The organism is Streptomyces aculeolatus (genome assembly GCF_020400605.1).
Classification (GTDB): Bacteria; Actinomycetota; Actinomycetes; order Streptomycetales; family Streptomycetaceae; genus Streptomyces; species Streptomyces aculeolatus.
In genome coordinates this window covers 1-56,673 of record NZ_JAINRD010000018.1, presented here as the reverse complement: position 1 = coordinate 56,673, position 56,673 = coordinate 1, and the positions used below count along the sequence as shown (strand labels likewise).

At 74.3% G+C, this 56,673-nt stretch carries 46 protein-coding genes and 1 pseudogene (1 of these 47 only partly in view); 16 read left to right on the top strand and 31 right to left on the bottom strand.

The window, feature by feature from the left end; all coding sequences use genetic code 11:
• On the bottom strand, positions 1 to 2,074 hold the 5' portion of the coding sequence (locus tag LG396_RS26165; protein ID WP_225796626.1) for an alpha-galactosidase. Its footprint begins 44 nt before the window's first position; 2,074 of the gene's 2,118 nt are visible here — the first part of the coding sequence; its start codon is at positions 2,072 to 2,074; the stop codon falls past the left edge of the window.
• A 115-nt stretch (positions 2,075 to 2,189) separates the two neighbouring features.
• On the opposite strand from LG396_RS26165, the gene LG396_RS26160 reads away from it, so the two are divergent.
• Complete coding sequence (locus LG396_RS26160; protein WP_225796625.1) at positions 2,190 to 2,981, top strand: tyrosine-protein phosphatase; 792 nt, start codon at positions 2,190 to 2,192, stop codon at positions 2,979 to 2,981.
• A 53-nt stretch (positions 2,982 to 3,034) separates the two neighbouring features.
• On the opposite strand, the gene LG396_RS26155 is transcribed toward LG396_RS26160, so the two are convergent.
• The 10 genes from LG396_RS26155 to LG396_RS26110 all read right to left on the bottom strand — a co-directional run bounded on the left by LG396_RS26155 (position 3,035) and on the right by LG396_RS26110 (position 15,715).
• A complete protein-coding gene (locus LG396_RS26155) occupies positions 3,035 to 4,414 on the bottom strand; it encodes an aspartate aminotransferase family protein (protein ID WP_100301790.1) in 1,380 nt (459 codons plus the stop codon).
• Positions 4,411 to 6,324, bottom strand: coding sequence for a 1-deoxy-D-xylulose-5-phosphate synthase (gene dxs / locus LG396_RS26150; RefSeq protein WP_037751117.1), 1,914 nt, complete (start codon positions 6,322 to 6,324; stop codon positions 4,411 to 4,413). Before dxs ends, LG396_RS26155 begins: the two co-directional genes overlap by 4 nt.
• Before the next feature lies 1 nt (position 6,325).
• Positions 6,326 to 7,378 (bottom strand): adenosyl-hopene transferase HpnH, encoded by a 1,053-nt coding sequence (gene hpnH, locus LG396_RS26145; protein ID WP_018838698.1) that lies wholly within the window; start codon positions 7,376 to 7,378, stop codon positions 6,326 to 6,328.
• A complete protein-coding gene (locus LG396_RS26140) occupies positions 7,378 to 8,043 on the bottom strand; it encodes a phosphorylase family protein (RefSeq protein WP_225796624.1) in 666 nt (221 codons plus the stop codon). The genes hpnH and LG396_RS26140 overlap by 1 nt, the downstream gene beginning before the upstream one ends.
• The gene (gene shc / locus LG396_RS26135; protein WP_225796623.1) at positions 8,043 to 10,076 is read right to left on the bottom strand and encodes a squalene--hopene cyclase; all 2,034 of its coding nucleotides are present in this window, start codon (positions 10,074 to 10,076) and stop codon (positions 8,043 to 8,045) included. Before shc ends, LG396_RS26140 begins: the two co-directional genes overlap by 1 nt.
• Positions 10,077 to 10,125: 49 nt before the next feature.
• Complete coding sequence (locus LG396_RS26130; RefSeq protein ID WP_037751121.1) at positions 10,126 to 11,220, bottom strand: polyprenyl synthetase family protein; 1,095 nt, start codon at positions 11,218 to 11,220, stop codon at positions 10,126 to 10,128.
• Between the two features lie 20 nt (positions 11,221 to 11,240).
• Positions 11,241 to 12,686 carry a hydroxysqualene dehydroxylase HpnE gene (hpnE, locus tag LG396_RS26125; RefSeq protein ID WP_225796622.1) on the bottom strand — a complete coding sequence of 482 codons (1,446 nt, stop codon included), beginning with the start codon at positions 12,684 to 12,686 and terminating at the stop codon, positions 11,241 to 11,243.
• A gap of 216 nt (positions 12,687 to 12,902) precedes the next feature.
• Positions 12,903 to 13,838: a presqualene diphosphate synthase HpnD gene (gene hpnD, locus LG396_RS26120; protein WP_018843790.1), complete on the bottom strand. Its 936-nt coding sequence runs from the start codon at positions 13,836 to 13,838 to the stop codon at positions 12,903 to 12,905.
• 7 nt (positions 13,839 to 13,845) lie between these two features.
• Positions 13,846 to 14,733 (bottom strand): squalene synthase HpnC, encoded by an 888-nt coding sequence (gene hpnC / locus LG396_RS26115; RefSeq protein WP_225796621.1) that lies wholly within the window; start codon positions 14,731 to 14,733, stop codon positions 13,846 to 13,848.
• A gap of 322 nt (positions 14,734 to 15,055) precedes the next feature.
• Positions 15,056 to 15,715: a TetR/AcrR family transcriptional regulator gene (locus LG396_RS26110; protein ID WP_018838705.1), complete on the bottom strand. Its 660-nt coding sequence runs from the start codon at positions 15,713 to 15,715 to the stop codon at positions 15,056 to 15,058.
• 84 nt (positions 15,716 to 15,799) lie between these two features.
• On the opposite strand from LG396_RS26110, the gene LG396_RS26105 reads away from it, so the two are divergent.
• The gene (locus LG396_RS26105; protein WP_225796620.1) at positions 15,800 to 18,013 is read left to right on the top strand and encodes an MMPL family transporter; all 2,214 of its coding nucleotides are present in this window, start codon (positions 15,800 to 15,802) and stop codon (positions 18,011 to 18,013) included.
• 67 nt (positions 18,014 to 18,080) lie between these two features.
• Here LG396_RS26105 and LG396_RS26100 read toward each other — a convergent pair whose 3' ends face one another.
• The 7 genes from LG396_RS26100 to LG396_RS26070 are packed head-to-tail and all read right to left on the bottom strand — an operon-like array spanning position 18,081 to position 25,124.
• The gene (locus tag LG396_RS26100; RefSeq protein ID WP_018838707.1) at positions 18,081 to 18,893 is read right to left on the bottom strand and encodes an ABC transporter ATP-binding protein; all 813 of its coding nucleotides are present in this window, start codon (positions 18,891 to 18,893) and stop codon (positions 18,081 to 18,083) included.
• Complete coding sequence (locus tag LG396_RS26095) at positions 18,880 to 19,788, bottom strand: ABC transporter permease (protein WP_018838708.1); 909 nt, start codon at positions 19,786 to 19,788, stop codon at positions 18,880 to 18,882. The genes LG396_RS26100 and LG396_RS26095 overlap by 14 nt, the downstream gene beginning before the upstream one ends.
• 58 nt (positions 19,789 to 19,846) lie before the next feature.
• Positions 19,847 to 20,770: a glycosyltransferase family 2 protein gene (locus LG396_RS26090; protein ID WP_037751133.1), complete on the bottom strand. Its 924-nt coding sequence runs from the start codon at positions 20,768 to 20,770 to the stop codon at positions 19,847 to 19,849.
• 5 nt (positions 20,771 to 20,775) lie between these two features.
• Complete coding sequence (locus tag LG396_RS26085; protein ID WP_051102912.1) at positions 20,776 to 21,555, bottom strand: CDP-alcohol phosphatidyltransferase family protein; 780 nt, start codon at positions 21,553 to 21,555, stop codon at positions 20,776 to 20,778.
• On the bottom strand, positions 21,533 to 22,597 hold the full coding sequence (locus LG396_RS26080) for an iron-containing alcohol dehydrogenase family protein (RefSeq protein WP_018838711.1): 1,065 nt from the start codon (positions 22,595 to 22,597) through the stop codon (positions 21,533 to 21,535). The genes LG396_RS26085 and LG396_RS26080 overlap by 23 nt, the downstream gene beginning before the upstream one ends.
• The gene (locus LG396_RS26075) at positions 22,585 to 23,322 is read right to left on the bottom strand and encodes a phosphocholine cytidylyltransferase family protein (RefSeq protein WP_018843793.1); all 738 of its coding nucleotides are present in this window, start codon (positions 23,320 to 23,322) and stop codon (positions 22,585 to 22,587) included. The genes LG396_RS26080 and LG396_RS26075 overlap by 13 nt, the downstream gene beginning before the upstream one ends.
• Positions 23,319 to 25,124, bottom strand: a complete 1,806-nt coding sequence (locus LG396_RS26070; RefSeq protein WP_225796719.1) for a DUF5941 domain-containing protein — start codon at positions 25,122 to 25,124, stop codon at positions 23,319 to 23,321. Before LG396_RS26070 ends, LG396_RS26075 begins: the two co-directional genes overlap by 4 nt.
• A 188-nt stretch (positions 25,125 to 25,312) precedes the next feature.
• On the opposite strand from LG396_RS26070, the gene galE reads away from it, so the two are divergent.
• The 3 genes from galE to idi all read left to right on the top strand — a co-directional run bounded on the left by galE (position 25,313) and on the right by idi (position 28,053).
• Entirely contained in the window at positions 25,313 to 26,299 is a 987-nt protein-coding gene (galE, locus tag LG396_RS26065; RefSeq protein WP_225796619.1) for a UDP-glucose 4-epimerase GalE, read from the top strand.
• A 158-nt stretch (positions 26,300 to 26,457) separates the two neighbouring features.
• Positions 26,458 to 27,387 (top strand): cation diffusion facilitator family transporter, encoded by a 930-nt coding sequence (locus tag LG396_RS26060; protein ID WP_037751137.1) that lies wholly within the window; start codon positions 26,458 to 26,460, stop codon positions 27,385 to 27,387.
• A 105-nt stretch (positions 27,388 to 27,492) separates the two neighbouring features.
• Positions 27,493 to 28,053, top strand: a complete 561-nt coding sequence (gene idi / locus LG396_RS26055; protein WP_225796618.1) for an isopentenyl-diphosphate Delta-isomerase — start codon at positions 27,493 to 27,495, stop codon at positions 28,051 to 28,053.
• Here the strand turns inward: idi and LG396_RS26050 are convergent.
• Entirely contained in the window at positions 27,986 to 28,516 is a 531-nt protein-coding gene (locus LG396_RS26050) for an ATP-binding protein (protein ID WP_018838717.1), read from the bottom strand. The two genes, idi and LG396_RS26050, sit on opposite strands and share 68 nt — an antisense overlap.
• Positions 28,517 to 28,923: 407 nt before the next feature.
• Here LG396_RS26050 and LG396_RS26045 point away from each other — a divergent pair, with 407 nt between their 5' ends.
• Positions 28,924 to 30,549, top strand: coding sequence for an ABC-F family ATP-binding cassette domain-containing protein (locus LG396_RS26045; protein WP_225796617.1), 1,626 nt, complete (start codon positions 28,924 to 28,926; stop codon positions 30,547 to 30,549).
• A 72-nt stretch (positions 30,550 to 30,621) separates the two neighbouring features.
• Entirely contained in the window at positions 30,622 to 31,422 is an 801-nt protein-coding gene (locus LG396_RS26040) for an enoyl-CoA hydratase/isomerase family protein (protein ID WP_018843794.1), read from the top strand.
• A gap of 27 nt (positions 31,423 to 31,449) precedes the next feature.
• Here the strand turns inward: LG396_RS26040 and LG396_RS26035 are convergent, their stop codons facing one another.
• Together LG396_RS26035 and LG396_RS26030 are read right to left on the bottom strand one after the other, a co-directional pair.
• On the bottom strand, positions 31,450 to 32,097 hold the full coding sequence (locus LG396_RS26035) for a DJ-1/PfpI family protein (RefSeq protein ID WP_225796616.1): 648 nt from the start codon (positions 32,095 to 32,097) through the stop codon (positions 31,450 to 31,452).
• 43 nt (positions 32,098 to 32,140) lie between these two features.
• Positions 32,141 to 33,091: a GlxA family transcriptional regulator gene (locus tag LG396_RS26030; protein ID WP_199850274.1), complete on the bottom strand. Its 951-nt coding sequence runs from the start codon at positions 33,089 to 33,091 to the stop codon at positions 32,141 to 32,143.
• 116 nt (positions 33,092 to 33,207) lie between these two features.
• On the opposite strand from LG396_RS26030, the gene LG396_RS26025 reads away from it, so the two are divergent.
• The 3 genes from LG396_RS26025 to LG396_RS26015 all read left to right on the top strand — a co-directional run bounded on the left by LG396_RS26025 (position 33,208) and on the right by LG396_RS26015 (position 36,954).
• A complete protein-coding gene (locus LG396_RS26025) occupies positions 33,208 to 34,071 on the top strand; it encodes an SCO6745 family protein (protein WP_225796615.1) in 864 nt (287 codons plus the stop codon).
• An 88-nt stretch (positions 34,072 to 34,159) separates the two neighbouring features.
• Positions 34,160 to 34,297 (top strand): LPFR motif small protein, encoded by a 138-nt coding sequence (locus tag LG396_RS26020; RefSeq protein WP_018838723.1) that lies wholly within the window; start codon positions 34,160 to 34,162, stop codon positions 34,295 to 34,297.
• A 143-nt stretch (positions 34,298 to 34,440) separates the two neighbouring features.
• Positions 34,441 to 36,954 carry a Tex family protein gene (locus LG396_RS26015; protein ID WP_225796614.1) on the top strand — a complete coding sequence of 838 codons (2,514 nt, stop codon included), beginning with the start codon at positions 34,441 to 34,443 and terminating at the stop codon, positions 36,952 to 36,954.
• 208 nt (positions 36,955 to 37,162) lie between these two features.
• Here the strand turns inward: LG396_RS26015 and LG396_RS26010 are convergent, their stop codons facing one another.
• A complete protein-coding gene (locus LG396_RS26010) occupies positions 37,163 to 37,864 on the bottom strand; it encodes a sulfite exporter TauE/SafE family protein (RefSeq protein ID WP_020610504.1) in 702 nt (233 codons plus the stop codon).
• A 17-nt stretch (positions 37,865 to 37,881) separates the two neighbouring features.
• Positions 37,882 to 38,436 carry a TrmH family RNA methyltransferase gene (locus LG396_RS26005; RefSeq protein WP_018838726.1) on the bottom strand — a complete coding sequence of 185 codons (555 nt, stop codon included), beginning with the start codon at positions 38,434 to 38,436 and terminating at the stop codon, positions 37,882 to 37,884.
• Positions 38,437 to 38,565: 129 nt separating this feature from the next.
• Between LG396_RS26005 and LG396_RS26000 the strand changes: the two genes are divergently transcribed.
• Entirely contained in the window at positions 38,566 to 39,528 is a 963-nt protein-coding gene (locus tag LG396_RS26000) for an FAD-dependent oxidoreductase (RefSeq protein WP_225796613.1), read from the top strand.
• A gap of 133 nt (positions 39,529 to 39,661) precedes the next feature.
• Here LG396_RS26000 and LG396_RS25995 read toward each other — a convergent pair whose 3' ends face one another.
• Entirely contained in the window at positions 39,662 to 40,990 is a 1,329-nt protein-coding gene (locus LG396_RS25995) for a M14 family metallopeptidase (protein ID WP_100301773.1), read from the bottom strand.
• A gap of 158 nt (positions 40,991 to 41,148) precedes the next feature.
• On the opposite strand from LG396_RS25995, the gene LG396_RS25990 reads away from it, so the two are divergent.
• Together LG396_RS25990 and LG396_RS25985 are read left to right on the top strand one after the other, a co-directional pair.
• Positions 41,149 to 41,940: a MerR family transcriptional regulator gene (locus LG396_RS25990; protein WP_225796612.1), complete on the top strand. Its 792-nt coding sequence runs from the start codon at positions 41,149 to 41,151 to the stop codon at positions 41,938 to 41,940.
• 160 nt (positions 41,941 to 42,100) lie between these two features.
• On the top strand, positions 42,101 to 43,138 hold the full coding sequence (locus LG396_RS25985; protein ID WP_225796611.1) for a peptidoglycan recognition protein family protein: 1,038 nt from the start codon (positions 42,101 to 42,103) through the stop codon (positions 43,136 to 43,138).
• Between the two features lie 65 nt (positions 43,139 to 43,203).
• On the opposite strand, the gene LG396_RS25980 is transcribed toward LG396_RS25985, so the two are convergent.
• Genes LG396_RS25980 through LG396_RS25965 form a run of 4 tightly spaced genes read right to left on the bottom strand, consistent with a single transcriptional unit; the run spans position 43,204 to position 48,973 of the window.
• Entirely contained in the window at positions 43,204 to 45,381 is a 2,178-nt protein-coding gene (locus LG396_RS25980; protein ID WP_018838731.1) for a 3-hydroxyacyl-CoA dehydrogenase NAD-binding domain-containing protein, read from the bottom strand.
• 40 nt (positions 45,382 to 45,421) lie between these two features.
• The gene (locus tag LG396_RS25975) at positions 45,422 to 46,657 is read right to left on the bottom strand and encodes an acetyl-CoA C-acetyltransferase (protein WP_027745139.1); all 1,236 of its coding nucleotides are present in this window, start codon (positions 46,655 to 46,657) and stop codon (positions 45,422 to 45,424) included.
• Between the two features lie 13 nt (positions 46,658 to 46,670).
• The gene (locus LG396_RS25970) at positions 46,671 to 47,813 is read right to left on the bottom strand and encodes an acyl-CoA dehydrogenase family protein (protein ID WP_018838733.1); all 1,143 of its coding nucleotides are present in this window, start codon (positions 47,811 to 47,813) and stop codon (positions 46,671 to 46,673) included.
• Positions 47,810 to 48,973 (bottom strand): CaiB/BaiF CoA transferase family protein, encoded by a 1,164-nt coding sequence (locus LG396_RS25965; protein WP_225796610.1) that lies wholly within the window; start codon positions 48,971 to 48,973, stop codon positions 47,810 to 47,812. Before LG396_RS25965 ends, LG396_RS25970 begins: the two co-directional genes overlap by 4 nt.
• 176 nt (positions 48,974 to 49,149) lie before the next feature.
• Here LG396_RS25965 and LG396_RS25960 point away from each other — a divergent pair, with 176 nt between their 5' ends.
• A complete protein-coding gene (locus LG396_RS25960) occupies positions 49,150 to 50,334 on the top strand; it encodes a saccharopine dehydrogenase family protein (protein WP_018838735.1) in 1,185 nt (394 codons plus the stop codon).
• Positions 50,335 to 50,341: 7 nt separating this feature from the next.
• On the opposite strand, the gene LG396_RS25955 is transcribed toward LG396_RS25960, so the two are convergent.
• The 3 genes from LG396_RS25955 to LG396_RS25945 all read right to left on the bottom strand — a co-directional run bounded on the left by LG396_RS25955 (position 50,342) and on the right by LG396_RS25945 (position 55,732).
• Positions 50,342 to 53,728, bottom strand: coding sequence for a hypothetical protein (locus LG396_RS25955; RefSeq protein ID WP_225796609.1), 3,387 nt, complete (start codon positions 53,726 to 53,728; stop codon positions 50,342 to 50,344).
• 67 nt (positions 53,729 to 53,795) lie between these two features.
• Complete coding sequence (locus tag LG396_RS25950; protein WP_225796608.1) at positions 53,796 to 54,443, bottom strand: DsbA family protein; 648 nt, start codon at positions 54,441 to 54,443, stop codon at positions 53,796 to 53,798.
• On the bottom strand, positions 54,443 to 55,732 hold the full coding sequence (locus LG396_RS25945) for a DUF5005 domain-containing protein (RefSeq protein ID WP_225796607.1): 1,290 nt from the start codon (positions 55,730 to 55,732) through the stop codon (positions 54,443 to 54,445). The genes LG396_RS25950 and LG396_RS25945 overlap by 1 nt, the downstream gene beginning before the upstream one ends.
• An 81-nt stretch (positions 55,733 to 55,813) precedes the next feature.
• Here LG396_RS25945 and LG396_RS25940 point away from each other — a divergent pair, with 81 nt between their 5' ends.
• Together LG396_RS25940 and LG396_RS25935 are read left to right on the top strand one after the other, a co-directional pair.
• Positions 55,814 to 56,296, top strand: a complete 483-nt coding sequence (locus LG396_RS25940) for a phosphatase domain-containing protein (RefSeq protein WP_443729183.1) — start codon at positions 55,814 to 55,816, stop codon at positions 56,294 to 56,296.
• 50 nt (positions 56,297 to 56,346) lie between these two features.
• Positions 56,347 to 56,619, top strand: a pseudogene (locus LG396_RS25935) (VOC family protein); the annotation flags it as partial.
• Positions 56,620 to 56,673 lie beyond the last annotated feature (54 nt).

The window sequence follows — 56,673 nt, the reverse complement described above, 5'->3', positions numbered from 1 at the left end:
GCAGCCCCGTGCGCAGCCCCCGGTGCGCGAGCACCGCTCCCCGCAGCACCTCGCCCGGCTCGCCGCCGGCCAGCACCTCGTACTCCGCGGCGGTGTCGAGCGCCGCGAGGCGCAGCGGCGGCAGCGACTCGTTGTAGCGCTGCGCCTGCAGCCAGGCGAGGACGACGACCTCGTCGGCCCGCTCGGGGTCGTCGCCGAGGACGTACTGCACCGCGGAGAGGCCCTCCTGCGGCTCCCGCAGCCGGTAGAGCCGGCCGAGCTGCACGGCGGGGCGGATCCGCTTGTACAGCTCCACCCAGCGCCCGGCCTCGGCCAGTTCCTCGCCGCTCCACCGCGCGAGGTCGCCGCCGACGCCGAGCACGCCGGCCATGGCGCTGACGAAGCGGTAGCGCAGGCTGCTGACGCGGTCCTGCATCTGTTCGTTGGGGCTGTCGGTGACCCAGGCGGCCGTGACCCGGGCGGGGTGGATCTGGCCGATGCCGTGCTGGATGGGCAGCCGGTCGAGCGGGTCGGTGTTGTCGGAGGTCCACACCTGGTCCGTGCGGGACAGGATGCCGAGGTCGATCCGGCCGCCGCCGCCCGAGCAGGACTCGAAGGCGACGTGCGGGTGCGCGGCGCGCAGCCGGTCCAGCAGGCCGTACAGCCCCTGCACGTGCGGGAGCGAGGGGTCGGTGTGCGCGCCCGGCTCGGTCAGGGAGCGGTTGAAGTCCCACTTGACGTAGTCGATGGGCGCGGAGCGCAGCAGCTCGTCGAGCTGCTCCCACAGGTACGTCCTGACCTCGGGCCGGCCGAGGTCCAGCACGAGCTGGTGGCGGAACTCCGTGCGCCGGCGGTCCGGCCGGTGGTGGACCCAGTCGGGGTGGGCGCGGTAGAGGTCGCTGTCGGGGTTGACCATCTCCGGCTCGACCCAGATGCCGAAGTGCATGCCGAGGCCGTGGACTTCGTCGGCGAGGGGCTTGAGCCCCTCGGGGAAGCGGTCGGGGTTGGGCGTCCAGTCGCCGAGCCCCGCCTTCGCGTGCGTACGGGCGCCGAACCAGCCGTCGTCGACGACGAAGAGCTCCACCCCCATGGAAGCGGCCCGCCGCGCCAGCTCGCGCTGGTGGTCGAGTTCGACGTCGAACTTGGTGGCCTCCCACGAGTTGTAGAGGACGGGCCGGGGGGTGTGCGCGTCCGGTACGACGTGCGCGAGCTGCCAGGCGTGCCAGGCGCGGGACGCGGCGCCGAAGCCGCCGCCGGTGTAGAGGCCGGCGAAGACGGGCGCCGTGTACGACTCGCCGGGCGCGAGCCGGACGAGCCCCGAGTCGTCGTGCCCGGCGCCGCCGACGGCCTGGACGACGCCGTCGTCCAACTGCTGTACGGCGATGCGCCAGGACCCGGACCAGGCCAGCGCGCAGCCGTAGACCTCGCCGTGCTCCTCGCCCGCGGTGCCGTCGTCGAGGGCGACCCAGGGCAGGTGGCGGTGCGAGGTGTGGCCGCGGCGGCTGCCGATGACGGTCTCGCCGGGCGTCAGCTCGGCGCGCGCGAGCAGGCTCTCGGCGGCCCAGCGGCCGTGCAGGTGGGAGAGGCGGCGGCGGTCGGCGCGCGGCAGGGTCCAGGCCGCGGAGTCGAGCCGCAGCAGGTCGAGCGCGGGGTCGCCGGGGCCGCCCTCGTGGACGGCGGTGGCCCAGCGCTCCAGCACGTCGGAGCCGGCGCGCATGCGGTAGTGCAGGGTGACGCCGAGGCGGTGGACGGGGTCGCGGAAGGTGAGCCGCAGCACCTCGTCGTCGGTCTCGGCGCCGCGGAACTCCCACTCGCTGCCGCGCCCGCCGCCGCCGTCCGCGGCCCGGACGGACAGCGCCGGCCGCACGAAGCGGGGGCCGCCCTCGACGGGGTACTCCTCGCGGCCGTCGAGGCGCGATTCGAAGGAGCGGAAGCGTTGCGGCGGTTCCGCGGCCAGCGCCTCGGCGTCGGCGAGCGCGAGCCGCGGACCCCAGTGGAGGTGCAGCAACTCGTCGTGCCGGGTCAGCCGCAGGGCGTAGCTGCTGTGCTCACCCGACAACAGCCAGATGCGACCGTTCCCACCGACCTCGACCATCTCATCTCCCATAACTCAACAGAGATACACAACATCGCAGCCGGGGGGATCCTTGTCCAGCGTGCGTTTGTCGTACTGTCGAAGGGCCGTGCCCTCCCGACGTTACGGAGCCTCGATGACGCAGACGACCGAGCCGGAGCTGACCGGTGTCCGCAACTTCCGCGACATCGGCGGGCTGCCCGCCGCCGGCGGCGGGCAGACGCGGTCCGGCCTGCTCTATCGCAGCGGCCACCTGGCCCACGCCACCGCCGAGGACGCCGCCTTCCTCGGCTCGCTCGGCCTGCACACGGTCTTCGACTTCCGCAACGCCGCCGACATCCGCCTCGACGGCCCCGACATCGACCTGCCGGGCGTACGGAACGTCAACGTGCCGCTCAACGACCCGGCCGAGGGCAAGGAGTTCTGGAAGCTGGTCCGCGACGGCGACATACCGACGCTCCGCTCGCTGCTCGGCGACGGCCAGGCGGCGGCCCGTATGGAGGACTCGTACCGGGACATGATCCTCAACCGCAACGCGGAGCACTCCCGGGTCCTGCACTCGCTGGCCGACGGCGGCACGCCCGCCCTGCTCCACTGCGCCGCCGGCAAGGACCGGGCCGGGCTGACGATCGCGCTCGCGCTGCTGGCCGTGGGCGTCGAGCGGGAGGCGATCGAGGCGGACTACCTGGAGTCCAACGCGCAGCACCGGCGCTACCGGGTCCAGCGCGGCGAGGGGGCGCAGGGCGGTACGTCGCCGGAGGTGATGGAGCTGCTCAGCCCGCTGTTCGACGCGCGGGCGAGCTACCTCGGCGCGGCCTTCGCCACGATCGCCGAACGCTGGGGCACCGTCGAGCGCTACCTGCGCGAGGCGCTGGAGCTGGGCGATGCGACCCGCGACCGGCTGCGCGCCCACCTGCTGACCGCCTGAGACCGGCGGCGGCCGGCCGCCGCCCGCACGAGGGGGCCGCCGGCCGCCGCCGGTCAGCGGCCGGACACCGCCTGCTTGGCCAGCGTGCGGCCGAACTCCCAGATCAGCCCGCCGCCCGCGTGCGCCTCGTCCATCACCGACGTGAACGCGTCCAGGAACCGCCGCACCTCCGGCTCCCCGATCACCAGCGGCGGCAGCAGCTTGATGACCTCCTGCCGGTCGCCGGAGACCTGGGTGAGGATGCGGTGGCGCTGCAGCAGGGGCACCACGATCAGCTGCGCGAACAGCCCCTTGCGGGCGGCCTGGAGCAGCGTCCAGCGCCCGCGGAGCTTCAGCGACGCCGGCTTGCCGAACTCGATGCCGACCATCAGCCCGCGCCCGCGCACGTCGTGCAGCAGTTCGTACCGGTCGATCAGCCCGGCCAGCTTGCCGCGCAGCAGGTCCCCGGTGTGCCGGGCGTTCTCGACGAGCCGCCGGTCCTCCAGGACGTGCAGGGTGGCCAGCCCGGCGGCCATCGCGGGCGCGTTGGTGCCGAAGCTCGCCGAGTGCACCAGCACGCGGTCCATGGACGAGTAGACCTTCTTGAAGATCCAGTCGCGGCCGAGGGTGGCGCCGACGGGCACGTACCCCCCGGACAGCGCCTTGGCCAGGCACACGAGGTCGGGCTCGACGCCCTCCTCGTGCTCGTACGCGAAGAACTCCCCGGTGCGCCCCATGCCCGTCTGCACCTCGTCCGCGACGAGCAGCCCGCCGTGCTTGTGGAGCAGTTCCTGTGCCGCGCGCAGGTATCCGGGCGGCGGCGCGTGCACGCCCTTGCCCTGGATCGGCTCGACGACGAGCGCCGCGACGTCCCCGGCGCGCACCTCCCGCTCCAGCGCGTCGAGGTCGCCCAGCGGGACCGCGGTGTCCGGCAGCAGCGGGGCGAAGCCGTCGCGGAAGGCCGCGACGCCGTTGACGGACAGCGAACCGGTGGTCAGCCCGTGGAACGCCTGGTCGCAGTAGAGGACGCGCGGCTTGCCGGTCGCGTAGCGGGCGAACTTCAGCGCGGTCTCGACGGCCTCCGTTCCGCTGTTGGAGAAGAACACCCGGTCCAGGTGCGGCGCGTGGGCCAGCAGCTTCTCCGCCAGCAGCCCGGGCAGCGGCTGGCAGTCGAAGCGGGTGAGGTCGGCGAGGTCCAGGTCGAGCACGTCGTGCAGGGCCTTGCGGACGACCGGGTCGTTGCGGCCCAGTCCCATGACGCCGAAGCCGGCGAGGAGGTCCAGGTAGTCCCGGCCCTCCTCGTCGTAGAAGTACGCGCCCTCGCCGCGCACGTACGTCTTGTCGAAGCCCAGCGTGTGCAGCATCCGCGGCAGCTGGTGGTTGAGGTACCGGGCGTGCAGGTCGTAGCGCTCTCCCCCGCGCTCGGCCAGCAGCGCCCCGATGTCGAAGCTCATCGGGTGCTTTCTTCCCTCGCTCTGGTACGGGCCGGCTCCCCGCTCCGGGCGGCGGGCACCCCGCCGACGGCGGCGGCGATCCGGGCCGGGGTCAGCCCTGCCTCCTGGAGCACCTCGGCCCGCTTGCCGTGCGGCAGGAACTCCCCCGGCAGGCCGAACGTCCGCAAGGGTACGTCGACTTCGGCGTCCCGCAGCGCCCGCGCGACGGCGGCGCCCACGCCGGAGCCGACGCTGTTGTCCTCCACCACGGCGGCGACGCGGAACCGGTCCGCCAGCGGCGGCAGCTGCCCGTCGACGGGCTTGACCCAGCGCGGGTCGACGACGGTGCAGCCCAGCCCCCGTGCGGCGAGCAGCTCCGCGGCCTCCAGCGCGACGGGCGCCATGGCGCCGACACCGACGAGGAGCACGTCCTCGCGCTCGTCGCGGCGCAGCACGTCCATGCCGCCGATGCGCGCGATCGCGGGTATGGCCCCGGACACCGTGCCGCGGGGGAAGCGGACGACGGTCGGCGCGTCGTCGACGGCGACGGCCTCGCGCAGCTGGGCGCGGAGCTGGTCGGCGTCGCGCGGTGCGGCGATCCGCAGCCCGGGGACGACCTGCAGGATCGACATGTCCCACATGCCGTGGTGCGAGGCCCCGTCCGGGCCGGTGACCCCGGCCCGGTCGAGCACGAACGTCACCCCGCAGCGGTGCAGCGCGACGTCCATCAGCACCTGGTCGAACGCCCGGTTCAGGAACGTGGCGTAGACCGCGACGACGGGGTGCAGCCCGCCGGTCGCCAGGCCCGCGGCGGACACCGCGGCGTGCTGCTCGGCGATGCCGACGTCCCAGGTCCGCCCGGGGTACGCGGCGGCGAACGCGGCGAGCCCGGTGGGGTGGAGCATCGCGGCGGTGATCGCCACCACGTCCTCGCGCTCGGCGCCGATGCGTACCAGCTCGTCGGAGAAGACCGACGTCCACGACGGCGCGCCGGGGGGCGCCACCGGCTCGCAGGTGAACGGGTCCATGACGCCGACGGTGTGGAAGTGGTCGGCCTCGTCGTCCAGCGCGGGCTGGTAACCGCGGCCCTTCTCGGTCAGGCAGTGCACGAGGACCGGCCCGTGGAACCGCTTGGCGCGGCGCAGCGCGGACTCGACGGCGGCGGTGTCGTGCCCGTCGACGGGGCCGACGTACTTCAGCCCCAGGTCCTCGAACATGCCCTGCGGCGCGAAGGCGTCCTTGAAGCCCTTCTTCGCGCCGTGCAGCGAGTCGTACAGCGGCTTGCCCACCACCGGCGTGCGGTCGAGCAGGTCCTTGCCCCAGGACAGGAAGCGCTCGTAGCCGTCGGTGGTGCGCAGGGTCGCCAGGTGGTCGGCGAGGCCGCCGATGGTGGGCGAGTAGGAGCGCTCGTTGTCGTTGACGACGATGACCAGCGGGCGGTCCCGGGCGGCGGCGATGTTGTTGAGCGCCTCCCAGGCCATGCCGCCGGTCAGCGCGCCGTCGCCGATGACCGCGACGACGTGGTCGCCGCTGCCGCGCAGCTCATTGGCCTTGGCCAGGCCGTCGGCCCAGCCCAGGACGGTGGAGGCGTGGCTGTTCTCGATGACGTCGTGCTCGGACTCGGCCCGCGACGGGTAGCCGGACAGGCCGCCCTTGCCGCGCAGCCCGGCGAAGTCCTGCCGCCCGGTGAGGAGTTTGTGCACGTACGACTGGTGGCCGGTGTCCCACAGGATGCGGTCGGCCGGCGAGTCGAAGACCCGGTGCAGCGCCATCGTCAGCTCGACGACGCCGAGGTTGGGGCCGAGGTGGCCGCCGGTGCGGGCGACGGCGTGGATGAGGAACTCGCGGATCTCCCCCGCCAGTTCGTCCAGCCGCTCCGGCGGGAGCGCCTTCAGGTCGCCGGGACCGGCGATGCTCTCCAGGAGCGACATCTCATTCCCCTTCCCCGCGCGCACCGCCTCGGACGCGGTTGCCGCCGACGGTCTCCCGCGCTGCCCGCAGGGATTCCTTCAGCGAGGAAGTGGTGGCGAGGATGGAGGTGGGCTCGTAGCCGCAGTGGGCCATGCAGTTGGCGCACCGGGGGTCGCGGCCGCGGCCGTACTTGTCCCAGTCGGTGTCCTCGACCAGCTCCCGGTACGTCGGCACGTAGCCGTCGCTCATCAGGTAGCAGGGACGCTGCCAGCCGAAGAGCGAGTAGTTGGGGATGGCCCAGGCCGTGCACGGGAAGTCGACCTTGCCCTCCAGGAAGTCGAGGAACAGCGGGCTGTGGTTGAGCCTCCAGCGCTTGCGGTTGCCGCCGGCGAACGCCTTCTTGAACAGCTCGCGAGTCTGCTCGACGCCGAGGAAGTGCTCCTGGTCGGGCGCCTTCTCGTACGCGTACGCGGGCGAGATCATCATCTCGTCCACCTTGAGGTCGTCGTTGAGGAAGTCGAGGACCTCGACGACGGTCTGCGGGGTGTCGGTGTTGAAGAAGGTCGAGTTCGTGGTGACGCGGAACCCGCGCGCCTTGGCCTCCTTCATCGCCGCCACGGCCTCGTCGAAGACGCCTTCCTTGGCGACGGACTCGTCGTGCCGCTCGCGCAGCCCGTCGATGTGCACGGCGAACGCGAAGTACGGCGAGGGCTCGAACTTGTCGAGCTTCTTGCGCAGCAGCATCGCGTTGGTGCACAGGAAGACGAACTTCTTGCGGGCGACGAGCTGCCGCACGATCTCGTCGATCTGCGGGTGCATCAGCGGCTCGCCGCCCGCGATCGAGACCATCGGCGCGCCCGACTCCAGCACGGCGCCGACCGCCTGGGCCACCGGCATGCGCTGCTTGAGCACGCCCGCGGGATGCTGGATCTTTCCGCAGCCTTCGCACTTGAGGTTGCACGCGAAGAGTGGTTCCAGCTCCACGATCAACGGGAACTTCTCCCGCCGCTTGATCGTCCGCTGCGAGAAGAGATAGCTGGCAACCTTGAGCGACTGTCGCAGTGGCATGGCCATCAGGTTCGCCTCCTGGGGATCATCACATGACGGTGCCATTCGAAAAACGCAGGAAGAACTGAGCTGAGCACGCGGTACGCGGTGATGCCACCGCGCAGCGTTCCGAAACGGACGAGTTCATGCTCGGGCGCGTCGACGACCACCCGGACGGCGGCCACCGGCCGGGCCCCGGAGGTCGCCGCGGCCGTGCGCAAGGTGGCGGCGGACTCCATGTCGACGGCGACCGCCCCGCGCTCACGCAGCCGGGTGCGGCCGGCCGCGCCGCGTACGACGTGGTCGGTGCCCAGCAGCAGCCCGGTGTGCACCCGGGCGTCGAGGAGCGCGAGGGCGTCGAGCAGCGGCCCGTTGTCCGGGCAGCCGGTGGTCCCGGCGTCCTCGCCGTCGGCCCGTACGGCGTCGGCGACGACGACGTCGCCGGGGCGCATGTCCGGCAGCAGCCCGGCGCAGAACCCGGCGGCGATCACGGGCGCGGCCCGGTACGGGTCCTCCGCGAGCCGGCGGGCCACGGCCCGCTCGGCACGCTCGGGGCCCATGCCCGTACGCAGCACGTCGACCGGACCCGCGTCCCCGGCCGCGCTCGCGGCGCGGCCGGTGCCCGCGGCCAGCGCCCGGCGCTCGATACCGAGCGCGCAGACGACGAGCAGCGGTGCGGGGGCGTCGGGCATCAGGCCTCCCGGCCGTCACCGGCGGCCGGCGTCAGGCCGGCTGCCGCGGACAGGTAGCGGCCCAGCGCGGTCAGCGGGAAGACCATCCGGTACAGGTGGTAGTTGATGGAGAAGTCCCAGGGGAAGCCGGTGCCGGTGAACTGCGGCTCGTCCCAGGACCCGTCGGGCAGCTGGGTGCGGGCCAGCCAGGCCACGCCGCGCTCGACGGCCGCGCTGTCGTGCTCGCCGGCGGCCAGCAGCGCGAGCAGCGCCCAGCCGGTCTGCGAGGCGGTGGAGTCGCCGCGGGCGATCCACTCGGGGTCGGGGTAGGAACGCAGGTCCTCGCCCCAGCCGCCGTCGTCGTTCTGCACCCTCTCCAGCCAGGCCACGGCCCGGCGGATCGCCGGGTGCGACGCGGGCAGCCCGGCGGCGACGAGCGCGGGCACCGCGGAGCCCGTGCCGTACACGTAGTTGACGCCCCAGCGGCCGAACCAGCCGCCGGCCGCCTCCTGCTCGGCGAGCAGCCAGGCCACGCCGCGGCGGGCGTGCGGGTCGTCGCCGAGCTTCTCGCCGGCCAGCATCTCCACCACGTGCGCGGTGACGTCTGCCGACGGCGGGTCGATGACCTCGCCGAAGTCGCAGAACGGCAGCTTGTTGGGGAGGGCCGAGGTGTTGTCCGCGTCGAACGCGCCCCAGGCGCCGTTCTTCGACTGCATGCCCGCCAGCCAGCGCACCGCGCGCTCCACGGCGGCGTCGACGCGCGCCTGGTCGGGATGGGCGACGCGGCGCAGGGCGAGGACGACCTCGGCGGTGTCGTCGGTGTCGGGGTAGTTGTCGTTGTGGAACTCGAAGGCCCAGCCGCCGGGGGCGAGTCCGGGGCGGCGCACCGCCCAGTCACCGGTGGCCAGCACCTGTTCCGCGAGCATCCAGTCGGCGGCCTTGACGAGCTGGGGGTGGTCGGCGGGCACGCCGGCGTCGGCAAGCGCGATGGTCGCCAGACACGTGTCCCAGACCGGGGACTGGCAGGCCTCGATCATCCGGACCGGGCCGTCGTCGCGCGTGTCTCCCGTGTCACTCGCGCCGTCGGTGTCCGCGTCCGGCCTCTCCGTGCCGTCGGTCCAGACCGCGAAGCGGTCCAGCGACTCCAGACCGGCTTTGAGCACCGGGTGGTCGAGGTCGTAGCCGAGGAGGTGCAGCGCCATCACCGAGTAGACCGCGGGCGGCTGGATACCGCCCCAGCAGCCGTCGCTCTCCTGGCGCTCGATGATCCAGCGGGCGCAGCTGCGCAGCGCCGCCTTGCGCAGCGGGCGGAGCGCGACCTTGCGGTACGCGTGCAGCGCCCGGTCCAGCCGCTGGAAGAGGCCGTCCCAGGTCGCCGGCGACGCCTGCTTCCGGGGCGGGTTGGGCACGGCGGGGTCGGTGTGCAGCTCGTCGAGGGCGAACGGGGCGGGGTGCACGGGGCGCTTGGCGGAGACGACGGTCAGCGGCACGACCGTCTGCCGGGCCCAGCAGCCGAAGTCGTAGATGTTCAGCGGGAACCAGGAGGGCAGGTAGATCAGCTCGGGCGGCAGCTCGGGCAGGTCCTCCCAGCGCCACCACCCGAACAGCGCGAGCCAGATGCGGGTGAAGACGCGGCTTTCCGCGATGCCGCCGTGCGCGCGCACCCAGGCGGCGGCCCGCGCCATGTGCTCCTCGTCCGGCGCGTCGCCGGCGAGCCGGAGCGCGACGTACGCCTCGACGGTCGCCGAGAGGTCGCCGGGGCCGCCGTGGAACGTCGCCCAGGCGCCGTCCGTGTCCTGCCGGCCGCGGACGAAGCGCGCGGCGGCGCGGGTGGTGTGCTCGTCCCGTACGCCGAGGAACTCGCGCAGCAGCAGGTCCTCGGCGTCCATGGTGACGTTGGTCTCCAGGTCGCCCTTCCACCAGCCCTCGACGTCCTGCCGGCCGAGCAGGTTGGCGCTCGCCCGCTCGACCGCCTGCCTCGCGGCCAGTAAGGCAGCCGCCGCCCCTGCGGGGGCGGTGTCGGTTGCGTTGCCGCCATCGGCAGTGGCTTTCATGCACACCCCTTTCGAAGGGACGTCCGGACGCGGGGCCCGGGCGTCGGTGTCAGTGCCGGCGTACGACGACGAAGTCGGCGAGTGCGACGAACCGTTCGCGGATGTCGTCGGGCATCTTCACCCCGTCCAGCGAAGCGAGAGCGCTCTCGTGCTGCCTCTGTGCCTCCTCCTGAGTCCACCGACGTCCGCCGGCTTCTTCGATCAACGCGGCCCGGGCCGCGAATTCTTCCTCGTCGAAGTCGTTTTCCGCATGGGTATTTCGGTCATCGGCGTGTTTGGCGTCGGCCGCGAGCGTCTTCGCCAACTCGGCCGAGGCGGGGCCGCCGGCGGCGAGCGCCGCGCACACCGGCAGGGACTTCTTGCGCTGGCGCAGGTCGCTCCAGGTCTGCTTGCCGGTGACGGCGGGCTCGCCCCAGATGCCGAGCACGTCGTCCACGGCCTGGAAGGCCAGGCCGAGATGGAGGCCGTAGCGCTCCAGGGCGTCGGCGGCGTCGTCGGCCGCGCCGCCGAGCACGGCGCCGACGGAGCAGGCGCACGCGAGCAGTGCCCCGGTCTTGTTGCCCTCCATCTCCAGGCACTCGGCGACGGTGACGCTCTCGCGGTGCTCGTACGAGATGTCCTGCGCCTGGCCGTCGATGAGCTTGCGGGTGGCGGTGCTCAGCCGGCGGGCGGCGCGCGCCGCCTCGGGCGTTTCGAGGTCGAGCAGCAGTTCGCAGGCGAGCGCGAAGAGGGCGTCGCCGACGAGGATGGCCTGCGCGGGGCCGTGCACCTTCCACACGGTGTCGCGGTGGCGGCGCTGCTCGTCGCCGTCCATCAGGTCGTCGTGCAGGAGGGAGAAGTTGTGGACCAGTTCCACCGCGACGGCGCCGGGGACCCCGGTCTCCGCGGAGGCGCCGGCGGCCTCGGCGGCGAGCAGCGAGAGGAGGGGGCGTACGGCCTTGCCGCTGTCTCCGTCCGCCGGGTTGCCCTGCGCGTCGATCCAGCCGAAGTGGTAGGCCGCGACGGTGTCCATGGGGGGTACGAGCCGGTCGACGACGGTACGCAGCACGGGGTTGGTCAGCTCCCGGGCGTGGTCCAGCAAGGCCAGGACTTCGGCGGCGCCGGGGGTGGCCGCGGTGTCGGTGTCCGGTTCTGGACGGGGCACGTTCTCTCCTCGGATGGATCTCAAACTGCTTCCAGCAGGTTCCGCGGCACTTCTCGACCCAGGCCACCGAGGGTCTCGCGGACCGCAGCGAGGCCGCTGAGGACGGCGCTCTCCATGGTCGCGGGCCAGCCGGTGGCGGTCCACGCGCCCGCGAGTGCGAGGCCGGGTGCGTGCGTCCGGGAACCCGGGCGCAGCCGGCCGACGCCCGGTGCCGGGGCGAAGGTCGCGGTGCGCTCGCGGGTGACGAAGAAGTCGCGTACCCCGGCGCCGCGGGCGTCGGGCAGCAGCTTCGCCAGTTCGGGGAGGTAACGCTCGCGCAGCTCGCCGACGGGCCGCTCGATGTCGTCCTGCGCGGCGGACTGGGAGACCGCCACGTACTGGCAGCCCCGGCCCCCGGGGGTGTCGGCGAGGCCGGAGGTGTCCGTGCGGTCGAAGATCCACTGCACGGGGGTGCCGATCGCGGCGACGAACGGGGAGTGCAGCACCCGCCGGTCGTACACGACATGGAGGTTGAGGATGGGCGCGGTGCCGATCTGCAGCAGCCGGTCCTTGTGGTCGATCGCACCGGCCGGCAGCAGCCCGTGCGCCTCGCGCTGCGGTACGGCGAGGACCACGGCGTCGGCGTCCAGCGTCGTGCCCGGGGCGCCGGTCCGCTCGGATCCGGTCGCGACGTCGACCTGCCAGCCGCCGGCGGGGGCGCGGCGCAGCTCGGTGGCGCGGGCGCGCAGCATGATGCGGGCGCCGGTCCGCTCCAGCCGGCGGCGGGGCAGCGTGTCGTGCAGTTCGCCGAGCGGCACGCGGGCCCAGCCGATGTCGGCGGCGCCGCGCTCGGTGAGCAGCCCGGTCTTGAACACCATCGCGGCCAGCCCGAGGGAGACCTCCGGCGCGAAGGAGTTGAGGGTGGCGACGCCGACCATGTCCCACAGCGCCGAGACGGCGCGCGGCGACTGCCCGTGCCGGTGCAGCCAGCTGGCGAAGTCCACGCCGTCCAGGGCGGGGTCGGCGGGGTCGAGCCGGCGCATCGCCAGGGCGGCCCGGCCCACGCTCGCGCGCTCGGCGAGCGACAGGTGCGGGTAGCGGGCGAGGCCGGCGGCGAGGTGCAGCGGCACCGGCAGGTCGGTGCGGCCGAGCCGTCCCGCACGCGGGCCCGCGCCCCGGCGGGCCGGCGCCGAGGCGTCCAGCACGCGCACGTCCAGGCGCTCCTGCAGCGGGGCGAGCCCGCTGCCGCCGACCTCGTCGAGGAACCAGCGGTACGCGGTGCAGCAACGCAGGTAGACGTGCTGGCCGTTGTCGACGGAGAGGTCGCCGCGGCGGAACGAGAAGGCGAGCCCGCCCAGGCGCGGGCGGCCTTCCAGGAGCGTGACGTCGACGCCGGCGTCGGCGAGTCCCATCGCGGCGGTCATTCCGGCCAGCCCGCCGCCGACCACGACGGCCCGCGGCCGTCTTTCCGGGCCGGGGTCAGCCATCACCGGCCACCTCCCCACACCCGAATCGCCACCCACTATGTCTGGCCCGCCGCACCGTGCGGCACACCTTGCCCGACCGTGGCGCACGCCCCTGCGCCCCGTGCGCCGCGGCGCACGCCGAAGGCGCCTCCGGGCGCTCCCGGTCCGTCCCGCGCGCCGTGTTTACGGGGCCGCCGTGCCGTACGTGCGGCAGGGCCGCGGCGGCGGGCGCCGGGGTCACCGGGACCTCCGGCTCGCCTGCCGGGCGTCGACGCCGACCAGGCCGCGGACCGCGACGTACGCCTTCTCCCGGCCAGGCAGCGACACCCGGCCGCGCAGCACGGCCTCGGGGTCGGCGGCGATCCGCTCCAGCAGCCGGTGGTAGATCCCGGCCATCGCCGCCACGCAGGCGCCGCTGCGCCGGTCGAGCATGGGCAGCAGCCGGTAGCCGTCGGCGAAGAGGGCGCGGGCGCGGCGCACCTCGAACTGCACCAGCCCGGGGAAGTCCGAGCCGGGGGGTGCCGTGTCGCCGTGGAAGCCCGCGGAGCAGCCGAACTTGGCCAGGTCGACCGCCGGCAGGTAGCTGCGGCCCTCGGCGGCGTCCTCGCGCAGGTCCCGCAGGATGTTCGTCAGCTGCAGCGCGAGCCCGAGCGTGTCGGCGTAGCCGGGGGCGCGCTCGGAGTGCCGGGCGCCGGGCACGGTGCCGAACACGCCCAGGGAGAGGCGTCCGATGGCGCCGGCCACGCAGCGGCAGTAGTCCTTGAGGTCCTCCCAGGTCTCGTACTCCTGGCCGCGCACGTCCGCGAGGACGCCGTCGATCAGCTCGTCGAGCCCGCCCAGCGGGATCGGGAACCGGCGCGCGGCGTGGGCGAGCGCCACGGCGACCGGGTCGGTGTCGTCCTCGGCCACCTCGCCGGCCCGGATGCGGTCGAGCTGGCGCCGGGTGTCCGCCAGCCGGGTGCGCTTGGTCTCGGGTGGCAGATCGCCGTCGCCGATGTCGTCCACCCGGCGCGAGAACGCGTAGAGCGCGGACATCGCCAGCCGCTTGTCGTACGGCAGGAGTCTGATGCCGTACGCGAAGTTCCGGGCCTGCCGGCCGGTGACGGCCTCGCAGTACCGGTACGCGGTGAGCACCTGTGCGGATGCGTAGGCCGCGCGCGACGGTGTCGTCACGAAGCGGTCACCCCTCTCGTCGCAGGGTCGACCCCACCTCGCGCAGCAGCCTGCGGCGAGTGGGCTTCGGGGGTCCGGGGAGCACGTCGTGCCCGGCGGCGGCGACGGCGGCGAGCGCCGCGCGCCCGCCGGCCACGAAGCCGGCGAGCAGGAGCCGCAGCCGTCCGCGCACGCTGGCGACGAGGGGCGTGCCCTCGTCGAGGAGCCGCGCGGCGCGGTCGGCCTCGTACCGGATCAGGGCGCGCACCGGCTCGCCGGCGCGGGGGCGGGCGAGGTCCGCTTCGGTGACACCGAAGCGGCGCATGTCCTCGGCCGGGAGGTAGATGCGGTCCCGGCCGAGGTCCTCGGCCACGTCCTGGATGTGCTCGACGATCTGCAGAGCGGTGCAGATCGCGTCCGAACGCCGGATGCGCTCGGGACTCTCGGTGCCGGTCACGGCGAGGACGAGCCGGCCGACCGGGTTGGCGGACAGCTCGCAGTAGCCCTCCAGCTCGGCGTACGTCTCGTAGCGCCGGATCTTCTGGTCCTGCCGGTTGGCCTGGAGCAGGCCGTGGAACGGCTGCGGGGACAGCCGGTGGCGGCGGACGGTGGGCTGCAGCCGGCGCAGCAGGGGGTGGCCGGGCGCGGCGCCGGGGGTGAAGACCCGCTCCAGGTCGGCTTCGAGCGCGTCGAGGAGGGCGAGGGGGTCGTCGGCACCGAGGCCGAGCGCGGCGGCGTCGGCGCCGCCGGGGGCGAGGTCGCCGTCGCCGATGTCGTCGACGAGCCGGGCGTAGCCGTAGAGCGCCATGAGGTCGGTGCGCCAGGCACGGGGCAGGAAGAACGGGGCCACGGGGAAGTTCTCGTCGGCGGCCTGGCCGAGTACGGCGCGCGACGGGGCGTCGTCGGCCGGGGTCACCGGCGACTGCCCTGGGCCGCCGCCCCCGGGGCGCAGACGGCGGGGGCGCCTTCGAGCTGGGGTTTCGTCTTCGCCATAGCCGTCACGACTCCCGTTCTACACCGCGTACCCAGATGTGCCCATTCCGGACACGCCGCCGCCGGCGTCGTGACCCCGAGCAGGTCCGGGGCGACCCCCAAGCTCCCTTATCGCCCACATGCCGCCAAACAGCACCGGTCCAGCGTACGCCGTACAGGACGAAGACGCGGCATGCGGTGGTCACCTCAATTCGCGGGCTCCCGGGGAAGCGCGAAACGCCGTCGTGCGCAAGGGGTTTGGCGGGTCACACGGTGAGTCCGTCCAAGATCGTGGTGAGCGTGCGGGTGACGATCGCGTCCCGCTGCGGGGGCGGCACCTCGTGCAGCGGCCCGTCGAGGATCAGCATGGCGAGCCCGTGCACCGAGGACCAGGCGGCGAACTCGGCGCCCGTCCGCGAGCCCGGCCGCATCGCACCCGCGGCGTCGATGGCATCCATGGCGCCGACGAGCAGCCGGAAGGAGCGGGCGTCGCCGGGGCGCAGCTCGGCGGCGCCGCCCTCGTGGGTCCACTTCTCCCGGTCGGGTCCGACCCGGCAGAAGGCCGTGCGGTACATGCCCTGTTCGGTCACGGCGAAGCGGACGTAGCCGAAGCCCAGGGCCATCAGCCGGGCCTTGGCGGCTGCGGCCGGATCGCCGCCGGGGGGCGGCTCGGTCTCGGCGATCGCCTCCTCCATGGAGTCCGCCAGCCGCCGCTGCCCCTCGTCCTTGACGGCCTGGAGCAGATCGGCCTGGTTGGCGAAGTGCCGGTACGCGGCCGTCGGCGACACGCCGACGCGCCGGGCCGCCTCGCGCAGCACGACCGCCTCGGGCCCGCCGCCGCGGGCCAGCTCCGACGCCGCGTCGACCAGCGCGTTACGCAGGTCGCCGTGGTGGTATCCGGCCTTCCCGCCCCTGCCCTCGCTCATAGCCGCATCATGCCTCATGTTGACAGTATTAACATCACCTGCAAGGGTCAATGTTAACGCCATAAACATGGGAAGGGGAGCACCGTGCTGACACGCATTGCGGAGCTCGTACTGCGCAGGACCCGGCTCGTGCTCACACTCGCCGCCGTCGCGGTCGTCGCCATGGCGGCGCTCGGCTTCGGGGCCTTCGGCAAGCTCAGCGCCGGCGGCTTCAGCGATCCGGGGTCGCCGTCGAGCAGGGCGCAGGAGGTGGTCGAGGAAAGATTCGGGGGCGATACGAACCTGGTCCTGCTCGTCTCCGCCGAGTCCGGGGGGCTCGGCGGGGACGCGGCCCGCGAGCGGGGGCTGGAGGTGACCGAAGGGCTGCGCGCGGAGTCCGCGGTCGGCAGCGTGATGTCGTACTGGGACCGCGGCGGCGCAGGGCTGACGTCGAAGGACGGGAGCCAGGCCCTCGTCCTCGCGCACGTCGAAGGCGGCGACGAGAAGGAGGCCGACCACGCCAGGGCGCTGACCGACGAGTACACCGGCACCCGCGACGGCGTCACCGTGCGGGCCGGCGGCGGGGCCGCGGTGAGCAACGACGTCTCCACCCAGGTCGCCGCCGACCTGGCGCTGGCCGAGGCGATCGCCGTACCCGTCACCCTCGTGCTGCTGGTCCTCGCCTTCGGCAGCGTCGTCGCGGCGCTGCTGCCGCTGGCCATCGGCCTGGTCGCCGTCTTCGGCACGTTCGCCGAGCTGTGGGTGCTGGGCAGCCTCACCGACGTCTCGGTCTTCTCGGTCAACCTCACCATCGCGCTGGGCCTCGGCCTCGGCATCGACTACGGGCTGCTGCTGGTCAGCCGGTTCCGCGAGCAGCTGGCCGCGGGCGACGAGGTACCGGCGGCCGTGCGGCGCACGGTGGCGACCGCGGGCCGTACGATCGCGTTCTCCTCCGCCACGATCGTCGCGGCGCTCGCCGCGCTGCTGGTCTTCCCGCAGTACTTCCTGCGCTCCTTCGCGTACGCCGGTATCGGCGTCGTGGCCATCGCCGCGGTCAGCGCGCTGGTGATCGTCCCCGCCCTGCTCGCCGTCCTCGGCCACCGCGTCAACCGCGGCCGGATCCCCGGCGCCCGGGCCATGCGGCGCACCGACGCGCCGCTGTGGGGCCGCATCGCCGCCGCCGTCATGCGCCGGCCGGCGCTCACCGCGCTGCCCGTGCTCGGCGTGCTGCTCCTGGCCGCCTCCCCGCTGCTGGGCGTCAGCTACGGCACCCCGGACGAGCGGGTGCTGCCGGAGAGCGCGCAGAGCCGCCAGGTGGCCACCGCGCTGCGCGCGGACTTCGCCGTGGACGACAGCACGGCCGTCGACGTCGTCACCACCGGCGCCGTCACCGGGCCCGACCTCACCGCGTACGCCACCGAGCTGTCCCGGCTGGACGGCGTCGCCCGGGTCGACGCGAGCAACGGCACGTACGCGGACGGCGCGACCGGCCCCGCCCGCCCGGGCGCCGCCGCGCTCGGGCGGCCCGACGCCCAGCGGCTGACGGTCTCCGTCGAGCCCGCGCCCAAGTCGGCCGCGGCGCAGCAACTGGTCGGGGACGTACGCGCGGTGCCCGCCCCCGGCGGGGTCGAGACCCTCGTCGGCGGCACCGACGCGGAGCTGGTCGACGCCAAGGACAGCATCGGCAGCCGGCTGCCGCTGGCGATCGGGATGGTCCTGGTCACCACCTTCGTGCTGCTGTTCCTCTTCACCGGCAGCGTCGTCCAGCCGCTGCGGGCGGTCCTCCTGAACGCCGTCAGCCTGGCCGCGGCCATGGGCGCGATGGTGTGGATCTTCCAGGACGGCCATCTGAGCGGGCTGCTGGGCTTCACGCCGCAGCCGATGGACACGGCGATGACCGTGCTGATGTTCTGCATCGCCTTCGGCCTGTCGATGGACTACGAGGTCTTCCTCACCAGCCGCATCAAGGAGCTGCACGACGCGGGCGCCGGCACCGCCGCCGCGGTCACCGACGGGCTGGCGCGGACCGGCCGGATCGTGACGATGGCCGCCGGGCTGCTGGCCGTCAGCTTCTTCGCCTTCGGCACCGGCGAGGTCAGCTTCCTGCAGATGTTCGGCCTGGGCAGCGGCCTGGCCATCCTCATCGACGCCGTCGCCGTGCGCGGCGTGCTGGTGCCGGCGGCGATGCGGCTGCTGGGCGAGCGCGCCTGGTACGCGCCGCGCTGGCTGCGCCGGGTGCACGGCCGCGTCGGGCTGAGCGAGGCCGGGCCCGGTCCCGCCGCGGCGCCCGGGCCGGACCGCACCCCGGCCGGGGTGTGAGGGCGCCAAACGCACGGCAAGGGCCCCGCCGCGGCGTGCGGCGGGGCCCTTCTGCGCGTACGCGCGGCTACCGCTTCGAGAACTCCTGATACTCCTTCAGCACGTCGTCCGTCGGCCCGTCCATCACCAACTCGCCCTTCTCCAGCCACAGCACCCGGTCGCAGGTGTCGCGGATGGACTTGTTGGTGTGGCTGACGAGGAACACCGTGCCGGCCTCCTTGCGCAGCTCGCGCAGCCGGGCCTCGGAGCGCTTGCGGAACCGCAGGTCGCCGGTGGCCAGGGCCTCGTCGATCATCAGCACCTCGTGGTCCTTGGCCGCGGCGATGGAGAACCGCAGCCGCGCCGCCATGCCGGAGGAGTACGTCCGCATGGGCAGGGTGATGAAGTCGCCCTTCTCGTTTATGCCGGAGAAGTCGACGATGCTCTGGTACCGGTCGCGGATCTGCTCGCGGGTCATGCCCATGGCCAGCCCCCCGAGCATCACGTTCCGCTCGCCCGTCAGGTCGTTCATCAGTGCCGCGTTGACGCCGAGGAGCGAGGGCTGTCCGTTGGTGTACACCGTGCCGCTGTGCGCGGGCAGCACGCCGGCGATGGCCTTCAGCAGCGTCGACTTGCCGGAGCCGTTGGAGCCGATCAGGCCGATCGCCTGGCCGCGGTACGCCGTGAAGCTCACCCCGCGCACCGCGTGCACCTCGCGCACCCGGTTGCTCCGCTCGCGGCGCAGGATCCGGGTCAGGGCGGCGGAGCCGCTGCCCTTGCCGCGGGCCCCGCCCAGCACCCGGTACACGATGTGCACGTCGTCCGCGATGACCGTCGGGACCCGCCCGTCGCCGGGCGTGTCGGTCTCGGCGCGGCTCGTCGGATGTTCAGCCACGGCCATATCGCTCCTCAGCTTTCCAGAAGAACACGAACCCGAACGCGCCGACCAGGACGGCCCAGCCCAGTGCCAGCAGCCAGACGAACGGGGGCAGGTTGCTGTCGGGGAAGTCGCCCATCAGGGCGTAGCGCATCAGGTCCATGTATACAGCGGCCGGGTTCATCGCCACCGTGTCGGCCACCCACGTGGGCGCGTTCGCCCGCTCCATCATGTGGTAGAGCGGGAACATCACGCCCGAGGCGTACATCCAGGTGCGCAGGATGAACGGCATGAGCTGGGCCAGGTCGGGCGTGTCGCTGCCGAGGCGGGCGAAGACCATCGCCAGCCCGGTGTTGAAGACGTACTGCAGCGCGAGGACCGGCACGACCAGCAGCCACGTCCACCGCGGGTAGAAGCCGAAGGACAGCAGGAACGCCACCATGACGATCATCGAGTAGAGCAGCTGCTGCAGTTGCTGCAGCGAGAACGAGATCGGCAGCGCCGCGCGGGGGAAGTGCAGGGCCCGCACCAGCCCGAGGTTGCCCGAGATCGAGCGCACCCCTGACATCACCGACTGCTGCGTGAACGTCCACACGAACACCCCGGTGACCAGGAACGGGATGTACTGGCCGGTCGTCATGTTGCCCCGGCCGCCCAGCAGCAGGCCGAAGATGAAGAAGAAGACCGTGGCGTTCAGCAGCGGTGTCAGCACCTGCCACAGCTGGCCCAGCTTCGCCTTGCTGTACTGCGCGGTGAGCTTGGCGCGCGAGAAGGTCATGATGAAGTGGCGGCGCGCCCAGAGCTGCCGCACGTATTCGGGCAGACCGGGGCGCGCGCCGCTCACCGAGAGGCCGTACTTGGCGGCCAGCTCGGCCGGGGACAGCCCGTCGTCGGGATGGCGCTTGGGCGGAGCGCCCACTGCCGTATCGCTCACAGTCGGTAACTTTCGTCCTCAGACACTCAACGGTACGAGCTTGTCAGATCACGGGCGGTCGTCCCAGCCGGGTCAGCCGCCACACCGTACGCCACTTCATGGGCGAGCGCGGCCCGCACGGTGCGCGCCAGCCCTCCCGGAAGCCTACGAGCCATGATTTCAGCACAGCCCGCGAGGGGCTGCGTGCCACTGTGAGCAGGAACCAGACACCGAGATAGACCGGGACGAGCAGCGCGGGCAGGTTCCGGCGGGCCAGCCAGACCCGGTTGCGGGCCACGTTGTGGTGGTACGTGGCATGCCTGCTGGGCGGCATCGTCGGGTGGTGCAGGACCATGTCGGCGCGGTAGTCGATGTGCCAGCCGGCATCCAGCGCGCGCCAGGCGAGGTCGGTCTCCTCGTGGGCGTAGAAGAAGTCGTCCGGCAGCCCGCCGACCTCCTGGAACACCGCCGTGCGCACCGCGTTGGCGCCGCCGAGGAACGTGGTGACGCGGGAGGAGCGCATCGGGTCGGAGGCGCGCAGCCGGGGCACGTGCCGGCGCTGCGTGACCCCGGTCTCGGGGTCGGCGATGCGGAAGCTGACGATGCCCAGGCGCGGGTCCGCGGCGAACGCCTCGCGTACCAGCCGGGCCGTGTCCTGTTGTGGCAGAAGACCGTCGTCGTCGAGGAAGAGCAGCACGTCGACGTCGCGGCCGCCCTCGCCGAACGCCTCGATGCCGACGTTGCGCCCGCCGGGGATGCCGAGGTTCTCGGGCAGCTCCACGACCCGTACGCCCTGCGGGATGTTGGGCACGGTCACGCCCTGGGCGACGACGACCACCTCGATGGGCGGGCCGTCCTGCTTGGCGACCGACTCCAGCAGCGCGCGCAGCTCCTCGGGGCGCTGGCCCATCGTGATCACGACGGCGCCGAGCCGGAGCTCCTCCGGGTTGTCGGCCGCCTGCCGCCGGGGCTGGTGTTCATATGTCATTCGGCTCACCGCAACCTGCTGGAGGCCAGAATGCTGACCAGGTGAAGGAGGGTCTGCAGCATCGCTATCGCGGCGAGTACGGCGACACCGAGTCGGGAGAAGTACAGGTCCCCCTTGATCAGGTCGAGGATCGCCAGCAGGAGGATGACGAGTGACGCCTCGATCCCCAGGATCAGCCGGTGGAACTTCAGCGCCGACGCCGCCTTGCGGGCCACGGCGACTCCCGACGAGCGCGGCTCGGCCGCGGACTCCTTGACCGGCGGCAGGCCCTGCTGGTGGCGGGCGACGCCGACGAGGTCGGTCTCCGCCTTGATCAGCACGGCGCCCAGCGCGGCCAGGGTGCCCAGGAAGGCCCAGAGCCAGTCGACGGATCCCTCGCCCCACGGGTCGGCGGCGCGCAGGCCGAAGCCCACGAGCACCGCGGCATCGCAGAGGTACGCGCCGACCCGGTCGAGGTACACGCCGCCGATGGAGAACTGCTGCTTCCAGCGGGCGACCTCCCCGTCGACGCAGTCGAGCAGCAGGTACAGCTGGACCATCAGCACGCCCAGCAGGGCTCCGGCGATGCCGGGGACCAGCAGCGCCGGGGCGGCCAGGACGCCGGCGAGGGTCATGACGTACGTCAGTTGGTTGGGCGTCACCCGGGTGTTCACCAGGTGTCGGTCCACACGCAGCGAGATCTCGCGCATGTACAGGCGGCCGGCCCAGTGTTCTCCGCTGCGCCGGTCCTTCACCCCCGGGGGGTGGACCACGGGCCGTAGCTCAGCTACCGATGGCTTTGGCATAGTCGGCGTAGGCGTCTCTGATCTGGTCGGTGGACAGGTCGAGGTGTTCGAGGATCGTGTACCGGCCGGGCCGGGTCTGCGGCGCGAACTCGATGGCCTTCACGAACTCGTCGTCCGCGAAGCCGATGTCGTCCGCCAGCACGGGCAGCCCGTGCCGGCGCAGCACCTGCGCCATCAGCAGCGCCGTCTCCCGGTCGCCGCGCAGGAACGTGGCGAAGGTCCCGCCGATACCGCACTGCTCGCCGTGGAGCGCGCAGCGCTTCGGGTAGAGCAGGTCGAAGGCGTGGCTGATCTCGTGGCACGCGCCGGAGGCCGGGCGGCTGTCGCCGGCCACCGACATCGCGATACCGCAGAGCACCAGCGCCTCGGCGAGGATGACGAGGAAGTCGTCGTCGCCGATCCCGCCGGGGTGGCGCAGCACCGAGTCGCCGGCGCTGCGGGCCATCGCGGCGGCCAGCCCGTCGATGGGCTCGCCGGTCTCGCGGTGGGACAGCTCCCAGTCGGCGACGGCGGACAGCTTGCACGTCACGTCGCCGATGCCGGCGCGGACGAAGCGCGGCGGGGCCTCGCGGATGACGTCGAGGTCGATGACGATCGCGATGGGGTTGGGCACGCCGTACGAGCCGCGCCCCGCGTCGTTGTCGAGGGTGGAGACCGGCGAGCAGAGGCCGTCGTTGGCGAGGTTGGTGGCCACGGCGACCATCGGCAGGCCGACGCGCGCCGCGGCGTACTTCGCGGAGTCGATGACCTTGCCGCCGCCGAGGCCGACGACGGCGTCGTAGCGGCCGGTGCTCTTGATGGAGTCGGCGAGCCGTACGGCGCCGTCGATGGTGCCGTCGGCGTCGGCGAACCAGTCGGCGCCGGGCAGCGCCGGCGCGAAGCGGTCGCGCAGCGCCTGCCCGGAGCGGGGGCTGATGGCGAACGCGAGCCGGCCCGACGGCGCGACACGCTGGTCGGAGAGGAGGTCTGCGAGGTCGTCCAGCGCCCCGGCCCGGATGTCGACCGTCAGCGGCGACGGGATCAGGCGGGTCAGTACCGGCACGCGATCTCCCTGCCCTTGGCGAGGTCGTCGTGGTTGTCGATCTCGACCCAGGCGACGTCGCCGATGGGTGCGACGTCGATCTTGAAGCCGCGGTTGACCAGCTCCTGGTAGCCGTCCTCGTAGTAGAGGTCGGGGTCGCGCTCGAAGGTGGTCTTCAGCGCGTCGGCCAGCTCGTCCGCGGCGGAGCCCTCGATGAGGGTGACGCCGATGTACTCCCCGGTGGCCTCGGCCGGCTCCATCAGCTTGGTGATCCGCTGGACGCCCTTGTCGGGGTCGGCGACGACCTTCATCTCCTCGTCGGCGAGCTGCTTGACCGTGTCGAGGGCAAGGATGATCTTCTTGCCGTCGCCGCGGGCGGCCAGCAGGGTCTTCTCGACGGAGACGGGGTGGACGGTGTCGCCGTTGGCGAGGATCACGTCGTGCCGGATCGAGTCCCGGCCGCACCACAGGGAGTAGGCGTTGTTCCACTCCTCGGCCTTGTCGTTGTCGATCAGCGTGAGCTTCAGGCCGTACGCGCGCTCCAGGGCCTCCTTGCGCTCGTACACGGCCTCCTTGCGGTAGCCGACGATGATCGCCGCCTCCGTGAGCCCGATCTCGGCGAAGTTGCCGAGGGTGAGGTCGAGGACGGTGGTCTCGCCGTCGACGGGCACCAGGGCCTTCGGCAGGGTGTCGGTGTAGGGGCGCAGACGCCTTCCGGCGCCGGCCGCCAGCACGAGGCCGATCATGCGGGTTCTCCTGTTTCGTCGTGTACAGCGGGGGCTCCGGAGGAGACCCAGAAGCGGATGCTCTCGGTGAGCACCACCAGCGCCACGGCCACGGCGATGGCCGCGAGCGCGAACGTGAAGCGCGTGCCGGTCAGCAGGGCAGCTGCCAGCGTGACCGCCAGCGCCCGTCCCTCGTGCCCGCCGATCGCCCGCACCAGGCGGCGCGGGGGCGCACCCGTGCCGCCGCGGATGCGGTACACGGTGTCGTAGTGATGGTAGGCGACCGCGGCCACCAGTCCGAAAGCCGCAGGAAGCGCTCCGTTCACCTCGGAGCGCGCCGCGAGCGCCAGGACGAGGCCGTACTCGGCGGCCCGGAAGAGCGGCGGCACGAGCCAGTCCAGCGGGCCGGCCAGCGGCCGGGCGACGGCGAGTGCCGAGGTCAGGACGTAGCCGGCCGCGCCTATGAGGGGCCACCAGCTGCCGTACGGGGTGAAGAGCGCCAGCGCCACGAGGAGCGCGCCGCCGGCGGCGGCCAGGGCGGGCGCGGCGTACGGGGGCAGGGAGCGCGCGGGGGCGCGCAGGGAGCGGGCGGCGGCCTCGGCGAGCGGTCCGGTGTCGGTCAGCTCGTCCAGGGCCCTCAGCGCCTGCTCGCTCCTGGGGACGCGGCGCTTGAGGGAGCGCAGCACCCGGCCCGCGGTGGTGTACGAGGCGGCGAGCCCCATGCCGACGAGCAGCACGACGAAGACGACGCGCGGGGTGGTGACGGCGGTGAGGACGGCGATCAGCGCCCAGCGCTCGCCGATCGGCAGCACCACCATGCGGCGCAGCCACACGGTCCAGCCGAGCCGGTCGAGCCGTTCGGAGAGGGCCGCGGTCGGGCTGGTGTTGGCCGCCGCGGCGGCGGTGCCGGCGATGGACTCGTTGAAGGCGAAGTCCACCACGTGCCGGCAGATCTGCAGCACCATGGCGCCCAGCGCGAGGGCCCACACGTCGTCGCCGTCGGCGTTGGCGGCGCCGAGGGCGAGGCCCGCGAAGTAGGCGTACTCCTTGGCGCGGTCGAAGGTGGCGTCGAGCCAGGCGCCCATCGTGGAGTACTGCAGCGAGTAGCGGGCGAGCTGCCCGTCGGTGCAGTCCAGCACGAAGGAGAGCAGCAGCAGCACGCCCGCGGCGACGAAGCCGGCGCGGGTGCCCGTGGCCGCGCAGCCCGCCGCGAGCACGGCGGTGGCCAGGGAGGCGGTGGTGACCTGGTTCGGGGTGAGGCCGCGGTTGGCGCACCAGCGGGCGAGGTAGCGCGAGTAGGGGCTGATGAAGAAGGTGGTGAAGAACCCGTCGCGGCTCTTCACCGCGGCGCGCAGCCGGGCCTTCTCCTCGTCCACTGCGGCGACCGCGTCCGTCGCCTTCGCCCGGGCCAGGGCGTCCTCGGGTACGGAGGCCACCAGGACGCCCAGCTCCGGCCGGGCCAGCGGGCCGTCGGAGTCGGCCAGCTGCGCGGCGGTCTGCTCGGCGACGCCGTCGAGGGTCCGGCTGCGCATCACCGCGCGGGACAGGGCGGTACGGGCCGCGGGCGTCCGCACCGCGACCACGCCGGGCACGGCCGCGCCGGGGAAGCGGGGGTCGGCGAGGGTGAGGCGCAGGCTGTGCCGGTGGCCGACGAAGCGGCTGTCGACGAGCGCGACCCGGCCGTCCTCGGGCAGCAGCGCGAGCACGGTGGCGGCGTCGGCCACGTCTGCGGCGGTACGCACGTCGTCGTACCCCAGCGACTCGAGGTCGCTCTCCAGGGGGGACCCGGGGACGGGCGGGCCGATCAGGATTGCGGTCCGCAGTCGAACTCACTCCTTGGCAGGCGGGACGGCAGGCGGGTCCGCCCCTCCCCCGTCCGGCCGGGCGGCTGTCGGCAGAGGTTAGCGGATCCCTGGAACCACGGGTTCACCGCCCGTTCGCCTCGACCGGGTGGCGATCATCATTTCGCAGCTCGCACCCGTGCTCCAAACCGGGGCGGTAGTGTTCCGGCATGACGTGGTTGATCACCGGCGGGGCCGGTTACATCGGCGCGCATGTCGTGCGGGCCATGACGGGCGCCGGGGAGCGGGTCGTCGTGCTGGACGACGTGTCGACCGGGAACCCGGCCCGGCTGCCCGCGGACGTACCGCTGGTGCGCGGCACGTTCCTGGACCGGCTGCTGCTCAACCGCACCTTCGCCGAGTACGACGTCACGGGCGTGCTGCACCTCGCGGCGAAGAAGCAGGTCGGCGAGTCCGTGGAGCAGCCGCTCTCGTACTACCGGGAGAACGTGCACGGCCTGGGCGTGCTGCTGGAGGCCGTGGTGGCCGCGGGCGTGCGCCGCTTCGTGCTCTCCTCCTCCGCCGCCGTCTACGGCATGCCGGACGTCGACCTGGTCACCGAGGACACCCCCTGCCTGCCGATCAACCCGTACGGCGAGACCAAGCTCGCCGGCGAGTGGCTGCTGCGGGCCACGGGCCGGGCGCACGGGCTGGCCACCGCCTGCCTGCGCTATTTCAACGTCGCCGGGGCCGCCGCGCCCGAGCTGGCGGACACCGGCGTGTACAACGTGGTCCCGATGTTCTTCGAGCGGCTGACCGCCCACGAGCCCGTGCGGATCTTCGGCGACGACTACCCGACCCCCGACGGCACCTGCATCCGCGACTACGTCCACGTCGTCGACCTCGCCGACGCGCACCTGGCGGCGGCCCGCCGGGTCGCGGCCCCCGCGGTCACCGGCGACCTGACGGTGAACCTCGGCAGTGGCACCGGGGTGTCGGTCCGGGAGCTGGCCGAGGTCGTCGCCGACGTCACCGGGCACCGCGAGCACCCGCCCGCGGTGCACGCCCGGCGGCCCGGGGACCCGGCCCGCGTGGTCGCTTCGTACGAGCTGGCGGCCAAGGAGCTGGGCTGGCTCCCCCGGCTGGACGTGCGCGCCATGGTCGAGACCGCCTGGGCGGGCTGGCTGCACAGCCACCCCGCCGCACGGCGCGGCTGACCAGCCGAGACGTCCGCAGGAGCGTTTCCGCAGGTCAGACGATGAAAACCGACTTCATGTCAAGGTTTGGCGAATACCCCCTGCCCGTAGTTCACTGAGATCGCCGGGCAGGCACGAGGGCCTGTCCGCGACCGCCTGGGAACCGGAGGGCATGCGGCATGGGTGCAGGGCACGACCACTCCCACGGATCGGCCGGCGGTACGGCCTCGGCCGCACACCGCGGCCGGCTGCGCATCGCCCTGATCCTCACCTCGTCGGTGCTGGGTCTGCAGGTGGTCGGCGGGGTGATCACCGGCTCGCTGGCGCTCGTCGCGGACGCCGGGCACATGGCGACCGACGTGGTCGGTCTCTCCATGGCGCTGCTGGCGATCCACTTCGCGAACCGGCCGACGAGCGAGCGGCGCACCTTCGGCTTCGCCCGCGCCGAGATCCTGGCGGCGCTGGCCAACTGTCTGCTGCTCTTCGGCGTCGGCGGCTACATCCTCTACCAGGCGGTGCTCCGCTTCATGGACCCGCCGGAGATCGAGGGCGGGCTGACCTTCGCCTTCGGTGCCGCGGGCCTGGTGGTCAACCTGATCTCGCTGGCCCTGCTGATGCGCGGCCGGCGGGAGAGCCTGAACGTGCGCGGCGCCTTCCTGGAGGTGCTGGCGGACGCCCTGGGGTCGGTCGCCGTGATCATCTCCGCGCTGGTCATCGTCACCACGGGCTGGCAGTACGCGGACCCGGTCGCCTCGCTCGCCATCGGCTCGATGATCATCCCGAGGACGTTCAAGCTGCTGCGCGAGGCGCTGGACGTGCTGCTGGAGGCGGCGCCCAAGGACGTGGACGTCTCCGAGGTGCGCACGCACATCCTGGCGCTGCCGGGCGTGGTGGAGCTGCACGACCTGCACGTGTGGACGATCACCTCGGGGATGCCGGTGATATCGGCGCACGTCGTGGTCAAGGAGAACGTGCTGCAGTCGGTGGGTCAGGAGAGGCTGCTGCACGATCTGCAGGGGTGCCTCGGCGATCACTTCGATGTCGAGCATTGCACGTTCCAGATCGAGCCCGTCGGACACGCCGAGCACGAGGCACATCTCTGTCATTGAGGCGTGATCGGTGAGGCAGACTGAATGAGGCGTTCCGTCGGCTCCGCCGGCCGCGGGGCCGGGGCGCCCGCACCGGACGCCGTAGATCGGACGCAAAGGATGGTCATGCCGGCCGCTACCACCGAAGAGATCATGCTGGAACTCGTCGACGAGGACGGCACCACGATCGGCACCGCCGGGAAGCTGTCCGCGCACGAGGCTCCGGGCCGGCTGCACCGGGCGTTCTCCGTGTTCCTCTTCGACACCGCGGGCCGGATGCTGATCCAGCAGCGGGCGCCGGGCAAGTACCACTCCCCCGGCGTGTGGTCCAACTCCTGCTGCGGTCACCCCTACCCCGGCGAGTCGCCGCTCGCCGCCGCGGCCCGCCGCACCTACGAGGAGCTGGGCGTCTCGCCCGCGCTGCTCGCCGAGGCCGGGACGGTCACGTACCACCACCCGGACCCGGCCTCGGGGCTGGTGGAGCACGAGTACAACCACCTCTTCGCCGGGCTGCTGCGGACCGCCCCGCGGCCGGCCGCCGACGAGGTCGGCGCGGTCGCCTTCGTCACCGCGGACGAGCTGGCCGAGCGGCACGCCGGGGATCCGTTCTCGGCGTGGTTCATGACGGTGCTGGACGCGGCCAGGCCGGCCATCCGGGAGTTGACGGGGCCGGCGTCCGGCTGGTGACGCCGGCGAGCGGGAGGGAGGCCCAGATCACCTTCCCGCCGTCGACGGTGTGCGCCACGTCGCAGGTGCCGCCCGCCTCGCTCGTGATCGTCTTGACCAGCAGCAGTCCCCGGCCGCCCGTCTCGTCGTCGTCCGCCTGGAGGGCCTTCGGGCGGTACGGGTGCTGGTCCTGGACGGCGACGCGGACCCAGCCGGCGCTGACCGACAGCTCGACGCCGATCTCCGGGGAGAGCACCCCGGCGTGCCGGACCGCGTTCGTCACCAGCTCCGAGACGATCAGCAGCACGCCCTGGAGCAGTTCGTCGCCGATGGGCACACGCCGGCGGACGAGGAGGTCGCGTACGGCGTGCCGGGACTGGGGCACGGAGGAGTCGAGCGCCGGGGCGTCGAACTTCCAGGTGCCCTCGTACGCCGCCGGGACCACCTGGCCGGGCTCGGGTCTCAGGCTCGCGCCGTCGTTCACCGCCGGCACCTGCTTTCACCACCACTCACCCTCCGAGTGTTGGCAATCACCGGAGCTCAACCCCCCTGCGCGCAGAACTTGACTGGCTTTCGTCACCTTCCGACCGGCTGCGCCATGCCCGGCTTGCGTTGCGATCGAAATAATCGGTTGCCGATTCCCGTTGAACCGTCGTACCTTCACGGTGCCCTGCAGTCGACGATTGGAGAAGGTGTTGCTCGTCTGAGGTCCCTACGGCACCGTGCCCGCGGCATTTCCCGTGTGCGGCACGTGCGACCTCACGGCTCGAGCCACCTTCCTCTCCTGTAGGGCGCCCCCGGCTCCCGCTCCCGTTCCACCCGGCTCTCCCAGGTCGCCGTCCGGTGCCGACGCCGCCCCGTCGCACCCCAACGAGCTCACCGGGAGACGCCATGTCATATCCCTCCACGCCGCACGCGGCCACCTCCGTCACCTGCACCGGGCTGGCCTTCACCTGGCCCGACGGCACGACCGTCTTCGAGGGCTTCGACCTCGCGGTCGGCCCCGGCCGCACCGGGCTGATCGGCCGCAACGGCACGGGCAAGTCCACGCTGCTGCGGCTGATGGCCGGGGAGCTGGCCCCGGCCGCCGGCACGGTCAAGGCCGCGGGCACGGTCGGCTACCTGCCGCAGAACCTCGTGCTCGACACCGCCGCGCGGGTCGACACGGTGCTGGGCATCGACGGTGTGCGGCGCGCGCTGCACGCCATCGAGTCGGGCGACGTCGCCGAGGAGCACTTCACCGCCGTCGGCGACGACTGGGACGTCGAGGAGCGCGCCCGCGCCACCCTCGACCAGCTCGGCCTGGCGCACGTCGGCCTCGACCGCACCATCGGCGAGGTCTCCGGCGGCGAGTCGGTGCTGCTGCGGCTGGCCGCGCTGCTGATGCAGCGTCCGGACGTGCTGCTGCTGGACGAGCCGACGAACAACCTCGATCTGAAGGCCCGCCGCCGGCTGTACGCGGCCGTGGAGGCCTGGCCGGGCGTGATGGTGATCGTCAGCCACGACCGCGAGCTGCTCGACCGCGTCGACCAGGTCGCCGACCTGCGGGACGGCGAAGTCGCCTGGTACGGCGGCAACTTCACGGCGTACGAGGAGGCGCTGGCCGTCGAGCAGGAGGCCGCGGAGCGCACGGTGCGCTCGGCCGAGGCGGACCTCAAGCGGCAGAAGCGCGAGCTGGCGGACGCGCACGAGAAGCTGAGCAAGCGCAAGCGGTACGCCGACAAGCAGTTCGCGAACAAGCGCGAGCCGAAGATCGTGATGAACGCGCGCAAGCGGGAGGCCCAGGTCTCCGCCGGCAAGCACCGCATCATGCACGAGGAGCGCCTCAAGGACGCCAGGGAGCGGCTCGACGAGGCGGAGGCTGCGGTACGGGACGACGACGAGATCCGCGTCGACCTGTCGTACACCGCCGTCCCCGCCGGCCGGGACGTGCTCATGCTGCGCGACCTCGAACTGCGCTACGGCGCACGGGTCGAGGCGCTGCAGGTGCGCGGCCCGGAGCGGATCGCGCTGACCGGGCGCAACGGCGCGGGCAAGTCCACGCTGCTGCGCACGGTCGCCGGGCAGCTCGCGCCGGTGGCGGGCGAGGCGGCGGTGCACGTACCGCTGCGCTACCTGCCGCAGCGGCTCGACGTGCTGGACGACGCGCTGAGCATCGTCGAGAACGTGGCCCTGCTGGCGCCCGCGGCGACCAACCAGCAGATCCGCGCCCGGCTGGCCCGCTTCCTGTTCCGGCAGGGCCGGGCGGACCAGATCGTCGGCACGCTGTCGGGCGGGGAGCGGTTCCGCGCCACGCTGGCGGCGCTGATGCTGGCGGAGCCCGCTCCGCAGCTGCTGATGCTGGACGAGCCGACGAACAACCTGGACATGGCCAGCGTGCGGCAGTTGGTGAGGGCGCTGGAGTCGTACGAGGGCGCGCTCGTGGTCGCCAGCCACGACGTGCGGTTCCTGCGCGAGATCGGCATCACGCGCTGGCTGCTGCTGGAGGAGGAGCTGAGCGACATCGAACCGCTGTAGGCGGGGCGCGCGCAGGGACGGCTCCCGCGGCCCGTCCCGGGGTGCGCGCCCGGTCGTGAGAAGCTGCCGGTCATGAGCGAAGGCGAGCTGCGGTGCGGCGTCGACGGCGGCGTGGCGACCGTGGTCATCAGCAACCCGGCCAAGCGCAACGCGATGACGCCGGACATGTGGCGCGCGCTGCCCGGGCTGCTGGCGGGACTCGCGGCGGACCGGGCGGTGCGCGCGCTGGTGCTCACGGGCGCGGGCGGCACGTTCTGCGCGGGCGCCGACATCGGCTCGCTGCGGGCGGGCAGCGAGGGCACGCAGGGTCTCGCCGAGGCCGCGGAGGAGGCGCTCGCCGCCTTCCCCAAGCCGGCGCTGGCCGCCGTGCGCGGGCACTGCGTGGGCGGCGGCTGCCAGCTCGCGGCGGCCTGCGACCTGCGGTTCGCCGCAGACGACGCGCTGTTCGGGGTCACGCCGGCGAAGCTGGGCATCGTCTACCCGGCCGGCGCGACCCGCCGGCTGGTACGGCTGGTGGGTCCGGCGACGGCGAAGTACCTGCTGTTCTCCGCCGAGTTGGTCGACGCGGCGCGGGCGCTGCGCACCGGCCTGGCGGACGAGGTACTGCCCGCGGCGGAACTCGGCGCGCGGGTGGCGGAGTTCACCGCGGTGCTGGCGCGCCGCTCGCAGCTCACGCAGGCTGCGGCGAAGGAGTTCGCCGACACGGCCCCGGTGTACGGGGACGGGGGCCCGCCCGCCGACGGCGGGGCCGCGTCCCCGGACGCGGCGCGCATCGCGCGCTGGGCGCGGGAGGCGCGCGCGGCCGGGGACACGGCGGAGGGCGTCGCCGCCTTCCTGGAGCGCCGCGAGCCGCGCTTCACCTGGTCGGTCTGACCCCCGCCGCGCCGGCCCGCCGGGGAGTCACTCCCGTACGCCTTCGAGGACGAACCGGCTGCGGGAGCGCAGCAGCCGGACGACCTCCGCCGGCGCCTTCTCCGGCGCCCCCGCGTCGTAGGGCGGCTGCGGGTCGTACTCGGTGGCGAGCTGGACGGCCTGTCCCATGGCGTCCCCCTGGATCCGCCCGACCAGGGTCAGGGCCATGTCGATGCCGGCGGAGACGCCGGCGGCGGTGACGTACTTGCCGTCGAGGACGACCCGTTCGCCGGTCGGTCGCGCGCCGTGCGCGGCGAGCTGTTCGAGGGCGAGCCAGTGCGAGGTGGCGCGGCGCCCGCGCAGCAGGCCGGCGGCGCCGAGGATCAGCGAGCCGGTGCAGACGGACGTGGTCCACAGCGTGTGCTCGTCCACGGCCCGCAGCCACTCGTGCAGCGGCCCGTCGGTCATCTGCGCGACCTGGCCAGGACCGCCGGGGACGACGACGATCTGCGGGCTCGGGACCTCGTCCAGCGCGGCCTCGGCGACCATGGTGAGGCTGCCGACGTCGTTGGCGACCGGGCCGCGGGCGGCGGCGACCGTGACGGTCTCGGCGCCGCCGAGCCGCGCGAGGATCTCGTACGGGCCGACGGCGTCGAGGGCGGTGAGGCCGTCGTAGAGCAGGATCGCGATCTGCATGGCTCCTCTTCCGGGGTGGTTCTGCGCGGGTGGTGGGGCGGGTTCAGGCGGCGGCGAAGCGGCGGCGGTACTCGGCGGGCGAGGCGCCGAGGGCCCGGACGAATGCGCGCCGCATCGACTCCGGGGTGCCGTAGCCGCAGTGCCGGGCGACCTCCTCGACGCCGTACGCGCTGTCCTCCAGCAGCCGGCGGGCCGCCTCCAGCCGCACGCCGTCGACGTACCGTCCGGGCGGCACGCCCGTCTCGGCCCGGAAGGCGCGGGCGAAGTGGCGCGGGGAGAGGCCGGCGCGGCCGGCGAGTGCGTCCACGGACAGGTCGCCGCCGGGGTGTTCGTCGATCCACTGCTGGACCTCGCGCAGCGGCTCCCGCTGCGCGGTCTGGGCGGCGAGCTGGGCGCTGAACTGCGCCTGGTTGCCCGGGCGGCGCAGGAACACGACCAGGTGGCGGGCGATGAGGAGCGCGACGTCGCGGCCCAGGTCCTCCTCGACGAGGGCGAGCGCGAGGTCGATGCCGGAGGTGACCCCGGCGGAGGTGGCCACGTCGCCGTCGCGGATGAAGATCGGATCGGGATCGACCTCGACGGCCGGGTGGCGGCGGGCGAGTTCGGCGCAGTACGCCCAGTGGGTCGTGGCCCGGCGCCCGTCCAGCAGCCCGGCGCCGGCGAGCAGTTCCGCGCCGGTGCAGACGGAGACCACCCGCCGGGCGCGGGGCGCCCGGTCGCGCAGCCAGGCGGTGATGTCCGGCTGCGGGCGGCGGGCGCCGTAGCCCCCGGGGACGACGAGCGTGTGCGGCGCGGGGGCGTCCGCCAGCCCGCCGTCGGGCGTCAGCCTGAGCCCGGAGGACGAGCGCACCGGGGCGCCGCCGGCGGAGGCCGTGCGGATGTCGTACGTGCCGGGGGCGGCCCGCTCGGCGCCCGCGAAGACCTCGAGCGGGCCGGTGAGGTCGAGGGTCTGGACGTCGTCGAAGAGCACGAAGAGAACGGTGCGGGCTGCCATGCGCTCCATCGTGGCCCCGGGCGCGTGCGGCAGCAATGACGAAGATCCCACCTTTCCTGCCATCCCCCCGTGCCGCCCCCTTCTCTTGCTAAGCGTGCGCTCAGTAGCCTGGCCGCATGACGTCACTCCCGCCGCGCGCCGCCCGCCGCTGCCACCAGGTCCTCAACCCGCTGCACTCGGCGATCTACTTCGCGCCGGAGTTCACCGAGGAGTTCGCGGGCATCGGCATCGACGACTGGCACGGCGCGTACTTCACCGCCAGGTCCGCCGCCATGGGCCCCGTCGGACCCGGCGCGGTGGCCGCCGCCTTCTACAACTACAGCCACCGCCTGGCCGCGCGGTACCTGCCCGCCGCGTGGACGACCGCGGACCCGGCCACGGTGCTGGCGGCCCGGCTGCGCGTCGCCGACGCCGTGCTGCGGCGACTGCTGGGTGAGGAGGCGATCGCCTCCCCGGAGCTGGCCGAGGCCGCGGAGCTGGCGCAGCGTGCGGCGGCGGGCGGCGAGCGCGCCGGGCGGATGCTGTACGCGGTCGAGGCCGGGCAGCCGGTGCCGGACGCGCCGCACCTGGTGCTCTGGCACGCCGCCACCCAACTGCGCGAGCACCGCGGCGACAGCCACAACGCGGTGCTGGCCCACGCCGGGCTCGACGGGCTGGAGTCGCAGATCACCCACACCGCGTCCGGCTTCGGCTTCACACCGGAGTTCGCCCGGTACTCGCGCGGCTGGGAGGCCGAGGAGTGGGCGGACGCGCAGGAGCGGCTGCGGGCCCGCGGGCTGCTCGCCGCGGACGGCGAGCTGACGGAGGCGGGGACGGCCCTGCGCAAGGGGCTGGAGGACGAGACGGACCGGGTGGACCTCGCGCCGTACGCGCGGCTGGGCGCCGCGGGCGTGGCCCGGCTGACCGAGCTGGCCACCGGTTTCACCGCGGCCGCGCTGGCCGCAGGGGCGATGCCCAAGGACATCTTCGGCAAGGACTGAGGCGCTCGGCCGGGCCGCGCGGCGGTGTTTACGCAACGCCGCGGCGGGCTACTCGCAGCTCTCGACCCGAGCAGCGAGGAGGACAGTCATGCGAGCCATCGCCGACATCCTGCGCATGATCGGCGGCGCCCTTGCCACGATCGTGACGCTTCCCTTCCGACTTGTCGCCCGTCTGTTCGGCGGCGCGTCGCGCGGCGGCCGGAGGCCCCGCCGCCGCGCCGTCTGACCCCGGTCCGGGCCAGGCCCGGGGCGCTTTCCCGCCACAGTCGGGAACGTGCCCCGGGCCGTTGCGACCCGCCGGACGACCGGGACACCTCCCGCCGCGCGCCCGGCTGTCAGTCGGACCTGCCACAATGCACTCCGCCACAGATGACAGAAAGCGGGGCGGACGTGACGGCGTCGGTATCGATTGAGGCCAGGATCGCCGAGGAGCTCGGCGTACGCGAGCGGCAGATCACTGCGGCGGTGCGGCTGCTCGACGACGGCGCCACCGTGCCGTTCATCGCCCGCTACCGCAAAGAGGCGACGGAGATGCTCGACGACGCCCAGTTGCGCACGGCGGAGGAGCGGCTGCGCTATCTGCGGGAGCTGGAGGAGCGGCGGGCGGCGATCCTGGAGTCCGTGCGCGGGCAGGGCAAGCTGACCGAGGAGTTGGAGGCGCAGATCCGCGCCGCCGACTCCAAGGCGCGGCTGGAGGACGTCTACCTGCCGTACAAGCCGAAGCGGCGGACGAAGGCGCAGATCGCTCGCGAGGCCGGTCTGGAGCCGCTGGCGGACGGGCTGCTCACCGATCCGTCGGTGGTGCCGCTCGCGGCGGCCACGGCGTTCGTGGACGCCGACAAGGGCGTGGCCGACCCGGCCGCGGCCCTGGAGGGCGCGCGGGCGATCCTCACCGAGCGGTTCGGCGAGGACGCCGACCTGATCGGCGAGCTGCGCGAGCGGATGTGGACGCACGGCCGCGCGGCCGCAAAGGTGCGCGAGGGCAAGGAGGAGGCGGGCGCGAAGTTCTCCGACTATTTCGACTTCGCCGAGCCGCTGACCGACCTGCCCTCGCACCGGATCCTCGCCCTCTTCCGCGGCGAGAAGGAGGAGGTCCTCGACCTCGCGCTGGAGCCCGATGCGCCCGCGGAGGCGGAGCAGGAGGGCCCGTCGGCGTACGAGCGCGCCATCGCGGCGCGGTTCGGGGTGGAGAACCGGGGCCGGCCCGCCGACACCTGGCTCGCCGAGACGGTGCGCTGGGCGTGGCGCACGCGCATCCTGGTGCACCTCGGCATCGACCTGCGGCTGCGGCTGCGGACGGCCGCCGAGGACCAGGCGGTGGACGTCTTCGCCGCCAACCTGCGGGACCTGCTGCTGGCCGCGCCGGCGGGCACGCGCGCCACGCTGGGCCTGGACCCCGGGCTGCGTACGGGCGTGAAGGTCGCTGTCGTGGACGCGACCGGCAAGGTCGCCGCCACCGCGACGGTCTATCCGCACGCGCCGCACCGCAAGTGGGACGAGTCGCTGACCGTCCTGGCCGAACTGGCGCGCGTGCACGCGGTGGAGCTGGTCGCCATCGGCAACGGCACGGGCTCACGGGAGACCGACAAGCTGGCCGCCGACCTGATCGCCGCGCAGCCCGAGCTGAAGCTGACGAAGGTGATGGTCTCGGAGGCCGGCGCGTCGGTGTACTCGGCGTCCGCGTTCGCCTCGCAGGAGCTGCCCGAGCTGGACGTGTCGCTGCGCGGCGCGGTGTCCATCGCGCGGCGGCTGCAGGACCCGCTGGCCGAGCTGGTGAAGATCGACCCGAAGTCGATCGGCGTCGGCCAGTACCAGCACGACCTGTCGGAGGCGAAGCTGTCGCGCTCCCTGGACGCGGTCGTGGAGGACTGCGTCAACGGCGTGGGCGTCGACCTCAACACCGCCTCGGCGCCGCTGCTGGCGCGGGTCTCCGGCATCGGCGCGGGGCTCGCGGAGAACATCGTGGCGCACCGCGACTCCAACGGGCCGTTCACGAGCCGCGTTGCCCTGAAGGACGTGCCGCGGCTCGGGCCGAAGGCGTTCGAGCAGTGCGCGGGCTTCCTGCGCATCCGCGGCGGCGACGACCCGCTGGACGCCTCCGGCGTGCACCCCGAGGCGTACCCGGTGGTGCGGCGGATGGTGAAGGCGGGCGGCGCGGAGGTGGCGGCGCTGATCGGTGACACGCGGACGCTGCGGTCGCTGAAGCCGCAGGACTTCACGGACGAGCGCTTCGGGCTGCCGACGGTGACGGACATCCTCAAGGAGCTGGAGAAGCCGGGGCGCGACCCGCGGCCGGCGTTCCGGACGGCGGTGTTCAAGGAAGGCGTGGAGAAGATCGGCGACCTGCAGCAGGGGATGGTGCTGGAGGGCGTCGTGACGAACGTGGCCGCGTTCGGGGCGTTCGTCGACGTGGGCGTGCACCAGGACGGGCTGGTGCACGTGTCGGCGATGTCGAAGACGTTCGTGAAGGATCCGCGCGAGGTCGCCAAGCCCGGCGACATCGTGAAGGTGAAGGTGCTGGACGTGGACGTGCCGCGGAAGCGGATCTCGCTGACGCTGCGGCTGGACGACGAGCCGGGCAAGCCGGCGGGCGGCGGCGGCCGGGGCGGCGGGCGCGAGCGCGACCGGCAGGGCCCGCCGCGGCAGCGGGGCGGCGGCCAGGGCGGCGGCGGCCAGGGCGGCGCTGGTCAGGGCGGCCAGGGCGGCGGAGGCGGACGGCAGCGCGGCGGCGGTGGCGGTGGTGGCGGCGGTCGGCGGCGCGAGGCGCAGCCGCAGAACAGCGAGATGGCGGACGCGCTGCGCCGCGCCGGTCTGCTCGGCGGCGGTGGCCGGGGCAGCGGCGGTGGCGGTGGCGGTGGCAACGGCCGCCGCGGCAAGCGCTGATCGCTGCACGGCCACCGGAGCGAGCACCCGCCGGGCCCCGTCCGCCGCACCGCGGTGAGCGGGGCCCGGCCCGCGCCGGGCTCCCCTCCCGCCGGGAGGTGTGGCACCGCGGTCGCCGCGTCGGCGGCGGGCGGGCATGCGGCCCCCGCGGGCAGCACACGGGAACCGGCGAGGGTGCCGCCGTACGGTGCCGCAGAACGGCGCCACGTCACAGGCCCATGAGGCCCTTCGTCAGCGTCGCCGCGCCGCCGGCCAGTCCGAGGATCAGCACCAGCCGGCGCGCGGGCGCCTCGGGCACCCGGTCGCCGAGGGCGCGGCCGATGAGGGCGCCCGCCGCGACGGCGGCGGCGCACAGCGCCCAGGCGCCGGGCTCCAGGTCCGGCGGCCCCTTGGCGGTGACCGAGACGATGTTGATGACGACGCCGTAGAACAGCGCGTTCGGGACGAACTCCCGCACGGTCCAGCCCGCGTTCACGGCGTACAGCGAGACGGCGGGGCCGCCGATGCCCGCCGAGGAGTTCATGAAGCCGCTGACCGCGCCCGCCGTGACCGCCCCGCCCCTGCCGCGCAGGGACTCGGCGCGGGCGCCGGCCATCACGAGCCCCACGGCGCCGCAGACCATGGCGCCCATCCCGGTCAGCAGTACGGGCGCGGGCAGCCGGGCGGCCGTGACGGCGCCGATCGGCACCGTGCAGATCGCGGCGGCCAGCAGCGGCACCATGGCGCCGGGCCTGACCTGCCGCCAGACGGTGGCCAGCCCGAACGCGCTGATGGCGCCGGCGGCGACGTTGGAGAGCCGGACGCCCTCGGCCGGGCCGAGCACCAGCGCCAGCGCCGGACCGGCGACCAGCGCGAGGCCGATGCCCGCGAGCCGCTGCACGGACGCGCCGAGCAGCAGCACTCCGGCCATGAGCAGGGCGTCACCGGTCACAGCAGCCCGGCCAGCCGGTAGAGGACGAGGGAGCCGGCCACGGCGACGTTGAGGCTGGCGCCGGTGCCGACCATGGGTATCTCGACGGCCTCGTCGAGATAGTCGAGCGCGTCCGGCGGGATGCCGTGCTGCTCGTGGCCGAGGACCATCACCGTGGCGCGGCGCGCGGCCGGCAGGTCGGCCAGGCGCACGGCCTCGTCGGCGAGTTCGACGCCGAGGACGGACTTGCCCGCGGCGCGCTGCCGCTCCAGCCAGCGCAGCGGGTCGCCGGTCCAGTGCACGCAGACCGGGCGGCGCAGGGTGTTGCCGCGGGCCAGCGCCTCGGGCACCCAGGGGAAGCGGGGCACGACGAGGCAGGCGCCGACGGCGTCGCAGGTGCGCAGGAGCGTACCGAGGTTGGCGCCGTGGAGCGGCCAGAGCGGGGCGGCGTAGAGGTGGTCCCAGCAGGAGTGGGCGCGGGGGCGGCGGCTGCGCTTCAGCTCGCGGGGTGTGCGGGTGCGGATGGCCGGCGCGTCCCTGCCGGCCCGGCGGACCCCCGGGCGGGCGCTCATCGGCGCGGGGCGCGCGCCCCCCGAACGCTTGCAGTACTCACGTAGTTCGACATGCGAACAGGGTAGCGATCATCCTCGGCTGTCCACCACCCCCGCGCGTGATCGCGACCGGTGCGGCAGACTGCCGGGATGGATTCCGAAGTCATCGTGCTCGGCAGCGGCATCATCGGCCTGACCAGTGCGGTCGTCCTCGCAGAAGGCGGGCGGCAGGTCACGGTGTGGGCGCGGGAGCCGGCGGAGGAGACGACGTCGGCCGTCGCGGGCGGGCTGTGGTGGCCGTACCGGATCGAGCCCGAACACCGGGTCGCGGACTGGTCGGTGCGGTCGTTCGAGGTGTACGCGCGGCAGGCGGAGCACGCCGCGGCGACGGGCGTGCGGATGCGGACGGGGCTGCAGCTCGGCGCCGAGACCGCCGGGCTCGGACCGTGGCGGCGGGCCCTGCGCGACGTGCGGGCGGCGGACCCCGTGGAGCTGCCCGGCGGGTACGCCACGGGCGTGCGCGCGACGGTGCCGATCATCGACACCGCCACGCACCTCGCCCACCTGCGCGACCGGCTGGCCGCGGCCGGAGGCCGGATCGAACGGCGCTCCGCCGGCTCGCTCGACGAGGCCGGACGGGCGGCCGGGTACGTCGTCAACTGCACCGGCCTCGGCGCCCGCGAACTCGTCCCGGACCCGGGCGTGCGCCCGGTGCAGGGGCAGCTCGTCGTCGTGGAGAACCCCGGCGTCGAGGAGTGGGTGGTCTCTGCGTACAAGGAGGCGACCGCGACGCTGTACGCGCTCCCGCAGCCGTACGGGCTCGTCCTCGGCGGCACGGCCGTCGAGGATGCCTGGGGCACCGAGCCCGACCCGGCGGTCGCGGAGGGCATCGTGGCGCGCTGCGCGCGCATCCTCCCGGAGGTCGCCCGCGCCCGCGTCCTCGGCCACCGCGTGGGACTCCGCCCGGCCCGGCCCGCCGTGCGGCTGGAGGCGGAGCAACTGCCGGGCGGGGCGCTGTGCGTGCACAACTACGGGCACGGGGGCGCCGGGGTGACGGTGGCGTGGGGCTGCGCGGAGGAGGCCGCGGGGCTGCTGGCGGGACCATCACGGTAAGCACGGCAACCCCCAACCCCCGCGCACCCGCCCAAGGGTAGGCGGCCCCACCGACAGCAGAGCCCCTGTACGCGCAGCGGTCGTACGCGCCGGGGCGGCCGCCCCTGTCCTCCGCCCGGCAGGCCTCCCCCGCTCAGCGGCAGCGTTCGACGGGCCTGCCGTCCGCCAGTTCGTACCCCGCGCGCTGGTCCAGCAGCAGCGGCACCAGCGCCCGCAGCGGCTGCCGCAGCTTCACCAGCGCGCCGCCGTCCCGCCGTTCGCGGGCCTCGACGCCGTGCAGGGCCAGTTCGTCGCCGACCTCCTCGTACTGCGCGGCGTCGAGTTCGTAGCCGCAGGGCGGGTCGTCGATGACCTGCCCCGGCGCGGGCGGCTCGTTGTCGGCGCCGCCGAGGTAGACGGGCCCCCGGTCGGCGAGGCCGCGGGCGCGGGCCGCGGCGGTGGCGGTCGCCAGCCGCCCGCGGTGGTCCGAGGCGTAGGTGAACGTGGCGTCGAGCGCGATGAGCTGGGAGCTGACGCGGCGCCGGTGGTTGGCGGCGGGGTCGTCGCGCTCGTCGTCGGTGAGGGCCGTGGTGCGCGTCTCGACCAGCAGCCCGGCCGCGTGCTTGAGGCCCGCGGTGTTGCGCAGGATGCGCTCCTGGCCGTCGCCGGCGACCTGGCGGACGGGCTCGCCGGTTTGCGGGTCGGTGTAGATGCCGTAGACGCCGGTGCTGTGGCCGGCTTCGCCGACGTCCTCGAAGACGTGGTCCTCGGTCAGGTGGCGGGCCTCGCGGTGGACGCCGTCGTCGGTGTTGAGGTTGCGCGGCCAGAGCGCGAGCACGTCCTTGACGTAGTACGGCTCGACGGCGCCGAACTCGTGCAGGTCGTGGATGACGTCGGGGCGGTAGTCGCGGATGACGGCGGCCATGGCGCGGCCTTCGGCGGTCTCCAGCGCGACGTGGTCGCGGTTGACGTCGACGCCGGCGGCGTTGCCGCGGGTGTCGGCGGCGCGGCCGTCGGGGTTGGCGCTGGGGACGACGAGGACGGAGTTGCGGGCCAGGAAGCGGCGGGTCGCGCCGTCCTTGGCGTAGGCGAGGTCGCGCAGGCTGGTCAGGCACGCCTCGCGGCCCGCCGGTTCGTCGCCGTGCTGGCTGCAGATGAGCAGGACGACGCTGCCGCGGGCGGCCTGCGCCGGCGTGGGCGGGCGGGGGGCGCCGATGCGTACGAGGTTCAGCGGGCGGCCCTGCTCGGTGGTGCCGATGCGGTCGACGGCGACGCGCCGGCTGTCCCGGGCCACGGTCGCGAGGAAGTCCGCCTCCTCCTGCTCGCTGGTCCAGCGGGCGCCGCCGCTCTCCTCGAAGCCGGTGCGCGGCGGGTTGGCGGCCTCCGCGGGCGGGCCGGTGAGCGGTGCGAACACGACGGCCGCCGCGCAGGCCGCGAGCGTGACCGTGCGGAGCACGGTGAGGCGGGGGGCGCGCATGCGCATGGGCGGTCTCCCAGGGCGGAGAGCGATGAGGGTGGCCAGAAGATAGCGGAGGGTGACGCGCCGCAGAAGCCTTCGCGCACGAAGTCCCGGCGGCCGGCGGGCATCGGGGGTCGCCGCGGTCTTTCACAGGATCGGTGAGACAGCAATATTGTTGGACCATGACCCAGGAGACGGAGGCGGCCGGGCTGACCGTGGACGAACTGGCCGCACGCGCGGGCGTCACCGTGCGCACGGTCCGCTTCTACTCCACCCGCGGGCTGCTGCCCCCGCCGGCCATCGGCCCGCGGCGCGTGGGTCGCTACGGCCCCGAGCACCTGTCCCGGCTCGCGCTCATCGAGGAGTTGCAGCACCAGGGGCTGACGCTGGCGGCGATCGAGCGGTACGTGCAGCAGTTGCCGCCCGGGCTGAGTGCCGAGGACCACGCGCTGCACCGCGCGCTGGTGGCCACCTGGGTGCCGGACGCGGAGGCGGAGGTGAGCCGGGCGGAGCTGGAGCGGCGGGCGGGGCGGTCGCTGACCGACGACGACGTGGCGCGGCTGGCCGCGATGGGGGTGCTGGAGCGTACGCCGCCGGACGCCGGTGCGAACGGCGCAGGACCGGGTGCGGGCGGCGGCGACGCCTTCCGGGTCGACCCGGCCGTCCTCCATCTCGGCGTACGGCTGCTCGACGTGCCGATCCGGCTGGAGACGGTGCTCACCGCCCGGGAGGTGGTGCAGGAGCACTCCCGCGCGGTGGCGCGCGAGCTGACCCGGCTCTTCCGCGACGAGGTGTGGGAGCCGTTCGGCGAGGCGGACCCCGACCCGGAGCAGGTCGAGACGATGAAGTCACTGTCGGCGCACATGCAGCCGATGGTGGTCCAGGCGCTGGTGACGGCCTTCCAGCGGTCGATGAAGGCGGAGCTGCGGGCGTCGTTCCCCGCGGACCGGCCGGAGGACCGGCCCGCGGAGTGACCTTGCGCACGTAGGCCTGTGACGGGTGAGGTTCCGACCGGCCGTCTGTGCACTACGACATACGCGCAGTCCGCGGCGGCTCTTGCCCGGGGCCCGACGGTGTTGTCATGCTCATCCGCGTCGCAGTCGCAAACCGCCGTCCGCGCCGAGGAGTTGGAGCATGAGCGCACGCCCCCGACGGGGACGCCGCTGGGCCTTCCCCGTACTCGCCGTCCTGCTCGTCGCCGCCGGCCTCACCCTCCCCGGCGCCTTCGCCAGCCCCGAGGCGGAGCCTGACGACGGCAGCTTCAGCCTCGTCGGCGTCTCCTGGCCGGCCGGCGGCGGCGCGCTCGACGGCACGCCGCAGGTACGCACCCGGGACGCCGCCACCGGCCGGTGGACGGCATGGCGGTCGCTGGAGGCCCAGCCCCGGCTTTCCGACACCGGGACATCCGCGCCGGCGAGGGCCGCCACCGCGCCGCTGTGGGTGGGCGACTCCGACGCCGCCCAGGGCCGGCTGCGCCGCGCCGACGGCGGTACGGCCCCGCTGCCCGGCCACGCGAAACTGGAACTCGTCGACCCCGCCGACGGGCCCGGGTTACCCGCCGAGCCCGCGTTCACCACGACCGCGACGCGGCCGGCGATCGTCTCGCGGAAGCAGTGGGGCGCCAACGAGTCGTGGCGTGACGGCCCGCCCGAGTACGGCAGCGGGGTCAAGGCCTTCATCGTCCACCACACCGTGGACAGCAACGGCTACTCGTGCTCGCAGGCCCCGTCGATCATCCGCGCGATCTACCGCTACCACACCCGCACCAACGGCTGGAACGACATCGGCTACAACTTCCTCGTGGACAAGTGCGGCCGCATCTACGAGGGCCGCCGCGGCGGCGTCACCAAGCCGGTGACCGGCGCGCACACCCTCGGCTTCAACAAGAACACCACCGGCGCCGCGGTCATCGGCTCGTACGGCTCCGCGTCCGTGCCCGCGAAGGTCACCAAGGCGCTGGCCCGGCTGTCCGAGTGGCGCCTCGGGGTCGCGGGCCACAGCCGCACCGGCAAGGTGAAGCTGACCGCGGGGAAGTCCAACGGCAAGTACGGGAAGGGCGACGCGACGACCGTCTACCGGGTCGCCTCACACCGCCGGCTCTACCCGACCGCCTGCCCGGGCGCGAAGCTCTACGCCAAGATCGGCACGATCCGCACGATGCGCGTCGGCTGAGCACCGGCCCACCCCCCACCGCGGCCCCCGCCCGCCGGCTCCGGCGCGGCGGGGGCCGGGCCGGTTCAGACGGCGTCCATGAACGCCTCGTCCCGCTCCGCCTTCGCCAGCAGCAGCGCCGGCGGGTCGAAGCGCTCGCCGTACGCCGCCGCCAGTTCGCGGGCCCGCGCCACGAAGCCGGGCAGCCCGCCCTCGTAGCCGTTGATGTACTGCAGCACGCCGCCCGTCCAGGCGGGGAAGCCGATGCCGAAGACGGAGCCGATGTTCGCGTCCGCGACGGACGTCAGCACGCCCTCCTCGACGAGCCGCACGGTGTCCAGCGCCTCCGCGAACAGCATCCGCTCCTGCAGGTCGCGCAGCGCCGGCGGCTCCTGGTCCGGCTTGGTGAAGTGCTCCCGCAGCCCGGGCCACAGCCGGGTCCGCCTGCCGTCCTCGTAGTCGTAGAAGCCCGCTCCCCCGGCCCGCCCGGTGCGGCCGAACTCGTCGACCATGCGGTCGATGACCGCCTCCGCCGGGTGCACGGGGTAGCTGCCGCCGGCCGCCTCGACGGCCGCGCGCGTCTCGTTGCGGATCTTCCGCGGCAGGGTGAGGGTCAGCTCGTCCAGCAGGGACAGCACCTTGGCCGGATAGCCGGCCTGGGCGGCGGCCTGCTCGACGGTCGCGGGCTCGATGCCCTCGCCGACCATGGCCACGCCCTCGTTGATGAAGTGGCCGATCACGCGGGAGGTGAAGAAGCCGCGCGAGTCGTTCACGACGATCGGGGTCTTGGAGATCTGGCGTACGAGGTCGAAGGCGCGGGCCAGCGCCTCGTCACCGGTGCGCTCGCCCTTGATGATCTCGACCAGCGGCATCTTGTCCACCGGTGAGAAGAAGTGCAGTCCGACGAAGTCGGCCGGGCGGGCGACGCCTTCGGCGAGCAGCGTGATGGGCAGGGTGGAGGTGTTCGAGCAGAGGAGGGCGTCGGGCGCGACGACGTCCTGGATCTCCTGGAACACCTTGTGCTTGAGCGCCGGGTCCTCGAAGACCGCCTCGATCACGGCGTCGCAGCCGGCCAGCTCCGCGGGGTCCGCGACGGGGGTGATGCGGGCCAGCAGCGCGTCCCGCTTCTCCTGCGTCGTACGGCCCTTGGCGAGCTGCTTGTCGAGCAGCCCGGCGGAGTACGCCTTGCCCTTCTCCGCCGCCTCGACGGACACGTCCTTCAGCACCACCTCGATACCGGCGCGCGCGCAGGAGTAGGCGATGCCGGCACCCATCATCCCGGCGCCCAGCACGGCGACCTTCGCCACCCGCCGCTCGGCGGTGCCGGACGGCCGGGAGCGGCCGGCGTTGACGGCCTGGAGGTCGAAGAAGAACGCCTGGATCATGTTCTTGGCGGTCTGTCCTACGGCCAGGTCGACGAAGTAGCGGGCCTCGATGACCTGGGCGGTCTCGAAGTCGACCTGGGAGCCCTCGACGGCCGCCGCCATGATGTTGCGCGGGGCGGGGAACGGGGCGCCGCCGAGCTGCTTGCTGAGGTTGGCGGGGAACGCGGGGAGGTTGGCGGCGAACTTCGGGTTCTGCGGCGTGCCGCCGGGGATCCGGTAGCCGGGCTCGTCCCAGGGCTGCCGGGACTCCGGGTGCGCGTCGACGAACGCACGGGCGGCGGCGCGCAGTTCCTCCTCGGTCTCGACGACCTCGTGCACGAGCCCGTTCTCCAGCGCCCGCCGCGGCCGGTACTGGGTGCCCTGGAGAAGCACCTTCAGCAGCGCGTCGGTGATGCCCATCAGCCGTACGGTACGGGTGACGCCGCCGCCCGCGGGCAGCAGGCCGAGGGTGACCTCGGGCAGCCCGATCTTCGAGCCGGGCGCGTCGAGGGCGACGCGGTGGTGGCAGGCGAGGGCGATCTCGTATCCGCCGCCGAGGGCCGCGCCGTTGATCGCCGCGACGACGGGCTTGCCGAGCGTCTCGATGCGGCGCAGCGCGCTCTTGACGGCCATCCCGGTGTCGAACGCCTCGCGGGCGTGCTCGCGGTCGATGCGGATGAGGTCGTTGAGGTCGCCGCCGGCGAAGAAGGTCTTCTTCGCGGAGGCGAAGACGATGCCGCGCACGCCGTCGCGCTCGGCCTCCAGCCGGTCGGCGACGGCGGTGAGCGACTGGATGAAGTCCGCGTTCATGGTGTTGGCGGACTGGTTCGGGTCGTCCAGGACGAGGGTGACGACGCCGGTGTCGTCCTGCTCCCAGCGGATCGTGTTCGTGTGGCTCATGGTGATGAGGTGGTCTCCGTAGGCGGGGGGCGGGACGGGGTCAGAGGCGCTCGACGACGGTGGCGATGCCCATGCCGCCGCCGACGCAGAGGGTGGCGAGCCCGTAGCGCAGGTCGCGGCGCTCCAGCTCGTCGACGAGGGTGCCGAGGATCATGGCGCCGGTGGCGCCGAGGGGGTGGCCCATGGCGATGGCGCCGCCGTTGACGTTGACCTTGTCCAGGCTGACGCCCATGTCATCGGCGAAGCGCAGCACGACGGCGGCGAACGCCTCGTTGATCTCGATGAGGTCGATGTCGTCGATGCCGAGGCCGGCCTTGGCGAGCGCCTTGCGGGTCGCGGGCGCGGGGCCGGTGAGCATGATCGTGGGCTCGGAGCCGGTGACGGCGGCGGAGACGATACGGGCCCGGGGGGTGAGCCCGTAGCGCCTGCCGACCTCGGCGGAGCCGATCGCGACGAGGGCGGCGCCGTCGACGATGCCGGAGGAGTTGCCGGCGTGGTGGACGTGGTCGATCCGCTCCACCCAGTGGTACTTCTGCAGCGCCACGGCGTCGAAGCCGCCCAGCTCGCCGATGTCCGCGAAGGCCGGCTTCAGCCTGGCGAGGCTGTCGGCGGTGGTGCCGGGCCTGACGTGCTCGTCCCGGTCCAGGACGGTCAGCCCGCCGCGGTCCACGACCGGCACCACGGAGCGCTCGAACCGCCCCTCCTTCCACGCCTGGACGGCCCGCTCCTGCGACATCGCGGCGAACTCGTCGACGTCCCGGCGGCTGTAGTCCCCGATCGTGGCGATGAGGTCGGCGCCGATGCCCTGGGGTACGAAGCCGACCTCCATGTTGGTCATCGGGTCGTTGAACCAGGCGCCGCCGTCCGAGCCGATCGGCACCCGCGACATCGACTCCACGCCGCCGGCGAGGATCAGGTCCTCCCAGCCGGAGCGGATCTTCGCGGCGGCGATGTTGACGGCCTCGAGACCCGAGGCACAGAAGCGGTTCTCCTGCACGCCGGCGACGCTGTCGGGGAGCCCGGCGGCGATGGCCGCGATCTTGGCGATGTCGGAGCCCTGGTCGCCGTGCGGGCTGACGACGCCGAGCACGACGTCGTCGACGGCGGCCGGGTCGAGGTCGGGGAAGCGGCGCCGCAGCTCGTGGACGAGTCCGACGACGAGGTCGATCGGCTTGGTCCCGTGCAGGGCGCCGTTGGCCTTCCCGCGGCCGCGCGGGGTGCGGATCGCGTCGTAGACGTAGGCGTCGGTGACGGACGGCCTGGCGGTTGTGGTCACGGTGGTGCGCCTCTCAGGAGAGCAGGGAGCGGCCGATGATCTCTTTCATGATCTCGGTGGTGCCGCCGTAGATGGTCTGGACACGCCCGTCGGTGAAGGCGCGGGCCACGGGGAACTCGCTCATGTAGCCGTAGCCGCCGTGCAGTTGCAGGCAGCGGTCCGCGGTGCGTTTTTGCAGCTCGGTCGCCCACCACTTGGCCATCGAGGCGTGCACCGCGTCCAGCTCGCCGGCCGCCAGGTCCTCGATGCAGCGGTCGACGAACGTCCGGGTCACGGCGCACTCGGTGGCCATCTCGGCGATCTCGAAGCGGATGTGCTGGAACCGGCCGAGCGCCCTGCCGAACGCCTCGCGCTCCTTGACGTACGCCGTGGTGGCCTCGACCAGGTGCTCGGCGGCGGCGACCGCGGCGACGGCGATGGCCATCCGCTCCTGCGGCAGGTTCGTCATCAGGTGGCCGAACGCACCGTCGCGCTCCCCCAGCAGGTGGTCCTTGGGCACCCGTACGTCGGTGAAGAACAACTCGGCGGTGTCCTGGGCCTTCTGGCCGATCTTGTCGAGGTTGCGGCCGCGCTCGAAGCCGGCCGCACCGCGCTCGACGACCAGCAGGCTCAGCCCGCGCGCGCCGCCCTCGGGGGTGGTCTTGGCGACCACGACGACGAGGTCGGCGAGGATGCCGTTGGAGATGAACGTCTTGGCGCCGTTGAGCAGCCAGTGGTCGCCGCGGTCCTCGGCGGTGGTGCGGATGCCCTGGAGGTCGGAGCCGGCGCCGGGTTCCGTCATGGCGATGGCGGTGATCAGCTCGCCGGTGCAGAAGCCGGGTAGCCAGCGCCGCTTCTGCTCGTCGGTGGCCAGGGAGGTCAGGTACGGGCCGATGACGTCGTTGTGGAGTCCCACGGCCAGGCCGGCGGCTCCGGCGCGGGCGAACTCCTCGGCCAGCACGGCCGCGAAGCGGTAGTCGTCGTGGCCGCCGCCGCCGTACTCCTCGGGGACGGCGAGGCCGAGCAGGCCCTGCCGCCCGGCGGCGAGCCAGGCGTCGCGGGAGACGACGCCGTCGGCCTCCCACCTCTCGTAGTGCGGGGTGACCTCCTTGGCGAGGAAGGTCCGCACGGTCTCGCGGAAGGCCTCGTGCTCGGGCCCGTACAGCCGGCGTTTCAACGGTCCTCCTCTACGGGGGCCACGGCGGGGCCCCCGGTGGGGTCGGCGACCAGGCCGGGGACGTGCCAGTCGCGGGCGACTTCTGCGGTGTCGGCGCCCGGGCGCGCCGGCGGACGGCGTACGCCGCCGGGGGTGGCGGAGAACCGGGGCGCGGGAGCGGGCTGGACGGTGCCGTACTCCTCGGTGAAGGTGCCGCGGGCGGCGAGGTGCGGGTGGTCGCGGGCCTCGCGCAGGGACAGCACGGGCGCGACGCAGGCGTCGGAGCCGGCGAAGACCTCGGTCCACTCGGTGCGGGTCCGCTCCCGGAACCGGGCGGCCAGCCGCTCGCGCAGCTCCGCCCACGCGGCGGGGTCGGCCCGGTCGGGCAGGGTGCCGGAGACGCCGAGGAGGCGGACGAACTCCTCGTAGAACGCGGGCTCCAGGGCGCCGACGGCCATGTACTGCCCGTCGGCGGTCTCGTACACGCCGTAGAACGGCGCGCCGCCGTCCAGGAGGTTGGCGCCGCGGCGGTCGTGCCAGGCACCGGCGGCCGCCATGGCGTGGATCATCGACGTCAGGTGCGCGGTGCCGTCCACGATGGCCGCGTCGACGACCTGCCCCTCTCCGGTGGTGCGCGCATGCTGCAGTGCGGACAGCACGCCGACGACGAGGTAGAGCGAACCGCCCGCGTAGTCGCCGAGGAGGTTGGCGGGGATCGCGGGCGGGCCGTCGGCGGGGCCGATCATGCCGAGCGCGCCGGTGACGGCGACGTAGCCGATGTCGTGTCCCGCGGTCGCCGCCAGCGGGCCGTCCTGGCCCCAGCCGGTCATCCGCCCGTACACCAGGCGGGGGTTGCGGGCGAGGCAGTCGGCGGGGCCGACGCCGAGGCGCTCCGCGACGCCGGGGCGGAAGCCCTCGACGAGGATGTCGGCCCGTTCGGCCAGCGCCAGCGCCGCGGCGGCGGCGGCCGGGGACTTGAGGTCGAGGACGACGGAGCGCTTGTTGCGGTTGGTGAGGTCGTGCGCGGGGTCGATGCCGAGTCCGGGGCCGCCCGGCCGGTCGACCCGTACGACGTCCGCGCCGAGGTCGGCGAGGAGCATGGCGGCGAACGGGCCGGGGCCGATACCGGCCAGCTCGACCACGCGTACGCCGTGCAACGGGCCGTGCCCCGTGCTCCCCATCAAGCCCCCAGCGGTGTGACACCAACTGTGTAACACCAGAGATGATAAGAACACGTTTCAGTGGGCACAAGTGCGAGGGCCACCCGCGCGGGTCGGACACCGCATCCGGGGGGCGCGAGCGGAATCCGCCGTCCGCCGCGTCGACTGGACGGCGCCGATGAACCACCCTGGACCCCATGGCAGACGAGTCCCGACCGCACGACCTGATCCTCTTCGGCGCCACGGGCTTCACCGGCGGCCTCACCGCCGAGTACCTGGCCCGCTACGCGCCGCCCGGCTGCCGCTGGGCGCTGGCCGGGCGGGACACCGGCAGGCTGGCCGACGTACGCGAGCGGGTCGCCGCGATCCGGCCGGAGTGGGGCGACCTGCCGCTGCTCGCCGCCGACGCCGCCGACCCGGCGGCGCTGCGCGGCCTGGCGGAGCGGACCCGGGTGGTGGCCACGGCGGTCGGGCCGTTCCTGCGCCACGGCGAGCCGCTGGCCGCCGCCTGCGCCGCGGCCGGGACGGACTACGCCGACCTGACGGGCGAGCCGGAGTTCGTCGACCGGGTGTACGTACGCCACCACGAGCGGGCCCGGGAGACGGGGGCCCGGCTGGTGCACGCCTGCGGGTTCGAGTGCACGCCGTTCGACCTCGGCGTTCGCTTCACCGTCGAGCAGCTGCCGGAGGACGTGCCGCTGCGCATCGACGGCTTCCTGCGCGCCGCGGGCCGGATCTCCGGGGGCACGCTGGCGTCCGCGCTCGGGGCCGCCTCCCGGCCGCTGGCGGGGGCGCGTGCGGCGCGGGCCCGCCGCCGGGCGGAGCCGCGGGTGGCGGAGCGCCGGGTGCGGGCGCCGCTGGGGTCTCCGACCCGCAGCGCCGCGCTGCGCGCCTGGGGGCTGCCGCTGCCGACGCTGGAGTCGCGGGTGGTCGCGCGGTCGGCCGCGGCGCTGCCGAGGTACGGGCCGGACTTCCGCTACCGCCACTACGCCGCCGTCAGGCGGCTGCCCGTCGCCGCGGGCACCGTGCTGGGCGCCGGGGCCTTCGCCGCGGCGGCGCAACTCCCGCCGCTGCGCAAGCTGATCGCCTCCCGGCTGGCGCCCGGCACCGGGCCGAGCGAGGACCGCCGGGCGCGCAGCTGGTTCTCCGCCCGCTTCGTGGGCGAGGGCGGGGGCCGGCGGGTGGTGACGGAGGTCAGCGGCGGCGACCCGGGCTACGACGAGGCGGCGAAGATCCTTGCGGAGGCGGCGATGTGCCTGGCGTACGACCCGCTGCCGGAGACGTCGGGGCAGGTGACGACGGCGCAGGCGATGGGCGAGGCGCTGACGGAGCGGCTGGTGGCGGCGGGCATGGGCTTCCGGGTCCGGCTCGCCTCGCCGTAGCGCAGGCCTACTCCGCCGCCGTCTCCACCGCCAGCGCCGCGTCCCGCACCTCCCGCTGCGGGTGCGCGCGCAGCGTCCGCAGCAGGGCGCGCCAGGGCTCCGGCCAGCCCGCGCGCTCACCGGTGCCCTCCGTGAGGGCGACCGCGAACAGCCCCTGCGCGTGACCGCCCGCCGCCGCCAGCGCGCGGGCGCTCTCCGCCCGCGCGTCCTGCGCTCCCGGCCGGGCGTCCGCGCCCAGCCGGCGGCCCAGCGTGCCCGCGGTGGCCTGGGCGAGCACCGGGCGCCCCTCGTGCAGCGCGGCGAGGTCCAGCAGCGCCGCCGTCAGCTCCGCGGCCGCGGCCTCCAGGTCGAGGGCCTCCGTGCGCAGCACCGCCGCCTGCGGCACGAAGTCGTCGTCCGCCGCGAGTACGTCGGCGAACGCGTGCAACGTGGGCCGCAGCAGGGGGTGCAGGGCGCGGGTCCGCGTGGTCAGCCGCCACACCAGGGAGGCGAGGCGCCGGCGTGCGGGCAGGTCGCGGTCCGGCTCCGCGTCCGGCTGGCCGAGCGCGCGGACGCGGAGTTCACGCGCGGCTCGTACGACGGGCTCGCGCGCCGGATCGTCCGCGGGCGCGCGGACGGCCAGGGTGACGAGGGCATCGGCCGCGGGCTCCCACGTGCCGCGGTTGTCCAGGTCGGTGACCGCCCGGCACAGCACGTCCGCCGCGGTGGGCGACCACGGTGCCCAGGCGGCCAGGCTGGTGTACGCGGTCCAGGCGAGCTGCGGGTCGTCGGTGCGGCTCGCGGTCTCCACCAGGCCCGCGTACCGCTGCCGGTGCTCCTCGCGCAGGTCGTGCGGCTGCGGCCGGAGCAGCGAGAGCCGCACCTCCGGTTCGTCGGCCGCGGCCGCCTGGAGCATCCGCCAGGCCTCCGGCCTGCCCAGCAGCCCGCCGGCGAACGCCACGCACGCGGCGCGTACGTCGCGGTGCTGATCGGGCAGTTCGTACGCGCCGGCCACCAGCGCCGCCGCGCGCTCGGCCGGCAGCCGGGTGGCGGCGAGGCGGACGGCCTCCTTGCGGCTGGTGACCTTCGCCCCGGCCGCCGCCCCGTCGGGTCCGGGCAGCAGCAGCGGGCGCAGGGCCTCCTCGACGCGCGAGGGCGCCGCGTGCAGGGTGGCGCGGGTGGCGGCGTACACGGCGACGCGGGCGCGGTCCCCGCCGGCGTGGGCGAGCAGCAGCGGCAGCCCCTCCTCGGGCCGGTCGGTCCACACCAGCGCGGCGAGCGCGGCCTCGGCGAGGGCGACGTCGTGCGCGCCGGTGTGGCGGAAGACGACGTCGAGGCCGTGGCCGGGTATGCGGGCGACCTCCGCGAGGGCGCGTACGCGGTCGTGCTGCGGGAGGCCGGTGTCGCCCGCGGCCCGGGCCAGCAGCCGGGCGGCGGCGGCCTGCTGGGCGGGGGTCCACCGCTCGGGTGTGACGACGGGCGGGGTCCAAGGGGTGCGCGGCGTCAGGAACCGGCCCCACGGCGGTGTGTCGCCGAGCACGGTGTCCAGCAGGTCCGTACGGGTGCGGGCGAGCACCTCGTACACCGGCGGGAGCACCGCGGCGGACGGCTCCAGCGCCAGCAGCCGGCCGACGCGGCCGCCCCGGCCCGCGCGCGGCTCCAGCCACAGCGACACGGCGGTGCGCACCGTCGCGTCGTTGCCGAACTGCACGGCCTGCCACAGGTACTCCTGCAGCTTGGGCATCCCCCAGGCGCGCCGCCCGAGCGCCCGCGCGAGCGCGAACGTCAGCCCGTGGTCGACCTTGTCCGCGCCCGCCTCCAGCCACGGTTCGAGGGCGTCGAAGACCTCGTGCTCCTGGCCGCGGCGCAGCGAGGTGTCCAGCCGGCCGATGTCGGCGCCGCCGGTGTGGCCGGTGAGCCGGGTGATCGTACGCAGCGAGAAACTCACCAGCTCCGGCCGCCCGCCGGCGGCGTGCTCGCGGAGCAGCGCGACGGCCAGGGTGCGCAGCGCCCCGCGGGTGGCCGGCGAGGAGTCGCGGGCGGCGATCGCGTCCGCGGCGATGTCGTGGAGGTGGTCGGCGGCGTCGGCGGTGAAGAGCGCGGGGTGGGTCTCGGCGAGCTGCCGCAGGGCGGTGGAGCGCACGGGGTCCCGGTCGTTGCGCAGCCGCTCCGCCAGCAGCCGGACGGCGCTGGTGACGTCCTCGGGGTGGCCGGAGCGGGCGGCGTTGGCGATGAACAGGCGGTACGCCTCGGCCCGTTCGTCGGCGTCGGAGCGGCGCAGCGCGGCCAGCAGCTCGCCGCGGGCCTCGGCGACGGGCAGGCAGGCGACCGCGCGCAGCACGACCGAGGGGTGCGCGTCGCGCGCGCGGGCCTGCGCCGCCATCCGGCGCGCCTCCACCGCCCGGCGCTCCCGGGGCAGCGCGTCGAGCAGGCCGGGCGGGAAGTCGTCGCGGGCGGTGTCCCGTTCGGCCATGGCGGCGTCGAAGAGCGCCTCGCGGCGGGACGGCGGGGTACGGCGCAGGAGGTCGGTCAGCGCGGAGGTGTTCTCCTGCCACAGCCGGGCGAGTTCGGGGAGTTCGGGCGGGGCGGCGGTGACCAGCCGGTCCAGGACGGTGCGGCTCAGCCGGGTCGCGGCGGTGCCCCGGCGGCGCTCCGGGGCGAGCAGCAGGCGCAGGGTGCGGCCGGGGTCGGCGGCCACGAGGCGGTTCAGCCGATCGTGCACGAGCGGCTGGAGCCCGCCGTGGCAGTACCGCTCCAGCAGGTCCAGGACGCGGTCCGGGGCGCGGTCGGCGAGGGGCGCGACGACGCCGGCGTGCGCGGTCCACCACGCCGCCCGGCCGCCGCGCGCCAGCAGCGCCAACTGGCGCTCCGCCTCGTCGAGTACGGCCCCGGGGTGCCTGCGGGCGAGGGCCGCGGGGCCGCGGAGCGCCGGCCAGAGCGCCGGCAGCAGGCGGCGCACGGTCTCCTCCGTGCACGCGGGCAGCAGCTGCGCGGCCTCGGCGTCGCCCCACTGCTCGCCGACGGGCCCGATCAGCGCCTCCGCGACGGCGGTGCGCCGGCCGCGGACCACGGCGCGGACGAGCTGCCTGCGGACGGCGGCGGGGGCGTCCTCGAAGGCGGCGACGACCGCGTCGTCGGCCAGCATGCCGCGCCGTACGGCCTTCACGCTCTGGGCGCGCACCGCGGCGTCGGGGTCGGCGAGCCGGGCGTCGAGGAAGCCGGTGTCCCGCCCGACGCGGGCGGCGAACGCCGCGAGCCTGCGCCCGTACGCGCCGTGCCCCTGCAGCCCGTCGAGGAGCGCGGCGAGTTCGCCGTCCCCGGTGGCCCGGCGGGCGGCGAGGGCCAGCTCGCGCAGGCGCTGCGGATAGGGCAGGGGGTCGAGGGCGCGGATGAGGTCGTCGGCGTGAGGCTGCATGGGACGGCATTGTTCCGTGCCGGCCGCCGCCCGGGCGCCGAATTCCTGTACGAACCCGGGGCGGCGGTCAGTCGAACGACGGCATCTCGCGGGTGCGGGTGCGCTTGATCTCGTACAGGCCGGGCACGGCGCCCAGCGCCAGCAGTCCGTCCCACAGCCGCAGCGCGTCGCCGCCGCGCGGCGCGGGCGAGACGACGGGGCCGAAGAAGGCGAAGCGGGCGCCGCGGGGCGGGGTGACCGCGAGGACCGGGCTGCCGACGTCCGGGCCGACCAGCGCGACGCCCTCGGCGTGCGAGGCGCGTACCGCCGCGTCGTACGCCTCCGACTCGGCGGCCGCGGCCAGCTCCCCGGGGAGCCCGGCGTCGTCGAGCGCGCGGGCGAGGCCGTCCCACTCGCCGCGCTCGTGCAGCCGCACGGCCAGCGCCGCGTAGTAGCGGCCGAGGGCCTCGGGCCCGTGGTGCTCCGCGACGGCGGCGCAGACCCGCACCGGCATCCGCAGGTACGCGCCCCACTCCCCCTCGGGATCCTCCGGGTTGACCTCGAGGCCCTCGTTGAGGACCTCCAGGCTCATCACCCGCCAGCGCACCCGGATGCCGGCCAGCCGCCGCACCTCCGTCAGCCAGCGCGCGGTCGTCCACGTCCAGGGACAGACGGGGTCGAACCAGAAGTCGACCGCGGTGCCGCCGGCCCCAGGGTCCTGCGCCTCGTCCGTCATCACTCCACCGTATCGAGGTGCAGGCGGACGAACCGCGGGCGGTACAGGGCGACGTTGCGGTGCACGTTGGCGGAGACGGTGTCGGCCGAGGCGTCCAGCCAGTTGACGTCGTAGCCCAGCAGCAGCCCGTCGCCGGAGCCGACGCCGGGATGGGCCTGCGGGTTGTACGCGGCGGCGCCGGAGCCGCCGGCCGCGTCCTCCGGCAGCGGTGCGGTGAACGCCTTGTCCGGCCCGTGCCACGGGCCCTCGGGCCGGCACGCCCAGTAGGTCGCGACGGTCGTCAGCCCGCTCCCGTCCGGCCCGCCCGCGTCCATCGTGAACAGCACCCAGGTGTCGCCCCGGCGCACCACGCTGAACGCGCTGCCGACGCCCTTGCGCCCGCCGTCGCCCAGCACCGGCTTCGAGCGGGCCGCGTCGCTGCTCCAGCGCTCGCCGTCCCAGTACCGCCACGCGGACCGGTCCGCGAGCCGCCCGGCGGGCACGCGCGCGAGGTGCGCGCGGGAGCTGCGTTCGGCCTGCTCGGGGGTGCGGCCGTCGGTGCCGCCCCACACGTAGGTCCAGCCGCCGCGCCGGACGGCCGCCGCGCCGTAGACGAGGCGGTCGGCGGGGTCGGCCACCCGCGACTGGTCGTCGACCTGGGAGATGCCCTCCAGCCGCAGGTCCGGCAGCGAGAACGTGGCGACCTCGGTGGCCAGCGGCACGCCGTAGATCCACGGCTGCTGCGCCTCCTGGCGGTGCCACAGCAGCACCCGCAGCACCTGTTCGGACGACCCGGGCGCGCGCGGCTCCACGACGGCGTGCACCGGCCAGCGCCACTGGCGCAGCGGGGCGCCGGGTTCGGGGAAGAGGGAGGCGGGTGCGCCGGGGGCGCCGCCGAGGAGCGTGCGTTCGAGACGGCCGTCCGCGGACATCACCAGTGCGGCGTTGCGCGTCCAGGCGGGGGTGCCGAGGGAGGTATCGCGCCAGGCGTGCTGCTGGCCCTGCCGGTTCGGCGGCGGCTGGACCTGGCCGAGGTACGGGTCGGAGACCAGCCACAGCGTGCGGCCGTCGGGCAGCCGGACGGAGTGGTTGCCGTCGCCGCCGGTCCAGTCGTCCGTGCGGGCGGCGTCGTTGCCGTAGCGCTCGAACTCGTCCGTCGTCGCGGCGTCGGCGGTCCAGCCCGAGACGGCGAGGCCGGTGCAGGCCGCGTCGTCGCCGCCGCCGTCGCCGTCGGTGAGGACGACGACGAGGCCCACGACGAGCAGCAGGGCCAGCGCGATCCCGGCTCCGGTGGTCTGGCGTCGCTCCATCGGGGCACGGTAACGGGCGGGGCCGGTGATCCGTAAGGCACCCCGTGGGGCGCGGCTTGCGGACGCCCGTAGGCTGGCGGCGTGGCGAAGCGAGACCTTGCGGTGTTCGACCTGGACGGCACCCTCACCGACACCCGGCACCGGCTGCACCACGTCGCGTCCTCCCCCAAGGACTGGGACGCCTTCTTCCGCGCGGCGCCTCTCGACCCGCCGCTCGCCGAGGGCGTGGCGCTGGCTCTGCGGTGGGCCGAGAGCTGCGAGGTCTGCTACGTGACCGGACGCCCGGAGCGCACCCGCCGGGACACCGTGGCCTGGCTCGCCGAACACGGCCTGCCCGACGGCCCGCTGTGGATGCGCCGCGCCGGGGACCGGCGGCCGGCCCGGGTGGCGAAGCCGGAGCTGCTGCGCCGGGTGGCCCGTGGGCGCACGGTGGCGGTGGTCGTGGACGACGACGAGCCGGTCTGCGCGGCGTACGAGAAGGCCGGCTTCCCGGTCGTACGCGCCGACTGGATGCCGCCCGCCGAGTCGCTGCGCACCGCGCAGGAGGACGAGGGCCGCACCTGAAGGGCGTGTATCGAGGGTCGTCTGTCACTCCCGCCCGGGATGCTCCGAGCGTGGAGATGACAGGGCAACTGACGATCGACTGCTCCGATCCGCAGAGGATGGTGGCTTTCTGGGCCGAGGCCCTGGGTTATGTGCCCGAGCCTCCGCCGGACGGGCACGCGACGTGGCGTGCGTACTGGGTGGCAGCGGGGGTGCCCGAGGCGGAGTTGCCGGCCGGTGCCGCGGGCATGCCGGAGTCGATCATCGATCCGGGGGGACATGGACCGAGGGTGTGGTTCCAGGAGGTTCCCGAGCCGAAGGTCGCCAAGAACCGGTTCCGATACACGCCCTGACGGTCGAACTCCGACCCCCCGCGAAGGCTCCCCTACGCCGCGTAG

Excerpts from the sequence above, each read along its gene's own strand:
- LG396_RS26160 (WP_225796625.1), top strand. The coding sequence starts at position 2,190 with ATGACGCAGACGACCGAGCCGGAGCTGACCGGTGTCCGCAACTTCCGC.
- LG396_RS26155 (WP_100301790.1), bottom strand. The coding sequence starts at position 4,414 with ATGAGCTTCGACATCGGGGCGCTGCTGGCCGAGCGCGGGGGAGAGCGC.
- dxs (WP_037751117.1), bottom strand. The coding sequence starts at position 6,324 with ATGTCGCTCCTGGAGAGCATCGCCGGTCCCGGCGACCTGAAGGCGCTC.
- hpnH (WP_018838698.1), bottom strand. The coding sequence starts at position 7,378 with ATGGCCATGCCACTGCGACAGTCGCTCAAGGTTGCCAGCTATCTCTTC.
- LG396_RS26140 (WP_225796624.1), bottom strand. The coding sequence starts at position 8,043 with ATGCCCGACGCCCCCGCACCGCTGCTCGTCGTCTGCGCGCTCGGTATC.
- shc (WP_225796623.1), bottom strand. The coding sequence starts at position 10,076 with ATGAAAGCCACTGCCGATGGCGGCAACGCAACCGACACCGCCCCCGCA.
- hpnE (WP_225796622.1), bottom strand. The coding sequence starts at position 12,686 with ATGGCTGACCCCGGCCCGGAAAGACGGCCGCGGGCCGTCGTGGTCGGC.
- LG396_RS26110 (WP_018838705.1), bottom strand. The coding sequence starts at position 15,715 with ATGAGCGAGGGCAGGGGCGGGAAGGCCGGATACCACCACGGCGACCTG.
- LG396_RS26100 (WP_018838707.1), bottom strand. The coding sequence starts at position 18,893 with ATGGCCGTGGCTGAACATCCGACGAGCCGCGCCGAGACCGACACGCCC.
- LG396_RS26090 (WP_037751133.1), bottom strand. The coding sequence starts at position 20,770 with ATGACATATGAACACCAGCCCCGGCGGCAGGCGGCCGACAACCCGGAG.
- LG396_RS26085 (WP_051102912.1), bottom strand. The coding sequence starts at position 21,555 with ATGCCAAAGCCATCGGTAGCTGAGCTACGGCCCGTGGTCCACCCCCCG.
- LG396_RS26075 (WP_018843793.1), bottom strand. The coding sequence starts at position 23,322 with ATGATCGGCCTCGTGCTGGCGGCCGGCGCCGGAAGGCGTCTGCGCCCC.
- galE (WP_225796619.1), top strand. The coding sequence starts at position 25,313 with ATGACGTGGTTGATCACCGGCGGGGCCGGTTACATCGGCGCGCATGTC.
- LG396_RS26060 (WP_037751137.1), top strand. The coding sequence starts at position 26,458 with ATGGGTGCAGGGCACGACCACTCCCACGGATCGGCCGGCGGTACGGCC.
- idi (WP_225796618.1), top strand. The coding sequence starts at position 27,493 with ATGCCGGCCGCTACCACCGAAGAGATCATGCTGGAACTCGTCGACGAG.
- LG396_RS26045 (WP_225796617.1), top strand. The coding sequence starts at position 28,924 with ATGTCATATCCCTCCACGCCGCACGCGGCCACCTCCGTCACCTGCACC.
- LG396_RS26040 (WP_018843794.1), top strand. The coding sequence starts at position 30,622 with ATGAGCGAAGGCGAGCTGCGGTGCGGCGTCGACGGCGGCGTGGCGACC.
- LG396_RS26035 (WP_225796616.1), bottom strand. The coding sequence starts at position 32,097 with ATGCAGATCGCGATCCTGCTCTACGACGGCCTCACCGCCCTCGACGCC.
- LG396_RS26030 (WP_199850274.1), bottom strand. The coding sequence starts at position 33,091 with ATGGCAGCCCGCACCGTTCTCTTCGTGCTCTTCGACGACGTCCAGACC.
- LG396_RS26025 (WP_225796615.1), top strand. The coding sequence starts at position 33,208 with ATGACGTCACTCCCGCCGCGCGCCGCCCGCCGCTGCCACCAGGTCCTC.
- LG396_RS26020 (WP_018838723.1), top strand. The coding sequence starts at position 34,160 with ATGCGAGCCATCGCCGACATCCTGCGCATGATCGGCGGCGCCCTTGCC.
- LG396_RS26015 (WP_225796614.1), top strand. The coding sequence starts at position 34,441 with ATGACAGAAAGCGGGGCGGACGTGACGGCGTCGGTATCGATTGAGGCC.
- LG396_RS26010 (WP_020610504.1), bottom strand. The coding sequence starts at position 37,864 with ATGGCCGGAGTGCTGCTGCTCGGCGCGTCCGTGCAGCGGCTCGCGGGC.
- LG396_RS26005 (WP_018838726.1), bottom strand. The coding sequence starts at position 38,436 with ATGAGCGCCCGCCCGGGGGTCCGCCGGGCCGGCAGGGACGCGCCGGCC.
- LG396_RS26000 (WP_225796613.1), top strand. The coding sequence starts at position 38,566 with ATGGATTCCGAAGTCATCGTGCTCGGCAGCGGCATCATCGGCCTGACC.
- LG396_RS25995 (WP_100301773.1), bottom strand. The coding sequence starts at position 40,990 with ATGCGCATGCGCGCCCCCCGCCTCACCGTGCTCCGCACGGTCACGCTC.
- LG396_RS25990 (WP_225796612.1), top strand. The coding sequence starts at position 41,149 with ATGACCCAGGAGACGGAGGCGGCCGGGCTGACCGTGGACGAACTGGCC.
- LG396_RS25985 (WP_225796611.1), top strand. The coding sequence starts at position 42,101 with ATGAGCGCACGCCCCCGACGGGGACGCCGCTGGGCCTTCCCCGTACTC.
- LG396_RS25980 (WP_018838731.1), bottom strand. The coding sequence starts at position 45,381 with ATGAGCCACACGAACACGATCCGCTGGGAGCAGGACGACACCGGCGTC.
- LG396_RS25965 (WP_225796610.1), bottom strand. The coding sequence starts at position 48,973 with ATGGGGAGCACGGGGCACGGCCCGTTGCACGGCGTACGCGTGGTCGAG.
- LG396_RS25960 (WP_018838735.1), top strand. The coding sequence starts at position 49,150 with ATGGCAGACGAGTCCCGACCGCACGACCTGATCCTCTTCGGCGCCACG.
- LG396_RS25955 (WP_225796609.1), bottom strand. The coding sequence starts at position 53,728 with ATGCAGCCTCACGCCGACGACCTCATCCGCGCCCTCGACCCCCTGCCC.
- LG396_RS25950 (WP_225796608.1), bottom strand. The coding sequence starts at position 54,443 with ATGACGGACGAGGCGCAGGACCCTGGGGCCGGCGGCACCGCGGTCGAC.
- LG396_RS25945 (WP_225796607.1), bottom strand. The coding sequence starts at position 55,732 with ATGGAGCGACGCCAGACCACCGGAGCCGGGATCGCGCTGGCCCTGCTG.